This window comes from Leifsonia sp. GW821-FHT13C09 (assembly GCF_058806435.1).
The window spans coordinates 446,720-501,344 of record NZ_JBXAPS010000002.1; the positions used below are offsets into that span (position 1 = coordinate 446,720).

The 54,625-nt window shown below is 69.8% G+C and carries 56 protein-coding genes and 1 tRNA gene (2 of these 57 cut by a window edge); 19 read left to right on the forward strand and 38 right to left on the reverse strand.

Features of this window, described 5'->3' with window-relative positions; all coding sequences use genetic code 11:
- The 3 genes in view from AC1ROW_RS10285 to AC1ROW_RS10295 are tightly spaced (each overlapping or abutting the next) and all read right to left on the reverse strand, a layout consistent with a single transcriptional unit that may run on beyond the window.
- Positions 1-246, reverse strand: partial view of an amino acid ABC transporter ATP-binding protein gene (locus tag AC1ROW_RS10285; RefSeq protein ID WP_493018790.1) — the 5' portion only. The gene continues 513 nt to the left of window position 1, outside the view; only the first 246 of its 759 coding nucleotides appear in the window; it begins with the start codon at positions 244-246; the stop codon falls past the left edge of the window.
- On the reverse strand, positions 243-1,226 hold the full coding sequence (locus tag AC1ROW_RS10290; RefSeq protein ID WP_493018791.1) for an amino acid ABC transporter permease: 984 nt from the start codon (positions 1,224-1,226) through the stop codon (positions 243-245). The genes AC1ROW_RS10285 and AC1ROW_RS10290 overlap by 4 nt, the downstream gene beginning before the upstream one ends.
- On the reverse strand, positions 1,223-1,735 hold the full coding sequence (locus AC1ROW_RS10295; protein WP_493018792.1) for a GNAT family N-acetyltransferase: 513 nt from the start codon (positions 1,733-1,735) through the stop codon (positions 1,223-1,225). Before AC1ROW_RS10295 ends, AC1ROW_RS10290 begins: the two co-directional genes overlap by 4 nt.
- Positions 1,736-1,888: 153 nt before the next feature.
- On the opposite strand from AC1ROW_RS10295, the gene AC1ROW_RS10300 reads away from it, so the two are divergent.
- Both AC1ROW_RS10300 and AC1ROW_RS10305 read left to right on the forward strand, forming a co-directional pair.
- Entirely contained in the window at positions 1,889-3,814 is a 1,926-nt protein-coding gene (locus AC1ROW_RS10300) for an FAD/NAD(P)-binding protein (RefSeq protein WP_493018793.1), read from the forward strand.
- Positions 3,811-4,245: an SRPBCC domain-containing protein gene (locus tag AC1ROW_RS10305; RefSeq protein WP_493018794.1), complete on the forward strand. Its 435-nt coding sequence runs from the start codon at positions 3,811-3,813 to the stop codon at positions 4,243-4,245. Before AC1ROW_RS10300 ends, AC1ROW_RS10305 begins: the two co-directional genes overlap by 4 nt.
- Before the next feature lie 57 nt (positions 4,246-4,302).
- Here AC1ROW_RS10305 and AC1ROW_RS10310 read toward each other — a convergent pair whose 3' ends face one another.
- A complete protein-coding gene (locus AC1ROW_RS10310; protein WP_493018795.1) occupies positions 4,303-4,878 on the reverse strand; it encodes a TetR/AcrR family transcriptional regulator in 576 nt (191 codons plus the stop codon).
- Between the two features lie 96 nt (positions 4,879-4,974).
- Here AC1ROW_RS10310 and AC1ROW_RS10315 point away from each other — a divergent pair, with 96 nt between their 5' ends.
- On the forward strand, positions 4,975-5,934 hold the full coding sequence (locus AC1ROW_RS10315) for a zinc-binding dehydrogenase (RefSeq protein WP_493018796.1): 960 nt from the start codon (positions 4,975-4,977) through the stop codon (positions 5,932-5,934).
- A gap of 60 nt (positions 5,935-5,994) precedes the next feature.
- Here AC1ROW_RS10315 and AC1ROW_RS10320 read toward each other — a convergent pair whose 3' ends face one another.
- Complete coding sequence (locus AC1ROW_RS10320) at positions 5,995-6,573, reverse strand: TetR/AcrR family transcriptional regulator (protein WP_493018797.1); 579 nt, start codon at positions 6,571-6,573, stop codon at positions 5,995-5,997.
- A gap of 40 nt (positions 6,574-6,613) precedes the next feature.
- Complete coding sequence (locus tag AC1ROW_RS10325) at positions 6,614-7,351, reverse strand: SDR family NAD(P)-dependent oxidoreductase (RefSeq protein ID WP_493018798.1); 738 nt, start codon at positions 7,349-7,351, stop codon at positions 6,614-6,616.
- 92 nt (positions 7,352-7,443) lie between these two features.
- Here AC1ROW_RS10325 and AC1ROW_RS10330 point away from each other — a divergent pair, with 92 nt between their 5' ends.
- A complete protein-coding gene (locus tag AC1ROW_RS10330; protein WP_493018799.1) occupies positions 7,444-8,952 on the forward strand; it encodes a sensor histidine kinase in 1,509 nt (502 codons plus the stop codon).
- Positions 8,949-9,608, forward strand: a complete 660-nt coding sequence (locus AC1ROW_RS10335; protein ID WP_493018800.1) for a response regulator transcription factor — start codon at positions 8,949-8,951, stop codon at positions 9,606-9,608. The genes AC1ROW_RS10330 and AC1ROW_RS10335 overlap by 4 nt, the downstream gene beginning before the upstream one ends.
- Before the next feature lie 84 nt (positions 9,609-9,692).
- On the opposite strand, the gene AC1ROW_RS10340 is transcribed toward AC1ROW_RS10335, so the two are convergent.
- Together AC1ROW_RS10340 and AC1ROW_RS10345 are read right to left on the reverse strand one after the other, a co-directional pair.
- The gene (locus AC1ROW_RS10340) at positions 9,693-10,217 is read right to left on the reverse strand and encodes a hypothetical protein (protein ID WP_493018801.1); all 525 of its coding nucleotides are present in this window, start codon (positions 10,215-10,217) and stop codon (positions 9,693-9,695) included.
- A gap of 101 nt (positions 10,218-10,318) precedes the next feature.
- Entirely contained in the window at positions 10,319-10,897 is a 579-nt protein-coding gene (locus tag AC1ROW_RS10345; protein WP_493018802.1) for a TetR/AcrR family transcriptional regulator, read from the reverse strand.
- Positions 10,898-10,965: 68 nt separating this feature from the next.
- On the opposite strand from AC1ROW_RS10345, the gene AC1ROW_RS10350 reads away from it, so the two are divergent.
- Both AC1ROW_RS10350 and AC1ROW_RS10355 read left to right on the forward strand, forming a co-directional pair.
- Positions 10,966-11,439: a DUF1772 domain-containing protein gene (locus tag AC1ROW_RS10350; protein WP_493018803.1), complete on the forward strand. Its 474-nt coding sequence runs from the start codon at positions 10,966-10,968 to the stop codon at positions 11,437-11,439.
- A 123-nt stretch (positions 11,440-11,562) separates the two neighbouring features.
- Positions 11,563-11,636 (forward strand) — tRNA-Gly (locus tag AC1ROW_RS10355).
- Between the two features lie 96 nt (positions 11,637-11,732).
- Here AC1ROW_RS10355 and AC1ROW_RS10360 read toward each other — a convergent pair.
- The 3 genes from AC1ROW_RS10360 to AC1ROW_RS10370 all read right to left on the reverse strand — a co-directional run bounded on the left by AC1ROW_RS10360 (position 11,733) and on the right by AC1ROW_RS10370 (position 13,473).
- Positions 11,733-12,257, reverse strand: a complete 525-nt coding sequence (locus AC1ROW_RS10360; RefSeq protein WP_493018804.1) for a TetR/AcrR family transcriptional regulator — start codon at positions 12,255-12,257, stop codon at positions 11,733-11,735.
- 47 nt (positions 12,258-12,304) lie between these two features.
- Positions 12,305-12,928, reverse strand: a complete 624-nt coding sequence (locus AC1ROW_RS10365; protein WP_493018805.1) for a DUF305 domain-containing protein — start codon at positions 12,926-12,928, stop codon at positions 12,305-12,307.
- Positions 12,929-13,011: 83 nt separating this feature from the next.
- The gene (locus AC1ROW_RS10370) at positions 13,012-13,473 is read right to left on the reverse strand and encodes a DUF6153 family protein (RefSeq protein WP_493018806.1); all 462 of its coding nucleotides are present in this window, start codon (positions 13,471-13,473) and stop codon (positions 13,012-13,014) included.
- A 147-nt stretch (positions 13,474-13,620) separates the two neighbouring features.
- Here AC1ROW_RS10370 and AC1ROW_RS10375 point away from each other — a divergent pair, with 147 nt between their 5' ends.
- Positions 13,621-13,857 carry an SHOCT domain-containing protein gene (locus AC1ROW_RS10375; RefSeq protein WP_493019014.1) on the forward strand — a complete coding sequence of 79 codons (237 nt, stop codon included), beginning with the start codon at positions 13,621-13,623 and terminating at the stop codon, positions 13,855-13,857.
- A gap of 16 nt (positions 13,858-13,873) precedes the next feature.
- Here AC1ROW_RS10375 and AC1ROW_RS10380 read toward each other — a convergent pair whose 3' ends face one another.
- The 5 genes from AC1ROW_RS10380 to AC1ROW_RS10400 all read right to left on the reverse strand — a co-directional run bounded on the left by AC1ROW_RS10380 (position 13,874) and on the right by AC1ROW_RS10400 (position 19,335).
- Positions 13,874-14,191 carry a metal-sensitive transcriptional regulator gene (locus AC1ROW_RS10380; RefSeq protein ID WP_493018807.1) on the reverse strand — a complete coding sequence of 106 codons (318 nt, stop codon included), beginning with the start codon at positions 14,189-14,191 and terminating at the stop codon, positions 13,874-13,876.
- Positions 14,192-14,207: 16 nt separating this feature from the next.
- On the reverse strand, positions 14,208-16,415 hold the full coding sequence (locus AC1ROW_RS10385) for a heavy metal translocating P-type ATPase (protein ID WP_493018808.1): 2,208 nt from the start codon (positions 16,413-16,415) through the stop codon (positions 14,208-14,210).
- Between the two features lie 12 nt (positions 16,416-16,427).
- Positions 16,428-16,883 carry a heavy-metal-associated domain-containing protein gene (locus AC1ROW_RS10390; protein WP_493018809.1) on the reverse strand — a complete coding sequence of 152 codons (456 nt, stop codon included), beginning with the start codon at positions 16,881-16,883 and terminating at the stop codon, positions 16,428-16,430.
- A gap of 192 nt (positions 16,884-17,075) precedes the next feature.
- A complete protein-coding gene (locus tag AC1ROW_RS10395; protein WP_493018810.1) occupies positions 17,076-17,594 on the reverse strand; it encodes a DUF2127 domain-containing protein in 519 nt (172 codons plus the stop codon).
- 277 nt (positions 17,595-17,871) lie between these two features.
- Entirely contained in the window at positions 17,872-19,335 is a 1,464-nt protein-coding gene (locus AC1ROW_RS10400) for a purine-cytosine permease family protein (RefSeq protein ID WP_493018811.1), read from the reverse strand.
- Between the two features lie 166 nt (positions 19,336-19,501).
- On the opposite strand from AC1ROW_RS10400, the gene AC1ROW_RS10405 reads away from it, so the two are divergent.
- From AC1ROW_RS10405 to AC1ROW_RS10415, 3 genes are all read left to right on the forward strand, one after another.
- Positions 19,502-21,367 (forward strand): DUF2207 domain-containing protein, encoded by a 1,866-nt coding sequence (locus AC1ROW_RS10405; protein WP_493019015.1) that lies wholly within the window; start codon positions 19,502-19,504, stop codon positions 21,365-21,367.
- A 212-nt stretch (positions 21,368-21,579) separates the two neighbouring features.
- On the forward strand, positions 21,580-23,019 hold the full coding sequence (locus tag AC1ROW_RS10410) for a glyceraldehyde-3-phosphate dehydrogenase (RefSeq protein ID WP_493019016.1): 1,440 nt from the start codon (positions 21,580-21,582) through the stop codon (positions 23,017-23,019).
- A gap of 107 nt (positions 23,020-23,126) precedes the next feature.
- Positions 23,127-24,962, forward strand: a complete 1,836-nt coding sequence (locus tag AC1ROW_RS10415) for a DEAD/DEAH box helicase (protein WP_493019017.1) — start codon at positions 23,127-23,129, stop codon at positions 24,960-24,962.
- Between the two features lie 37 nt (positions 24,963-24,999).
- Here the strand turns inward: AC1ROW_RS10415 and AC1ROW_RS10420 are convergent, their stop codons facing one another.
- Complete coding sequence (locus AC1ROW_RS10420) at positions 25,000-25,263, reverse strand: hypothetical protein (RefSeq protein ID WP_493018812.1); 264 nt, start codon at positions 25,261-25,263, stop codon at positions 25,000-25,002.
- An 82-nt stretch (positions 25,264-25,345) separates the two neighbouring features.
- Here AC1ROW_RS10420 and AC1ROW_RS10425 point away from each other — a divergent pair, with 82 nt between their 5' ends.
- Positions 25,346-26,167, forward strand: a complete 822-nt coding sequence (locus AC1ROW_RS10425; protein ID WP_493018813.1) for an aldo/keto reductase — start codon at positions 25,346-25,348, stop codon at positions 26,165-26,167.
- 58 nt (positions 26,168-26,225) lie between these two features.
- On the opposite strand, the gene AC1ROW_RS10430 is transcribed toward AC1ROW_RS10425, so the two are convergent.
- The 7 genes from AC1ROW_RS10430 to AC1ROW_RS10460 form a co-directional block, all read right to left on the reverse strand.
- Positions 26,226-28,574 carry a 3-keto-alpha-glucoside-1,2-lyase-like domain-containing protein gene (locus tag AC1ROW_RS10430; protein WP_493018814.1) on the reverse strand — a complete coding sequence of 783 codons (2,349 nt, stop codon included), beginning with the start codon at positions 28,572-28,574 and terminating at the stop codon, positions 26,226-26,228.
- 63 nt (positions 28,575-28,637) lie between these two features.
- Entirely contained in the window at positions 28,638-29,558 is a 921-nt protein-coding gene (locus tag AC1ROW_RS10435; protein WP_493018815.1) for a carbohydrate ABC transporter permease, read from the reverse strand.
- Complete coding sequence (locus AC1ROW_RS10440; protein ID WP_493018816.1) at positions 29,555-30,430, reverse strand: carbohydrate ABC transporter permease; 876 nt, start codon at positions 30,428-30,430, stop codon at positions 29,555-29,557. The genes AC1ROW_RS10435 and AC1ROW_RS10440 overlap by 4 nt, the downstream gene beginning before the upstream one ends.
- A 109-nt stretch (positions 30,431-30,539) precedes the next feature.
- Positions 30,540-31,793: an ABC transporter substrate-binding protein gene (locus AC1ROW_RS10445; RefSeq protein ID WP_493018817.1), complete on the reverse strand. Its 1,254-nt coding sequence runs from the start codon at positions 31,791-31,793 to the stop codon at positions 30,540-30,542.
- A gap of 108 nt (positions 31,794-31,901) precedes the next feature.
- Positions 31,902-33,758 carry a glycoside hydrolase family 2 protein gene (locus AC1ROW_RS10450; RefSeq protein WP_493018818.1) on the reverse strand — a complete coding sequence of 619 codons (1,857 nt, stop codon included), beginning with the start codon at positions 33,756-33,758 and terminating at the stop codon, positions 31,902-31,904.
- 77 nt (positions 33,759-33,835) lie between these two features.
- Positions 33,836-34,837, reverse strand: a complete 1,002-nt coding sequence (locus AC1ROW_RS10455; protein ID WP_493018819.1) for a LacI family DNA-binding transcriptional regulator — start codon at positions 34,835-34,837, stop codon at positions 33,836-33,838.
- Between the two features lie 114 nt (positions 34,838-34,951).
- Positions 34,952-35,971: an EamA family transporter gene (locus tag AC1ROW_RS10460; RefSeq protein WP_493018820.1), complete on the reverse strand. Its 1,020-nt coding sequence runs from the start codon at positions 35,969-35,971 to the stop codon at positions 34,952-34,954.
- 118 nt (positions 35,972-36,089) lie between these two features.
- Here AC1ROW_RS10460 and AC1ROW_RS10465 point away from each other — a divergent pair, with 118 nt between their 5' ends.
- Positions 36,090-36,641: a CGNR zinc finger domain-containing protein gene (locus AC1ROW_RS10465; RefSeq protein WP_493018821.1), complete on the forward strand. Its 552-nt coding sequence runs from the start codon at positions 36,090-36,092 to the stop codon at positions 36,639-36,641.
- Between the two features lie 8 nt (positions 36,642-36,649).
- Here the strand turns inward: AC1ROW_RS10465 and AC1ROW_RS10470 are convergent, their stop codons facing one another.
- The gene (locus tag AC1ROW_RS10470; RefSeq protein ID WP_493018822.1) at positions 36,650-38,899 is read right to left on the reverse strand and encodes a S1 family peptidase; all 2,250 of its coding nucleotides are present in this window, start codon (positions 38,897-38,899) and stop codon (positions 36,650-36,652) included.
- Between the two features lie 86 nt (positions 38,900-38,985).
- A complete protein-coding gene (locus tag AC1ROW_RS10475; RefSeq protein WP_493018823.1) occupies positions 38,986-39,555 on the reverse strand; it encodes an isochorismatase family protein in 570 nt (189 codons plus the stop codon).
- Positions 39,556-39,634: 79 nt separating this feature from the next.
- Between AC1ROW_RS10475 and AC1ROW_RS10480 the strand changes: the two genes are divergently transcribed.
- Positions 39,635-40,039 (forward strand): MarR family winged helix-turn-helix transcriptional regulator, encoded by a 405-nt coding sequence (locus tag AC1ROW_RS10480; protein WP_493018824.1) that lies wholly within the window; start codon positions 39,635-39,637, stop codon positions 40,037-40,039.
- Here AC1ROW_RS10480 and AC1ROW_RS10485 read toward each other — a convergent pair.
- On the reverse strand, positions 40,005-40,466 hold the full coding sequence (locus AC1ROW_RS10485) for a D-arabinono-1,4-lactone oxidase (RefSeq protein ID WP_493018825.1): 462 nt from the start codon (positions 40,464-40,466) through the stop codon (positions 40,005-40,007). The two genes, AC1ROW_RS10480 and AC1ROW_RS10485, sit on opposite strands and share 35 nt — an antisense overlap.
- A 29-nt stretch (positions 40,467-40,495) precedes the next feature.
- Here AC1ROW_RS10485 and AC1ROW_RS10490 point away from each other — a divergent pair, with 29 nt between their 5' ends.
- Positions 40,496-40,669 (forward strand): hypothetical protein, encoded by a 174-nt coding sequence (locus tag AC1ROW_RS10490; protein WP_493018826.1) that lies wholly within the window; start codon positions 40,496-40,498, stop codon positions 40,667-40,669.
- Positions 40,670-40,859: 190 nt separating this feature from the next.
- On the opposite strand, the gene AC1ROW_RS10495 is transcribed toward AC1ROW_RS10490, so the two are convergent.
- Together AC1ROW_RS10495 and AC1ROW_RS10500 are read right to left on the reverse strand one after the other, a co-directional pair.
- Positions 40,860-41,258, reverse strand: a complete 399-nt coding sequence (locus AC1ROW_RS10495; protein ID WP_493018827.1) for a hypothetical protein — start codon at positions 41,256-41,258, stop codon at positions 40,860-40,862.
- Positions 41,259-41,388: 130 nt separating this feature from the next.
- Positions 41,389-42,018, reverse strand: coding sequence for a hypothetical protein (locus tag AC1ROW_RS10500; protein WP_493018828.1), 630 nt, complete (start codon positions 42,016-42,018; stop codon positions 41,389-41,391).
- A 149-nt stretch (positions 42,019-42,167) separates the two neighbouring features.
- On the opposite strand from AC1ROW_RS10500, the gene AC1ROW_RS10505 reads away from it, so the two are divergent.
- Positions 42,168-43,088: a helix-turn-helix transcriptional regulator gene (locus AC1ROW_RS10505; protein WP_493018829.1), complete on the forward strand. Its 921-nt coding sequence runs from the start codon at positions 42,168-42,170 to the stop codon at positions 43,086-43,088.
- A 60-nt stretch (positions 43,089-43,148) separates the two neighbouring features.
- Here the strand turns inward: AC1ROW_RS10505 and AC1ROW_RS10510 are convergent, their stop codons facing one another.
- The gene (locus AC1ROW_RS10510; protein WP_493018830.1) at positions 43,149-43,805 is read right to left on the reverse strand and encodes a fasciclin domain-containing protein; all 657 of its coding nucleotides are present in this window, start codon (positions 43,803-43,805) and stop codon (positions 43,149-43,151) included.
- Between the two features lie 239 nt (positions 43,806-44,044).
- Here AC1ROW_RS10510 and AC1ROW_RS10515 point away from each other — a divergent pair, with 239 nt between their 5' ends.
- A complete protein-coding gene (locus tag AC1ROW_RS10515) occupies positions 44,045-45,598 on the forward strand; it encodes a molybdopterin-dependent oxidoreductase (protein WP_493018831.1) in 1,554 nt (517 codons plus the stop codon).
- A gap of 5 nt (positions 45,599-45,603) precedes the next feature.
- On the opposite strand, the gene AC1ROW_RS10520 is transcribed toward AC1ROW_RS10515, so the two are convergent.
- The 5 genes from AC1ROW_RS10520 to AC1ROW_RS10540 all read right to left on the reverse strand — a co-directional run bounded on the left by AC1ROW_RS10520 (position 45,604) and on the right by AC1ROW_RS10540 (position 49,224).
- Entirely contained in the window at positions 45,604-46,200 is a 597-nt protein-coding gene (locus AC1ROW_RS10520) for a hypothetical protein (RefSeq protein WP_493018832.1), read from the reverse strand.
- 464 nt (positions 46,201-46,664) lie between these two features.
- On the reverse strand, positions 46,665-47,288 hold the full coding sequence (locus AC1ROW_RS10525; RefSeq protein WP_493018833.1) for an ABC transporter ATP-binding protein: 624 nt from the start codon (positions 47,286-47,288) through the stop codon (positions 46,665-46,667).
- Entirely contained in the window at positions 47,279-48,334 is a 1,056-nt protein-coding gene (locus tag AC1ROW_RS10530; RefSeq protein WP_493018834.1) for a peptidoglycan-binding domain-containing protein, read from the reverse strand. Before AC1ROW_RS10530 ends, AC1ROW_RS10525 begins: the two co-directional genes overlap by 10 nt.
- Positions 48,331-48,936, reverse strand: a complete 606-nt coding sequence (locus AC1ROW_RS10535; RefSeq protein WP_493018835.1) for a hypothetical protein — start codon at positions 48,934-48,936, stop codon at positions 48,331-48,333. The genes AC1ROW_RS10530 and AC1ROW_RS10535 overlap by 4 nt, the downstream gene beginning before the upstream one ends.
- A gap of 3 nt (positions 48,937-48,939) precedes the next feature.
- Positions 48,940-49,224 carry a hypothetical protein gene (locus AC1ROW_RS10540; protein WP_493018836.1) on the reverse strand — a complete coding sequence of 95 codons (285 nt, stop codon included), beginning with the start codon at positions 49,222-49,224 and terminating at the stop codon, positions 48,940-48,942.
- Positions 49,225-49,328: 104 nt separating this feature from the next.
- On the opposite strand from AC1ROW_RS10540, the gene AC1ROW_RS10545 reads away from it, so the two are divergent.
- Complete coding sequence (locus tag AC1ROW_RS10545) at positions 49,329-49,961, forward strand: class I SAM-dependent methyltransferase (RefSeq protein WP_493018837.1); 633 nt, start codon at positions 49,329-49,331, stop codon at positions 49,959-49,961.
- A gap of 148 nt (positions 49,962-50,109) precedes the next feature.
- Here the strand turns inward: AC1ROW_RS10545 and AC1ROW_RS10550 are convergent, their stop codons facing one another.
- The 3 genes from AC1ROW_RS10550 to AC1ROW_RS10560 all read right to left on the reverse strand — a co-directional run bounded on the left by AC1ROW_RS10550 (position 50,110) and on the right by AC1ROW_RS10560 (position 53,038).
- A complete protein-coding gene (locus tag AC1ROW_RS10550) occupies positions 50,110-51,207 on the reverse strand; it encodes an ABC transporter substrate-binding protein (protein WP_493018838.1) in 1,098 nt (365 codons plus the stop codon).
- A 74-nt stretch (positions 51,208-51,281) separates the two neighbouring features.
- On the reverse strand, positions 51,282-52,178 hold the full coding sequence (locus AC1ROW_RS10555) for an ABC transporter permease (protein WP_493019018.1): 897 nt from the start codon (positions 52,176-52,178) through the stop codon (positions 51,282-51,284).
- Between the two features lie 5 nt (positions 52,179-52,183).
- The gene (locus AC1ROW_RS10560) at positions 52,184-53,038 is read right to left on the reverse strand and encodes an ABC transporter ATP-binding protein (RefSeq protein ID WP_493018839.1); all 855 of its coding nucleotides are present in this window, start codon (positions 53,036-53,038) and stop codon (positions 52,184-52,186) included.
- 256 nt (positions 53,039-53,294) lie between these two features.
- Between AC1ROW_RS10560 and AC1ROW_RS10565 the strand changes: the two genes are divergently transcribed.
- On the forward strand, positions 53,295-54,625 hold the 5' portion of the coding sequence (locus AC1ROW_RS10565) for a sensor histidine kinase (RefSeq protein WP_493018840.1). Its footprint extends 256 nt past the window's final position; 1,331 of the gene's 1,587 nt are visible here — the first part of the coding sequence; the start codon lies at positions 53,295-53,297; its stop codon lies off the right edge, out of view.

The following is a 54,625-nucleotide window of genomic DNA, read 5'->3' on the forward strand; positions in this document are numbered from 1 at the left end:
CTCGCTGAGCTCCTTCAGCCGGCCGTGCTGCACGCGGACGCCGATCAGCTCGTCACCGACGACGACGTAGCCCTCGTCGAGCGGTTCGAGGTGGTTGATGGCACGCAGCAGGGTGGACTTCCCCGAACCGGACGGGCCGAGGATGACGGTGACCGTCCCGGCCTCGATCGTCAGGTCGACCCCGCGGAGCACCGGCCGGTCGCCGAACGACTTGGTCGCGTTCGCGATCTCGATCCCGGCGCTCATGCCGCACCGTCCAGACGGTTGTTCGCCCAGCCGCGCAGCCGCTGGAACGGAGTGGGCGGCAGCGTCCGCACCGCGCCGCGCGCGTAGAAGCGCTCGACGTAGTACTGGATCACCGAGACGACGCTGGTGAGCACCAGGTACCAGATGGTGGCTACGACCAGCAGCGGGATGATGTCGGTCGGGTAGGTGCTGCTGAGGTTCTGGACGACGCCGAACAGGTCGAGCAGCGACACGTAGAACAGCAGCGAGCTCGCCTTCAACAGGCCGATGATCTGGTTCACGTACGCCGGGACGATCGACCGGAGCGCCTGAGGGAGCACGATCCGGCGGAACTGCCGCCCGCGCGGCAGCCCGAGCGATTTCGCGGCCTCGTGTTGGCCCTGGTCGACCGAGAGGATGCCGGCCCGCACGATCTCGGAGCTGTACGCGATCTCGCTCAGACTCAGTCCGATGACGCCGAGCGTGAGGTCGGACAGCACCGACACCGTCTTCACCTCGACCTGCGGCCCGAAGGGGATGCCGACCCCGATCGTCGGGTACAGGTTGCCGAGGTTGTAGAGGAAGATCAGCACGAGGATCAGCGGCACGGACCGGAACAGCCAGACGTACAGCCAGCTCACCGAGCTGAGCACCGGGTTCGCCGACAGCCGCCCGAGCGCCACGACGATCCCGCCCGCGAACGAGACCACCGCGGAGATGGCCGTCGCCGCCAGAGTCAGCTGGAGTCCGGTGAGGATGGCCGGGCTGAACAGCCACTTGCCCACCTTCGCCCACTCCCACGACGGGTTCGTGAACAGCGTCTGCCCGAAGTTGAGCAGCAGCACGAGGACCAGGGCCGCCGCGATCCACCGGCCAGGGTGACGCAGCGGGAGGACCGGGCGCTCGGCGAGGCGCCGCAGATCGATGCCGTCCGGCAGCGGGCTCGTGGCCGCCGGGGTCGCGACGGCGGCCGACTCGACGGTGGGGCTGACCGCGCTCATCGCTCGGCCCCCACAGACTTCTCGAAGGGGTGGATTCCCACCTCTTCGGCGGGGAGTGCGGTGTCGAAGAGCGGGCTGTAACCGGCGGCGAGGTACAGCGCCTTCGCCTCCGGCTGTCGCGGACCGGTCGTCAGGTAGATCCGCGTGTACCCCTGCCGCACGGCCTCGGCTTCGAGCTCGTCGACGACCCGGCGGGCCAGGCCCTGGCGGCGGTGGGCGGAGCTCGTCCAGATGCGCTTGAGCTCCGCGGTCTCCGGGTCGAGGCGCTTGAACGCTCCTCCGGCGATGGGCACGCCTTCGCGCAGCAGCAGGACGAATGCGCCTCCGTGGGAGGCGGAGAAGAGCTCGGCAGGGTACCGGTTCAGCTCGGTGGAGGCGCGCTCCCCGAAGAAGTCGCCGTACCTGGTGTCGTACTCGAGCTCCAGCTCGGCCAGGAGAGGACGGGCCAACTCGTCTGTCGCCTGGACATAGCGGAACTCATCGACGTCGACGTTCGTGACAGTCACCATGCCTCCTTTTCGCAGGGTGTGGGCGGATGTTGCGGACGACCGTACGGCGCATTCCGCGACGACCGGCAACCCCGGTTACGGATTGCGTCGGGCGCCGAAACAGTCCGTCACGGTCGTTTGCGGCCGGGATGCCGGTGGGGGCAGGGTGACCCGATGCTTCCCCGATCCGAAGGCTCAACACACGCCACCGTCGTCGTCGTCGGCGCCGGCCCGCGTGCCATCGGCTGGCTGGAGCGGTTCGCAGCGGCACGCTCCGTCGCGGCCGAGCGACCGCGCGTCGTGGTGCAGTTGATCGATCCGTTCCCGGCCGGGCCTGGCCGGATCTGGCGCCGCGAGCAGTCCCCCCTGCTCAAGCTGAACTCGATGGTCGAGGACGTCACCATGTTCACCGACGACTCGTGTTCGGTCGAGGGACCCGTCCGCCCGGGACCGTCGCTGCTGGAGTGGGTGGAGGCCGTACGCGACGGCCGGATCGACGACGTGGACGTGGACCAGCACGTCGCCGACGAACTCGCCCGGCTGCGTCGCGGCGACTTCCCGACCCGTCGCCTCCACGCCCACTACCTGGACTGGTTCCTCCGCCGTGCGATCGCAGACCTGGACGACCTCGCCGTCGTGGTCCGTCGCACGGACACCGTCGTCGCTGTCGAGTCGGCCGACGACCACGAGCTCGTCCGTCTCGCCGGCGGCCACGAACTCACCGCCGATGCCGTCGTCTACGCCATCGGCCACACCGGAAGCCGGCCCGCCGGCGAGACCGCAGAACTCACCCGCTTCGCGCACCGTCACGGCCTGCGCTACCAGCCGCCCGCGTTCACCGCGGACGCCGACCTGACCGCGTTCGGGCCGGGGGATGTCGTCGCCGTCCGTGGGATGGGGCTTGCCGCCATCGACCTGATCGTGCTGCTCACCGAGGGTCGGGGAGGGCGCTTCCTGCGCACGGGCGATTCGCTGGAGTACCTTCCGAGCGGGCGCGAGCCGAAGCTTCTCCTCGGGTCGCGGCGCGGCATCCCATACCGCTCGAAGATCTCCTCGACCCTCGCCGGGGAGCCGCCGTCGCTGCGCTACCTGACCCCCGACGTTCTCGCGCAACTCACGAGCCGCCCGGGTTCGCTCGACTTCCGCCGGGACGTCTGGCCGCTGGTCGAGCGCGAGATGCTGCACGGGTACTACCGCGAGCTCTTCACCGGTCACCCGGAGCGCGCGTCCCGGGCCTGGCCCGACTTCCGGGACGCCCTCGACGTCATCGACCCGCACTCGGACGCGTTCCGGTCGCTGCTGGAGGGCTCGATTCCGGATGCGGCCGACCATCTGCTGCTCGGCCTCTTCGACCGTCCACTGACCGGCGCACGCTTCCACGATCGCGACGAGCTGCAACGGTGGGTCCGCGCTCACCTCGCCGACGACCTCCACCGACGCACCGCTCCCGAGCACAGCGCCACCCTCGGCCTCTTCACCGCCCTGCTGCTGGCGATGTTCGCGCTCGCTCCCGTCAGCGCCTCCCCCGCCTGGACAGAGGAGTCGAGGGTCCGCGACCTCCACGGCTGGTGGCCGGCCTACTTCAGCTATGTGGCCTCCGGACCGCCCGGACACCGCATCGCCGAGCTCATCGCGCTCTCCGAGGCCGGCGTCATCGAATTCGCCGGTGCGGACATCGGCGTCGAGGCGGACGAGCGCCAGGGTCGCTTCCTCGTGTCCAGCACATCGATCGACGGCAGCGTCGCCGTGGACGCTCTCATCGACGCGTGGCTCCCGCCGGCGCAGGCGGATCGCACCGACAACAGCGCACTGCGCGACCTGGCCGTCTCGGGCGCCGGCTCGTTCCGTCAGGGGATGCTGCGCGTCGATCCGACGGACTCACGGGTCGTGGACCCGGTCGGGCGGCCGCACCCGCGGCGGTGGGCGATCGGCCCCTTCACGGACGCGCCGTTCGCCGGCGCGTTCTCCCGCCCGAACACGAATGCGCTCTCGTTCCGCGAGAACGACCGGACGGCGCACGCCGTCCTGCAGCGGATCGAGCACGCTGCGGACCGTGCAGGGGAGCTGCGAACGCTCGCACTCGAGGGGGAACCGTTATGACGTACAACGAGTATCTGCTCGAAGTCAGGGCCGGCATCGACCTCGATCGGCCGCCCCGAATCGCCTTCGACTCGGTGGTCGCGCCGTACCTGCTCTCCCAATGGTTCGCCGACCGTGCGAGAGTCGCGGCGCGCCGCGGCGGCGCCTACGAGATCACCCGTCGAGACGAGACGGCGTCCGGTCGCATCCTCGACCTCGTCCCGAACCGCCGCGTGCTGATCTCCTGGGACCCCGTTCAGGCGTCGCACATCGTCGTCCCCGGCTCGGAGCTGGAGTTCTTCGTCGAGCCGACACCGACCGGATCCCGGATCCAAGCGGTCTGGTGGAAGATCCCGACCGCGCAGACGGAGTCGTTGACCGTGGACCTGACGCAACGGCTCGAACGGCTGCGCGAAGCGGTACACCGGTTGCCGTTGCTGCCCGGCGACTGAGCAGCTCGTTCTGCGCGTGGTCGGCTGTGAACCCGGCATTGGCCATGGTCGCGGGCTTCAGCGCCCGACGGCAGCGGCGAGGCCGTCGATCGCCAGCGACGCGAAGCGGTGGGCCGCCGCCGGCAGAAGGTCAGGCCGTCCGGCGTGGAGTCCGCGGCCGGCGGAGAGGATCAGCAGGAGGTCCGAGAGGACAAAGTCTCGCCGCAGCGCTCCGGCTTCCTGAGCCCGGCGCGCCACACCCCGGAGCATGCCCAGCAACTCCTGGCGGTGCCGAACGACAGCCGACGAGGGTTCGCCGGTGATGAGGGCGTCGACGAACCCTCGGTTCCGCGCGTTCAGGTCGATCAGGCGATGGACTGCTGAACCGAAGCCGCGCCAGGGGTCTGTGTCGGCGGCCGCTTCCTCGACGATCCGCCGACAGGCCGTCAACTCGGCGGAGAACGCCGTGTCGATCAGAGCCTGCCGCGTGGGGAATCGGCGGTAAAGGGTCGCCGGGCCGACGCCCGCCCGTCGGGCGACCTCGCGCATCCCCACGGCGAGGCCCCGCTGAGCGAACAGTTCGCGTGCGGCTTCGACGATGCGGTCCCGGTTTTCTTCGGCGTCGGCGCGCAGCCGAGTCATCTCCGCGGGCATCTGTCTCACTTTCCTGAACCGGACGGGTGCGTCCGGTACCGTGCGGGAGCGTAGCAGCTTGCCACGAAGGCACGGCGAAGAAGACACGGAGGATCAGTGAAGGCAGTAGTCATCGACCGATACGGCGATCCGGCCGGGATGACCGTCGTCGAGCGAGAAGAACCCGCCCTCGGGGCCGCGCAGGTGCTGGTGCGCACGGAGGCCATCGGTGTGGGCGGCGTCGACGCGGTCATCCGCCGCGGCACCGTCGGTCTCGGCTTCCCCCCGGGGATGGTTCCCGGGAGCGAGGTGGCCGGGACGGTCGTCGCCGTGGGCGCCGAGGCGGATCCTGCCCTCGTCGGCCGGCGCGTCTGGGCGTTCACCGGCACGTCGGGCGGGTACGCCGAGTATGCGGCAGCGTATGAGGAGGACGTCTCACCGCTTCCCGACGGTCTCGCGGCCGTGGACGCCGTGACGGTCGGCAGCGCCGCCACTGTCGCCTACTTCGCGCTCGCGCGCGCGCACCTCTCGGCCGGCGAGTCGCTGCTCGTCCGGGGTGGCGCGGGCAGTATTGGGATCGCCGCAATCGAGCTCGCCGCCCGCGCAGGTGCGACCATCATCGCCGCCACCGCGTCGAGCGCAGAACGGGCGCACCGCCTTCGCGAACTCGGCGCTACCCACACCCTGGACCGCTCCGGCCGAGGCGACGGCGCAGCGGCGGGATTCGACGTGATCATCGATATCGTCGGCGGCCCCGACCTGCCGTCCTTCGTCGAACTGCTCCGACCGAACGGACGCTACATCATCGTCGGTGCGGTCGCCGGGTACCCGCCGCCCGACTTCGGCCTGGTCCTGCTGCGGTCTTTCCAGCAGTCCCGCTCCGTCGCGACCTTCAGCCTGGACAGCATCCCGAAGCCCGAGCGGAACCGGATTCGCGAAGAGCTCTTCGGCAGGGCCGCGCGCGGCGAGATCAGCGCGGTCGTCTACGACGTACTGCCGCTCAGTGAAGCTGCCGAAGCGCACCGCTCGATGGATGCGGGCAGCGTCTTCGGGCGTTACGCCCTCGTGCCCGACTGAGGAGCAGCACTTCGACGGCAGGAGCTACCTGTCGAGGCTGGACCGTCGGTCCCGGGTGGTTCACACCGAGGAGTCGATGATCAGTTCCGCCATGCGCCGTGCGGCCTGGGCTGCCGAGACCTGCTTGTCCATCTGCGCGGTCGTCGTGGCGCCGTCGTAGAGGATCACCAACTGCTGGGTCGTCCAGTCCGGATCGCTGACGCCGATCTCGGCGACGAGCCCGCCGATGAGTCCGTGGAGCCAGTCGCGGAACTTCTCGCTCGCCGCCTCTTCCACGCCACCCGGCTCGGCTTCTGCGACCGCGTTCACGAATGCGCAGCCGCGATAATCGGGCTTCGCGAATAGGATCCCGAGGGAGTCGAAGACCGAGAGAAGGCGGTCTTCGGGGTCCGGCCCGGCGGCCACGATCCCGTCGTCGATGGTCTTCTCCCAGGCGGCGTGACGACCGGCCAGATATGCGGAGACGAGTTCGTCCTTCCCGCCTTCGAAGTTGTAGTAGAGCGATCCCTTGGCGACCTGGGCCTTCTCGAGCACTCGATCGATGCCCACCGTGTGGATGCCCTCGTTGTAGAACAGCTCGTCGCTCGCGCGCAGCAGTCGTTCACGCGCAGACTGCTTCTTGGACGGAGTCTCGGTCATCCGGATCACTGCACCTTTTCGACGCCGGCACGCTTGTGCGTCAGATCGCCGCCCGGCCCCCGTCGACGGCCAGCGTGACGCCGGTGATGTAACTCGCCGCCGGCGAGGCGAGGAACCCGATGGCGTCGGCGATCTCCTGGTCGGTTCCGGGGCGCCCCATGATGGTCGTCTCGCCGAGTGCCGCGGTGTCCCCCTTCGCGCCCGGGGTCGCGACAGGGCCGGGCGCGACCGCGTTGACGCGGACGCCGCGCGGGCTGAACTCGGCGGCCCACGCGCGTGTGAGCGCGGACAGCGCAGCCTTGGTCGCGCTGTAGGCCGCGCCCCCGGCGAGGCCCACGTTGGCGGCCATGCTGGAGACGCTCACGACCGCCCCGTCGCCTCGTTCGGCCATGGCAGCGGCCAACCGGGAGGTCAGAAGGTAGGCCGACTCCACATTCCCGGTGAACAGGTCGCCGAGCGTCTCCGCGGAAAGCTGGTCGCTCGGCCCGAACCACGCGAGCCCGGCGTTGTTGATGAGGATGTCGACCTCACCCGCGTCCTCTGCCAACCGCACAGCCTGGTCGGTGTCGGAGAGGTCGGCCGCCACGAATCGCGCTCGGCCACCGGCCAGCTCGATCTCTTCCACGACCTGCACACCGCGGCCGACGTTGCGGCCATGTACGACGACGTTCGCACCCTGAGCGGCGAGCTGGAAGGCGGCAGCCCGCCCGAGTCCGGAGGTCGCGCCCGTGACGAGGGCCGTCTTTCCTGCGAGCGACCATGAGTTCTGGAGTTCCATGCGATCGATCCTTTGTTTGTACCGGTCTGTCTAAACGTACTTTAGACCGCTCTGTCTAATAGCGCAACAGTACGCCGCGGGATAATAGGCGCATGCCCCGACGAAGACCCCGCCGTGCGTCGGGCCATTCGTCGAGGCGGCCCGTCTTCTCGGTGCGGGCGCGGATCGTGGTGGCGATCGTCCTTGCCGCAGGGATCGGCTTGGCGGTGGCGGGGGTGGCCACCTACTTCGTCCAGCGTCAGCAGGCGCTGGCGCAGGTGGACAGCGACCTGGTCCGCAACCTCGATCAGGTGAAGGCGGTCGCCGCCCAGACACCGCCGACAGGGCAACAGAGCGCGGATGCGCTGCTGCGGTCGCTCATCCAGCAGGTCGTTCCCGCTCCTTCCGAGAGTGCGCTCGGAATCGTCGCCGGTCAGGCCGCGTACATTCCGGGCGGCGAACTGCCGTTCAGGCTCGACCGCGACCCCGGCCTGGTCGAACGGTTCACGCGCGAGGCCGACCCGAGCCACGTGGTGATGGGCACCGCCATCGCGCATCAGGGTACGCTGCGCTACGCGATCATCCCGGTGACGGTGAAGGGCGATCCCACGCAGGGCCTGTATGTCGCCGCCTATGACCTCGACACCGTTCTCACCGCGGTTGCGAGCCCGTTCCGGACCTACGCGATCGTCGCAGCGTGCGCGCTCGCCCTCATCGGTCTCGTCGCCTGGTTCGTCGCCGGACGCCTGCTGCGCCCGGTCCGGCACCTCCGCGAGGCGGCGGACAGGCTGTCGGCGACCGAGCTGGGCCAGCACATCCCCGTCCGCGGCAGTGACGACCTCTCCCTCCTCGCCGCGGGCTTCAACCGGATGTCCGACCGGCTGGAGGCGTCCTTCACCTCGCAACGTCAGCTCCTGGACGACGTGGGCCACGAACTGAAGACACCCCTCACGATCGTCCGCGGCCATCTCGAACTGCTCGATCCGACAGACCCGGCGGAGGTGCGCGTCGTGCAGGAGCTCGCCGTCGACGAGCTCGATCGGATGGGTGAGCTCGTCGCCGAGATCGCGCTCCTCGCCGAGTCCCGCGGCCCCGGCTTCGTCGACCCCGCCCGGGCGGACCTCGCCGACCTGACCCGGTCGGTCGCTGCCAAGGCCGCCGCCCTGGCCCCTGACCGTCCGTGGATCACCGAACACGTGGCCGAGGGCGACGGGACGCTCGACGTGCGGCGCATCACCCAGGCCTGGCTCCAGCTCGCCGAGAATGCGGTCAAGTACTCCACGCCTGGCGGGGTCATCCGGGTGGGCAGTGAGCGGATCCCCGGACGCACCGGGAGCCTTTTCCGCGCCTGGGTGCGCGATGAGGGGCCCGGCATCGCCGAGGCCGATCAGGCCCGCATCTTCGAGCGGTTCCAGCGTGGGGGCGGCACACGAGGAGCGTCCGGGTCCGGTCTCGGCCTCGCAATCGTCACGGCGATCGCGCACGCGCACGGCGGCGCCGTCGACGTGACGAGTTCCCCCGACGGCTCGACCTTCACTCTGACCGTTCCCTGCGGACGCGCCGAGGACGACCCGGCGCCCGCACCCCACCGAAACGTAACCCCAGCGGAGGAGACGATATGAGCCGCGTGCTGGTCGCCGAGGACGAGCCCCGGATCGCATCCTTCGTGGAGAAGGGGCTGCGCTCGGCCGGCTTCACCGTGACGACCGTCACCGATGGCCTCTCGGCTCTCGACGAGGTGCGGACGGGGGCGCACGATCTGCTGGTCCTCGACATCGGGCTTCCCGGGCTGGACGGCTTCGGCGTTCTGGAGGCCGTCAGAGGCGAGGGACACCCCGTGGTCGTCATCGTCCTGACCGCCCGCACGAACGGCCGCGACGTGGTGAACATCCTGGATGGCGGCGCCGATGATTATGTGGCCAAACCGTTCCGGTTCGACGAGCTGCTGGCACGCATCCGGCTGCGCTTGAAGACCCCGCGCCCGGAGGCGCCCGACGTGCTGCGGGCCGGCGATCTCGAACTCGACCTGCGCACCCGCCGCATCACGGTCGCCGGAACCGCTCAGGACCTGTCGGCGCGGGAATTCGCCCTCGCGGAGGAGCTGCTCTCCCATGCCGGCCAGGTCCTGAGCCGCGAACAGTTGCTCAGCCGGGTGTGGGGACTCGACTTCGATCCCGGATCGAATGTGGTCGACGTCTATGTGCGGTACCTCCGCGGCAAGATCGGCGCCGAACGCATCGAGACCGTCCGTGGGATGGGCTACCGCCTGACGCCCTGAGCGCTCGCGCACAAAAGCGTTCGCGCACACAAAAGGGGCGAGAAGGCACCCGAAACCTTCTCGCCCCGCACCCGCGAACGGGTGTCAGTGGCCGGCGCTCACCGAGGCGCTGCCGCGCACGTCGACGGCCGCCGGCGGGGTGACCACTGCGGCGCCGCTCGTGCCGGTGGCGCCCAGCCCCGACGTACCCGCTGCGCCGGCCGCCGCCCCCGAACCGGTCACCGAGCCGGACGTGCCCGACACGGTGCCCGACGCGGAGCCGCCGGTGCTGGCCGAGCCGTTCGCGGTTCCGGGGAGGGAGGGGATGCCGGACGGGAGCGTCGTCGGAGCCGCCGGGACGGCGGAACGCGCCTGGGCGACGGCCTTCGAGGCCTCGCCGCGAAGGGAGTTCGCCTTCTGCTCGGCCGCGGTCTTCGCCTGCTCAGCCGCGGTCTTCGCCGCGTTCGCAGCGTTCGAGGCGGTGCCCGTGACTCCGTGGGCGGCGATCGCGGCGCCCGCCTGGTCCTGGACGGAGAAGGCTCCCGTCGCGGCGAACGCACCTGCGGTCGCGAGGCCGGCACTGAGAACGCCAGCGGTGCTGGCGACGATGATCTTCGTGAGGGTCTTCATTTCGGTGGAGATTGCCTTTCCTTGTCCTCGGGCCGCTACGACCCAAGGAACAACCTGCCGGTCGCCGATGAGACCCGAAGGAGATCGAGATGAGAACAGTCTCATCCCATGTGCCGATCGGGTCGGGCGAACAGCGCCGCCACGGTGGATTCCCGCGCATCGTCGAGGTCGGCGTCCAACCGGCCGTGCATCGCGAGTTGGCTGATGCCGTGAAGCATGCTCCACAGCAGCTCCGCCCGGACCGCGCGGTCACGGGCGTCGACCCCGCCGACGACGCTCTCCAGCAGCTCGAAACCGCGGCGGAGCACCGCCGGAGTGTCCTCAGAAGCGAATGCGATGTTGCCGCGGGCCGACGCCATCGCCTCGTACACCGCCGGATGGTCGCGAGCGAAGCGCAGGTAGGCCGCCACCAGCTGCCGCAGCGCCCCGGGCCCGGCTGCCCCGACGTCCATCGCCGTCGCGAGCTCGGCGTAGCCGTCGAGGACCACCCGGCCGACGATATCGTCTCGGCCCCCCGGAAAGTGCCGGTACAGGATCGGCTGGCTCACGCCGATCTCCTCGGCCAGGCGGCGGACGGTCACGGCCGCCCAGCCTTCGTTCTCCGCGATTTCGCGAGTGGTGCGGACGATACGCGACTCGCGCTCGCGAAATCGTTCGAGGTCTTGCGCTGAGCGAGGCATACCGCTACATTAGCAGCGCTAACAGTTAGCAACGCTAACACCCAGAATTTCGACGAAACGGAGAAGCAATGCCCATCGCCATCGGCCTGACAGCGACCCTCGCCATCCTCGGCCTCGCCATCATCTTCGGCACCGACATGAGCGTCGCTGTCGTGCAACGCGCGGTCTATCGTGAGCTCGACGACCGGACGATGGTCCGAATCGTCGGCCGCGGCCACTACTACGGCGACCGACGGTTCCCCGTGATCGGCATCGGCGGCACGATCTTCACCGCGGTCACCGTCGTGCTCGCCTTGGTCGGGGCCTCAGCGCTGGCGGGGGTGCTCGCCGTAGTGGGCTTCGTGCTCGTGCTCACCTGGCTGATGCTCTTCGCCCGGATCGCCAAGCCCATCAACTCTGCGCTGACAGCGGCGGCCAACACGGGCACCGTGCCCGCCGACGCCCGCGCCCTGCAGGACCGCTGGGAGTCCATCATCGTGCTGCGGGCCACCCTGCTCGGCCTCGCGATCGCCCTGATGTGCGCGACGCTCGCACTGGTCTGAAAGGCTCGAGGCGCCTGGGCGGCGGGCGCACATCCCGAGCGGTGAGTTTGGCCAAAAACCGTTGACCAGGTAGTCTGGGCGGCAGCCTCACATCCCAGATATCTACTGGGATTCCGGGGCCGCGCGAGTGTAGTTCAATGGTAGAACCTCAGCTTCCCAAGCTGATAGCGCGGGTTCGATTCCCGTCACTCGCTCCACGTTGTCGCTTCGTGAGCTGTGTCGTTTCTCACGCAACTTGAGACTTTTCTCTCCGACCTCAGACCGGCGCAGCCCGGCTCGCGGGATCGCGTGAGTCAGTGATTCCATTGATGGTCGCCGACCGGTCCTAGGTTGATGCCGGAGGAATCCTCCACGTGCGGGTGGCCACCACCACGGATGCTCTCGAGCACGAGCGCGGCCAGTCGGGTCGCGGCCGAGGGTTCGGGGAGCATCGCCGCCGCACCGAGAGCTCCGGTTGCGTATGCGGCAAGCATGCGGGGTTGGAGGTCGATGCGGGCGAGGCCGTCGTTGGCGGCGTCTTCGATAATGCCGGCGAGCAGTTCGCGGACCTCCCCCTCAGCAGGAGCCAGGCGTGCCGTGTCGTGGAGGGATCCGTCATCCGCGTGGCGATGGCTGCGCAAGCGCGCGTACCCCATCAGCACGTTCTCGAGACGGTCCGCTGGTGCGCTTTCGGCGGCGATCGTCCGCAACCGCCGAAGGTGGTTCGCCACTTCGCGCTGCTGCCAAGCCTCCAGGGCCGACCCGACGTCAGGAACGTACCGATACAAGGTCGCCCGCCCCACCCCGCTCTCCTCCGCCAGCGCCGTCATCGCCGCCACGAATGGGAGGGGTCGACGGCGCCCGCGTCCAAAAGGACCTGAAAGAGTTACAGGCTGGCCAGGAGCTGCTTCATGGTGGCGATCTCCGCGGTCTGCGCTGCGGCGATCTTCTTCGCCAGCGCGACGGCGTCGGCTGCCTTCCCCTTGGCGGCCTCGGTGGTGGCCATGATGATGGCGCCCTCGTGGTGCTGGATCATCTGGGTGAGGAACAGTTTCGAAGCGTCAGCGCTGGACGCATTCTTGAGCGCGTCCATGTCCTGCTGCGACATCATCCCGTCACCGCCCATGTCCATCCCGCCCATATCCATCCCGCCCATGTTGGTCTTCTGCCCCCAGGTGCTGAGCCACCCCTTCAGGGTGTCGATCTCCGGCTGCTGAGCGGCCTTGATCTTCCGGGCCAGGTCGGCGACCCGCGGATCCACGCCCTGTTTGGCCAGCAGCGTGTCGGACATCTCGATGGCCTGCTGGTGGTGGGGGACCATGGCCGAGGCGAAGGTGATGTCGGCTTGGTTGTGGTCGGAGGCGGCCGTGTCGGTGCTGGAGTTGTCGTGGTCCATTCCGGGCATGTTGCCCATGCCGGAGTCGTTGCCCGAGGTGCCGGCGGTGCAACCGGCCAGCGCGGCCGCGGTCAGGAGCGCGCCGGAGGCGATCGCGATCAGTCTGGTGTTCATTGTGTGGTCTCTTTCGTCGTGTGAATCTGCGATGGTGGGCAGGCTGACACACCTCCGCGCGGTGCGCGGGGGTGCAGCGTGCGTCATCTGCGATCGACGGAGAGAGCCAGAAGAGACGGTGGCGGTGGCACGACCGCGCGAGCCACCATCCGGACAAGATTTGTGGGTGCGGCGCGGGAGCCGAGACCGAGCAGCGCCCGGCCGAGTGCGGGAGCGACCAGGAGGATGGTCGCGGCGAGGAGCGCGAGGGTGCAGACCATGGCGGTCATATCGTGCATCGGGTCGCAACCGCCGGCTGCGCATCCACTGCTCATCACACTGTCTGGCATCGACGACCCGACCGCTACCGTGTGCGAGTGGTCGGCGTGTGATCCCGCCGAGTGGGGTGACGTCACCTCACTCGCGGTGTACTCATGCGGTTGGCTCATGGGCGAGCTGACAACGTGCATGGCGAGGATCCCGGTCACGATGCCCGCGACGGCGAAGAGAAGGACGAGCACGCAGCGCCAGGTGCGGGTGCGCATCGAGATGCAGTCGGCCAGCATTTCTCCTCCTTCCGAGAGACAAAGTAGCGTCGCTGTCTGGATACCCGCCGGGGGTTTGACGCTGGCAGGACTTAATGCCCGATCCCTTCCGGTATCCATAAGCAATGCTGAGCGGAGGAGACAGAAGAGGAGGCGGCCGTGTACGGGATGATGGGCGGCTTCGGCGCGTGGTGGATCGTCTGGCTGCTGGTGCCGTTGCTGATCGTCGCGGTCGTTCTTGTTCTGGTCTTCACTCTGAGCCGACGGGGTCCGTCAAGCGGAGTGAACCCGGACCCGCCGCGTTCCTCGGCCCGGGCGATTCTCGACGAGCGCTACGCCCGGGGTGAGATCGATCACGAGGACTACGTCAGGCGGCGCGACGAGCTGGAGCGTTCAGGCGGCTGAAGGGCGGCTCGTCCTCCTATGAGCGCACGAGCCGGGCGATGGCGTCGCTGGCTTCCTGGAGTTTGGCCTGTCCTTCCTCCCCGCCGAGCAGCACGGCGTCGGCGACGCAGTGCTTGAGGTGGTCATCGACCAGGCCGAGGGCGACGCTCTTGAGCGCGGAGGTGAGCGCCGAGATCTGGGTGAGGATGTCGATGCAGTACTGCTCCTCGTCGACCATGCGGGCGATCCCACGGGCTTGTCCCTCGATGCGGCTCATGCGCCGCATGTAGCCGGCTTTGTCGGTGATGTAACCGTGCTCGTGTTCGTGGGCGGTGGCGGGTGCGCTGTCGTTCATAAGGGCTCCAAAGTAGTCAGACGCGGGATGCGGGTTGCGAGGCGTGCGGCGCCGTGTGCGATCGGTCGAGGGCGGCTCGGGCGCTGGTCTCCGGGCGCAGGTCGAGTCGGCGTAGCAGCTGGGCATTCAAGGCGACGACGATGGTGGACAGCGACATCAGGATGGCGCCGACGGACATCGGCAGTACGAAGCCGATGGGGGCCAGGACCCCGGCGGCGAGCGGGACGGAGATCATGTTGTATCCGGCTGCCCACCACAGGTTCTGCTTCATCTTGCGGTAGCTGGCCCGGGAGAGCTCGATCACCGAGAGCACGGATCGGGGGTCGTCGCTGGCCAGGATGACCCCGGCAGAGGCGATCGCGACATCCGTGCCGGCGCCGATGGCGATACCGACGTCGGCCTGCGCGAGAGCGGGAGCATCGTTCACCCCGTCGCCGACCATCGCCACCTTGCGGCCCTCGGTCTGCAGTTCTTTGACCTTGGCGGACTTGTCCGCGGGGTGGACTCCGGCGAAGTAGCGGTCGACTCCGAGTTCTGCGGCGACCGATCGGGCGACAGCGTCGGCATCGCCGGTGATCATCACGACCTGCACGTTCAGGGCGTGCAAGGCGTCCACAGCCTCCCGGGACTCTTCGCGGACCTCGTCGGCGAGCTTGAGGGCACCGGCCACCTGCCCGTCGACGAGGACATGCAGGATGATGGCCCCGTCCTCACGCCACGCGTCGGCGACCCGCAGCTCGCCGACACCGGCATCGTGAAGAAGGTTGGGGCCGCCGACCTGGACGCGATGCGCATCGACCGTGGCCGACACCCCGACCGCCGGCGAGGACTCGAACCCGGTCGCCGGGGAGACCTCCAGGTTGCGGGCGGCCGCCGCGTTCACGATCGCGCGGGCCAGCGGGTGCTCGGAGTCGGCTTCGGCCGCCGCCGCAAGGGCCAGCAGCTGATCCGAGGTGGTGTCGGCGGTCGTCTCGACAGCGGTCACGATGGGCTCGCCCTTGGTCAGGGTGCCGGTCTTGTCGAACAGCACCGTGTCGACGGTGCGCATGCTCTCCAACGCCAGACGGTCCTTCACCAGCACGCCACCGCGAGCGGCGCGCTCGGTGGCGATGGAGACGACCAAGGGGATGGCCAGGCCGAGCGCGTGCGGGCAGGCGATCACCAGAACGGTGATCGTTCGCACGACGGCCTCGTCTGGCAGGCCGATCAGGGTCCAGACCGCGGCGGTGATGATGGCGGCACCGAGAGCGAACCAGAACAACCAGCCGGCCGCGGTGTCGGCGATCCGCTGGGCGCGGGAGGTTGAGTTCTGGGCGTCGCTGACCAGGCGCTGGATTCCGGCGAGGGCGGTGTCGTCGCCGACGGCGGTGATCTGGACGCGCAGGCCGGAGTCGGTGGCGACGGTGCCCGCGACGACGGCATCCCCGATGTCGCGTCGGACCGTCCGGGATTCGCCGGTGATCATCGACTCGTCCATGCTGGCCGAGCCGGACACGACGCGCCCGTCCGCCGGGATGCGCCCACCCGGGCGCACGACCACGATATCGCCAACCCGCAGATCGGCCGGCGCCACCTGCACGGTGCTGTCGCCCTGCACCCGCTCCGCCTCATCCGGCAGCAGCGCGGCGAGCGAGTCGAGCGCGGAGGTGGTCTGCGCCAGCGATCGCATCTCGATCCAGTGCCCCAGCAGCATGATCACGATCAGCAGCGCGAGCTCCCACCAGAAGGTGAGCTGGTGATCCAGGACGCCCAGGCTGGCGCCCCAGGACGCCACGAAGGCGACCGTGATCGCCAGCGCGATCAGCAGCATCATCCCGGGTTTGAGGGCTCGCAGTTCGCTGACGGCGCCGGTGAGGAAGGGCCGGCCTCCCCACACGTACATGACCGTTCCGAGGATCGGCGAGACCCACGCCACCCAGGCCGCGTCCGGCAGCGGGTAGCCCAGGATCATCGCGAATGTCGACGAGAACCCGACCACGGGAACGGCGATGATCAGCATGATCCAGAACAGGCGACGGAACTGACCGACGTGATCGCCGTGGCCGGCGTGACCAGCCATCCCGCCATGTCCGGCGTGCCCGGCCATGGCGTGTCCGGCCATCTCGTGCCCGGTGTGCCCGGCCCTGGCGTGTCCGGCGTGCTCGCTCGCATCATGGTCGCCGTGGTGGCCAGGCACAGTCTGGGTTGGGGTCGGGTGGTGCTTGTGCTCGTTGTGGTCGGTCATTGTGTTAGCCCTTCACCTGGGTGATGTGCTCACGTCCGCCTCGATCGGGCGGTGGCTGGCCTCCGCCTTCGCTTTGCTGACCGTGGCGCCCTTCGTCACGATGCACTCGGCGAGGTCATCTGCGCCAGCACCGCCGAGGAGGTTCCTGCTCCCAGCAGGCATGGTGGCGGCGTCGCGGCGGGCGGAATCGGTGCTGCAGCAGCTGTCGCCCAGTGAGGGACCGTCCCCTGAGGGGGTGTCGACAGCAGAGCGCTCGCCGTACACGCGCGCCGCGGCGTAACCGGCTTCGTCGACTGCGGAGAGGATGGCGGCGTCGTCGACCCCGCTGCCGGTGGTGACGTGCAGGACGCCATCGGTGGCGGACACCTCCACGCGGTCAACTCCGGCGACCTGCGCCACTTCGCCGGACACGGCTCGTTCGCAGTGCGCGCAGGTCATGCCGGTCACTTGGTAGTCGATCGTTTCCATCAGTTCTCCACTGTCGGCGAATACCCTCGGAGGGTATATCGGTCGAACAACATGATACCCCCGGACCGTATTTCGGGGTCAAGCGTTTTCGGATGGCCGGGTGGAGGCGGAGCGAGCAGGTCTCGGATGGTCACGGGGGTGCCTCGGTCGGGCTCCACCGTGACGCTCGATGCGACAACGGAGCGGAGTCGCCTACCCGGTGACAGGACGGCGGAAGATCCAGTCGACGGTCCCACGCCAGGTGTTGCGGAGCTCGCGGTTGCGCCGCCACTCCCGCCAGGTCAGCCAGATGATCACAGCGTCGAAGACGGTGAGGATGGCCACGCCGATCGAGGGCTTCGTGACCAGTTCGTAGATCTGGAAGATCAGGAAAGCGCCGAGCGCGACCATCGCCCACGGGTACACCCTCCGCGAGCCGACCAGCAGCGCCACGACGATCGCGAGCTTGACGACGCCGTGAAGCAGAAGATATGCGGCGACGAACCAGACGCCGCCCGCGTGAATATGAGCGATGCCGTGGACGATGAGGTTGGCGATCAGGTCGTGGGGGTCCTCGGACAACTCTTCGGCGGTGATGGCGTTGGCGGCGCCGACGAGTTGGGCGGGCGTGGTGAACAGCAGCCAGATGCCACCGATCACTTCGACCAGCCCGTCGATGCCCTTGAAGAGAACGCCGACGAGGAAGACCAGATCGAGCACGCGCTCCTTCATGCTTCCTCCTATAAGGCCCTCAGCCGCATGATGCTGCCGCCGAACTGGGTTGGCAACATCACGCGAGACCTACGTCCGCTACCTCCGTCGAAAGACCGACCGAGGTCTCATCACGACTGTGCTTCTCGAGGCGGGGATGCACTCAATCAGAGGACGCGTCGCGCGTCTCGTTTTCGGAGTGGGACACGCATCGGCAACCAGGTGTCGCGGTCGTACCGATGCTCGACTCGCCTAACTGCGCCCAATACTCAGCGCTAGCCGGCATCACCACCCATCCTCACGGCAACTCGTGCGCCGCCGCCGCCTCTTCGATCTCGCGCGCCTGCTGGCGGGCCAGCTCCTGCTCGGCGGCGACGTCGATGTGCCGGGTCATCAGCCAGTAGGCGACCGCGGCCACCGGCAGACCGATGAACAGGGAGATGTCGACACCGCCGAGGGCCTTCGAGACCGGGCCCTCGTAGAAGCCGGCGACGTCGAAGAACGGGATCATCACGACGAACCCGAGGACGTACGCCGTGATCCCCGGCCATCCCCAGCGCTTGTAGATGCCCCTCGGGTCGAAGATCTCCGCGATCGCGTAGTGGCCCTTGCGGACGATGAAGAAGTCGGTCAGGTTCACCGCGGTCCACGGGATGAACAAGTACAGGATCAGCAGCAGGAAGGCGTTGAAGTCCCCGAGGAAGTTCGCGGTCGCGAACAGGGCGAACAGGAGCGAGATCGCAGCGGTCACCACGAGCGTGATGATCCGGATGGCGAGCGTCGGCCGCACCTTCACGAAACTGTCGATCGACGAGATCAGGGTGAGCGACCCGCCGTACATGTTCAGGGCGGTGACGGACACCAGCCCCAGTGCGGCGACGATCAGCGCGATGATGCCGAACCCGGGGAACAGCAGGTCGGCCACATGCTTGAGGTCCTCGACCGTGTTCGTGCCGATGTCTTTGGCGGAGACCGCGACCCACGAGCCGAGGAACATGACCCAGATGCCGCCGAGGGCGCTGCCCCAGAAGGTCCACTGGAACGTGCTGTTCGTGGAGGTCGTCGGCGGCAGGTACCGGGAGTAGTCCGACACGTAGATCGCCCAGGAGATCTGGTAGCCGGCGGCCACACCGAGCTGGCCGAAGAAGGCCACCGCGTTGAAGTGGGACAGGTCGAACTGCGAGGCCGGGATGTGGATGTTCACCACCGCCGAGATCGTGAGCAGGATCAGCATGGCGACCGTGACGTACATGAGGTAGCGCTCGAAGGTGTGGATGAGGTCGTAGCCGACGAGGGCGATGACGACGGCGACGATGGTGACCACCCAGATCCAGAGCGGGTTGCTGGACTGCTCTTTGCTGATCGCGCCGCCGACGGCCTCCCCCGCGAGCACCGAGTTGAAGATGTTGAACCCGGCGTACTGGATGTAGGCGAACAGCCACACGAGCAGCGCGCCCACGTACCCGAACTGCGGCCGCGACTGGATCATCTGCGGGAGGCCCAGCTGCGGGCCCTGCGAGGAGTGCGCGGCCATGAAGAACGTGCCGATGAGGATGCCCAGCACGATCGCGATGAAGGACCAGATCAGGTTGCCGCCGCTCGTGATGCTGATGAGGCCGGTGGCGAGGGTCGCGATCTGCGCGTTGCTCATGAACCAGAGCGGCCCGATGTGCGAGACCTTGCCGTGGCGCTCGCTCAGCGGGACATAGTCGATCGAGCGGACCTCCAGCCCGCGGGAGGTGGTGGCGGCCGGGGTGCTCATCGGTACTCCTTCGCTCGGACAGCGGCGCGGCGGCCATCGCCGCGGACATCGCGATCGTAGACCCAGGGCGCGCGCAGCGGACCCACCACGGGATGGTGAGTCCCGACAAGCGGGAGACGCGACACGTGTGTTGGACTCTCCGACGTGACACGCTGGGTGCGTGTCGATGACAGTAGGCGGTTCGCGAAGGATCCTCGCGGCGCTGGCGGCGCTCGCCGTGACCGCGATCGTCGGGGTCGCAGGTGCGAGCGCACCCGCAAGCGCCGCACCCGCCCTCGCCCGACCCGCTGACGCGCCCGCAGCCGCCGCCCCCGCGAGCGTCGACGACTTCACCTTCGCGAGCTTCGACGGGGACTACCGGCTCGGCCGCGACGCGGCGGGCCATTCCACGCTCACCACCGTGGAGACCCTGGTCGCGCACTTCCCCCCGACCGACCAGAACCACGGCATCCGGCGGGAGCTGGTCGAGGACTACGACGGGCACCCGACCGACCTCCAGGTCCTGTCGGTGACCGACCAGCACGGCGCTCCGCGGGCTTACACCAGCGAGTCCCGCAGCGGCGTACGGACCCTCACCATCGCGGCCGACCATTTCGTCCACGGGGACCAGACCTACGTCATCACCTACCGGCAGACGAACGTCACCCGGTACTTCCCGGACACCGGGAACGACGAGTTCTACTGGGACACCAACGGCACCGCCTGGGCGCAGCCGTTCGACCGCGTCACCGCGACCGTGCACCTCGGCCCCGGGCTGGCCGGCGCCCTGCAGGGGGAGGCCTCCGCCTACCGCGGCGCGCAGGGTTCCACCGAGAAGGCCACCGTCGAGCGGACCGGGGACGGGTTCCGGTTCTCGGCCGACCGGCTCGGGCCGCGGGAGAACCTCACGTTCGCGATCGGGTTCGCTCCGCGGACCTTCACGTCACGCGCCGACGGATTGTTCGACACCGGCTGGGGGTACGCGGCGGTCGGCGGCCTCCTGCTCGCCTTCCTGGCGCTCGTGGCCGCGATCGTCGTGCGCATCCGCCTGCTGCGCGACGCCCCGGGACGCGGGACCATCGTCCCTGAGTACGTGCCGCCGAAAGAGGGGCTGCTGCTCACGGCCGACGTCACCCGCCACAGCAAGAAGGCCGTCGCCGCGCAGACGCTCGACCTCGCCGTCGCCGGCCGGGTCCGCGTTCTGGAGTCGGCCGGGTTCCTCGGCCGCCCGCGGTACACGCTCGAGTTCGTCTCCACGGAGGCGACCGGGCGGCAGGCGCTGCGCGACCCGCACCCCTCGCCCAACGAGTTGCGCTTCCTCCAGGCGCTGTTCGGCGAGCCGCTCGTGCCGGGTGCGACGCTGGAGCTCGGCTCGACCAACACGAGGGTGGCGCGCGCCATCCAATCGCAGCTGAAGCGGGTGCACAGGGAGGCCACGTCCTCGGGCTACCGCGCGGCCGGCCCCCGCGGCCCGGTCGGAGCAGTGTTCGCGACCGCGCTGGCCGGGGCGGTGCTCGCCGGCCTCGGGTCGGTTTTCTGCATCGCGGGGGTCTACGGCGGCGCGGTCCCTGTCGCGATCCTGATCGCCTCCGCACTCCTCTTCATCGTCTCGGCCCTCCTCGTCTCCCGCTCGCCCCTCACCGCCAGCGGGACCGCGCTCCGCGAGTACGTGGACGGCCTGCGGATGTACGTGCACCTCGCCGAGGCCGACCGCATCCGCTACCTGCAATCGCCGCAGGGTGCGGAGCGCGTGCCCGTCGCGCTGGACGATCCGCGCGAGATGCTGCGGCTGAACGAGCGGCTCCTCCCCTGGGCCGTGCTGTTCGGCGACGAGAAGAAGTGGCTGGCCGAGCTCGGGAGGCTCTACGAGCAGACCGGGGAGACGCCGACATGGTATGCGGGGCAGACCGCGTTCAACGCGGCGGTGCTCTCGCAGCTGGTCGGCGGGATCGCCTCCAGCACGACGATGACGAGCAGCTCGTCGTCGGGCGGCACCGGCGGAGGCGGCTTCTCAGGCGGTGGAGGAGGCGGAGGCGGCGGGGGCGGCGTCTAGCCCCACGAATTGCCGGAAGCGAAAGATCACGGGATCTTTCGGCGCTCATCGGCGCCAAGAACCGGCATTCGCCCGCTACGGTCGCAGTGCGGGCGACCTCCGCAGCCGAAGAACAGACGCGTCCACCCGACGCGGAAAGGCCCTGAGTACCGAGCGTGACCACCTTCAACACCGACCACCCGCACGCCTTCGAGTCCCACCGCGCGGCATGGGTGGCGCGGGAGGAGCAGGCCGAACAGCTCATCCCGCTCATCGGGCGCCTCTACCGCGACCACGGCGTCGTCACCTCCATCCACGGCCACCGGCTCATCAACCTGTCCGCCACCGGGGTCATCTCGGTGCACGACCGCGCGCGCGAGCTCGGGCACGAAGAGCTGACGCTGGCCGAGACCGCGACGGTGCTCACCGCGCTGCTCGCCATCGCCCCGGCCCCGGCCTCCATCGACGTCGCGCGGCTCGCGATGTCGGTGCGCGGACGGGACGACGCCGACGTGGAGGACCGGGTGCGGGCGGAGATCGACGCCGCGCACTCCACTTTCGCGGCGGGCCCGACCGACGTGGTGCTCTACGGCTTCGGCCGCATCGGGCGGCTGCTCGCCCGTATCCTGATCAACCACGCCGGCAACGGCAACGGGCTGCGCTTGCGCGCGATCGTCGTGCGCCGCGGAGCGGACAACGACCTCGACAAACGCGCCAGCCTCCTCGCCCGCGACTCGGTGCACGGACCGTTCCCCGGCTCCGTCACCGTCGACGCCGAGCACGACGTGCTGGTCGCCAACGGGACGCGCATCCAGGTCATCTACTCGGACGACCCGGCGAACGTGGACTACACCGCGTACGGCATCCGCGACGCGATCGTCGTCGACAACACCGGCCGCTGGCGGGATGAGGCCGGCCTCGCGCAGCACCTGGCCAGCCCCGGGGTCGCGCGGGTCCTGCTGACGGCGCCGGGCAAGTCGCCGCTGAAGAACATCGTGCACGGCATCAACGACGACACGATCACCGACGAGGACCGGATCGTGTCGGCGGCCTCCTGCACCACCAACGCGATCACCCCGGTGCTCAAGGCGCTGGAGGACGCCTACGGCATCGTCCGCGGGCACGTGGAGACGGTCCACTCGTTCACCAACGACCAGAACCTCACCGACAACTTCCACAAGGGCGACCGGCGCGGGCGCTCGGCGGTGCTCAACATGGTCATCACCGAGACCGGCGCGGCGAAGGCCGTCGCCAAGGCGCTGCCGTCGCTCGCCGGCAAGCTCACCGGCTCCAGCATCCGCGTCCCCACCCCGGACGTGTCGCTCGCGATCCTCAACCTGACGCTGGAGCGGCCGGCCACGAAGGAGCAGGTCAACGACTACCTGCGCCGGGTGTCGCTGCACTCCAAGCTGCGCCAGCAGATCGACTACGTGGAGTCCCCGGAGGTCGTCTCCAGCGACTTCGTCGGCTCGCACCGCGCCGGCATCGTGGATGGCCTCGCGACGATCGCGGACGGGACCAACCTCGTGCTGTACGTCTGGTACGACAACGAATACGGCTACTCGTGCCAAGTCGTCCGGGTGCTGGAGCGGATGGCGGGGACGCACCCCGCGGTCGTCCCGCCGCGCGCGGAGGTGCGGTTGCTGGAGGGGGCGACTACCGTTCAAGGGTGAGCACGCCCCAGAACGACCCCGACGAGACGACCGCATCCCCCGACACCGACGCGGCTGCCGGCACCGCCGCCGCCAGCACCGACGCCCCCGCCGAGGCGGAGGCCACCCTGAGCTTCGCCGACCTGGGCCTCGACCCCCACGTCCTGAAGGCGCTGAAGGACGTCGGCTACGAGACCCCGTCGGCGATCCAGGCGGCGACCATCCCGCTGCTGCTGGAGGGGCGCGACGTCGTCGGGCTCGCCCAGACCGGCACCGGCAAGACGGCCGCGTTCGCGCTGCCGATCCTGTCCCGGCTGGACCTGTCGCAGAAGACCCCGCAGGCGCTCGTCCTTGCGCCGACCCGCGAGCTCGCCCTCCAGGTCGCGGAGGCGTTCGAGAGCTACGCCACGCACCTGCGCGGCGTGCACCTGCTGCCGGTGTACGGCGGGCAGGGCTACGGCGTGCAGCTCTCCGCGCTGCGGCGCGGCGTCCACATCGTCGTCGGCACGCCGGGCCGGATCATGGACCACCTCGAGAAGGGGACGCTCGACCTCTCCGAGCTCCGCTACCTCGTGCTCGACGAGGCCGACGAGATGCTGAAGATGGGCTTCGCGGAGGACGTGGAGACCATCCTCGCCGACACCCCGGACGACAAGCAGGTGGCCCTCTTCTCGGCGACGATGCCCGCGCAGATCCGCCGCATCTCCAAGAAGTACCTGCACGATCCCGAAGAGGTCACGGTCAAGACGAAGACCACGACCTCCCCCAACATCACCCAGCGCTACCTCGTCGTGTCGTACCCGCAGAAGGTGGACGCGCTCACCCGCATCCTCGAGGTCGAGAACTTCGAGGGGATGATCGTCTTCGTCCGCACCAAGAACGAGACCGAGACGCTGGCCGAGCGGCTGCGCGCCCGCGGCTACTCGGCGGCGGCGATCAACGGCGACGTCGCCCAGGCGCAGCGCGAGCGGACGGTCGACCAGCTCAAGTCGGGGAAGCTCGACATCCTGGTGGCCACGGATGTGGCCGCCCGCGGCCTCGACGTCGAGCGGATCAGCCACGTCGTCAACTTCGACATCCCGGTCGACACCGAGTCGTACGTCCACCGCATCGGCCGCACGGGCCGCGCGGGACGCAGCGGCGCGGCGATCAGCTTCGTGACCCCGCGCGAGCGGCGCCTGCTGACGGCGATCGAGAAGGCGACGCGCCAGCCGCTCACCCAGATGCAGCTGCCGAGCGTGGACGACATCAACGTCACCCGCCTGGCCCGGTTCGACGACGCGATCACCTCCGCGCTGGCGCAGGTCGAGCGGGTCACCCGGTTCCGCGACATCATCGGGCACTACGTGGAGCACCACGATGTGCCGGAGGCGGACGTCGCTGCTGCGCTCGCGGTCGTGGCGCAGGGCGACGAGCCGCTGCTGCTGGACGCGGACGACGCGCTGGCGCGGAGCGTGGAGCGAGACGGGCGGGACACCCGGGCCGACCGGTCCGCGGGACGCGACGACCGCGGCAGCCGCGGTGAGCGCGGCGAGCGCGGCGCGCGGCGCGAGCGCAGCGACAAGCCGATGGCGGCGTATCGGATCGAGGTCGGCAAGCGACAGAAGGTGGAGCCGCGGCAGATCGTCGGCGCCCTCGCCAACGAGGGCGGCCTCAGCCGGGAGGACTTCGGCCACATCCGGATCATGCCGGACTTCTCGCTGGTGGAACTGCCGGCGGACCTCCCCGCGGACACGCTGTCGCGGCTGGAGGACACCCGGATCAGCGGGAAACTGATCGAAATCCGGCCGGACCGCGGGGCCGGCGCCCGGCGCGAGCGCGGGCAGTGGGAGGAGCGGCGGCCGCGGGAGCAGCGGCGAGGTCGGGAGGACCGGCCGGCGCGCTACGATCGCGAAGACCGGCCGAGCCGCGACGACCGGCCCGCACGCGAAGAGCGGCCGCCCCGCAAGCCGCGGCACCGTTAGCCGCGGCCTGGCGCCGAACCCGCAGCGTCCAGCCCGGTCATCCGCGCGCGTTGTCCTCGACGATGTGGCGGATCGCACCCACCGCGAGGTGCAGCATCCCGCCGAGGACCCCGAGCACCCCGAGCCGGTTGCCCCAGGCGAACACTGCGGCGGCTCCGGCGGCGTCGGTCCCGCGGATGGCGAAGCCGACGAAGTAGAGGACGACCGCGCTGATCAAGGCGACGACGTAGATGGTCACGAGGACCGTGATGGCCAGGTTCGGAGTCCGGTGGATCTTCGGTCTGCGCGCGTCGGAGGACATGGCTCGGATGCTACCGACGGGGTGGAGCGGGTGGCAATGACGGCTACCATGACCGGCATCCGCCCCCGAAAGGAGCCCACCCATGCCCGTCCTCACCGACACCTTCGCCCTGTCCAACGGCGTCGAGATCCCGAAGGTCGGGTTCGGCACGTGGCAGATCCCGAACGGCCCACTCACGTACGACTCGGTGCGCACCGCGCTCGACGTCGGATACCGGCACATCGACACGGCGCGCGCCTACGGCAACGAGGCGAGCGTCGGACGGGCGGTGCGCGACAGCCGCCTGGCGCGCGAGGACGTCTTCATCACGACCAAGTGCCCGGCCGAGGTGAAGGACGCCGCGGGTGCGCGCCACGCGTTCGAGCGATCGTCGGAGCTCCTGGACCTCGGGCCGATCGACCTCTACCTCATCCACGCGCCCTGGCCGTGGAGTCACCAGGGCAGCGACCACCGCGCCGGCAACATCGAGGTCTGGAAGGTGTTCGAGGAGCTGTACGACGCCGGCCGGACGCGCTCCATCGGGGTGAGCAACTTCGTCGTGGCCGACCTGGAGTCGCTCATCGCCGGGACCAGCGTCGTGCCGCACGTCGACCAGATCCGCTGGTTCGTCGGGCACACGCAGCCCGAGACGACGGCGTACTGCCAGGACCGCGGCATCCTCGTCGAGGGCTACTCGCCGCTCGCCACCGGCCGGCTGATCGGGGACGAGGACATCGAGCTGATCGCGGAGAAGTACGGAAAGACCGTCGCGCAGGTGAGCCTGCGCTACCTCCTGCAGAAGAACGTCCTCCCGCTGCCGAAGTCCACGACGCCGCGCCGGATCCAGGAGAACGCCGAACTGGACTTCGAGCTGAGCGACGAGGACATGGCGGCCCTCGACGCCCTGGACGGTCGAGGCCGCTGAGCCTCCCCGCCTCCTCGGCCGCCATCGCCGACGGCGGCCGAGGAGGCGAGAACGGGAGTCAGCGCGGAGTGACCGCCACGTCCTTCCAGGTCGCTCCCGCGTTGTAGGTCCGCACCCCGATGGCCCCACTGGTCAGCGAGCATCCCGTGTCCGTGGCGCTGGCCGAAACGATCGAGCCGCCATCCGCCGGCTGCCCGGTCACCGTGATCGTGCAACCGACGGCCTCCACCGTCAGGTGGTACCAGACGCCGGTCGGCAGCGACACCGGCAGGGCGGCCGAGGCGAGTTGCGTCCAGTTGTTCATCTCGCGGCCCAGCACCAGGCCGGTCGGGGTGACACCTGCGTAGTAGCCGTCGAGTGCGTCGGCCCCGACCGCGGGATTCGTGACTCGTACGATGAAGCCCGCGTTCGCGTTGCCGCCGAGGCTGTCCAGCCTCACGTCTCCGGTGAGCGAGTAGTTGCCCCAGGAGGTCGCCCCGGCGACGCTCTTGTCGCCCGAGCCGCCCGCCGAGTCGGCGTAGGTTTCGGTCGACGCGGTGGTCGCCCAGGTGCCGCCGTAGGTCGTCCAGCCGGACACCGAGCCGCTCGCGAACGACGCAGCGTAGGGAGCGACCGCGGTGGAGGCCGTGGCCCCGGCGGTGACGGTGATGTTGCGGAAGGACGCGGTGCTGCCCTGGTCGCGCACTCCGATGGCGCCGGAGGTCAGCGCGCAGCCGGTGTCCGTATAGGTGAACGCGGTCGGCGCGGCCGCGCTGCCGGCAGGCACGGCGCTGACGGTGAACGTGCAGCCCGACGCCTGCGCGACCAGGTGGTACCAGGTCCCCGTCGTCACACCGCCGGGGAGGCTCGCGCTCGAGAGCGACGTCCATCCGGAGTTCTCGCGACCGAGCACGAGTCCGGTGGTGGTGATGCCGAGGTAGTAGCCCTTGAGGGCGTCGGTGCCCGCGGACGGGTTGGTCACGCGCAGCAGGAGGCCGGCCTGGGTTCCGGAGTCGATCCGCGCGTCGCCCTGGACGGTGTAGTCGGTCCACGCGGTGGAACCCGCGACGGCCTTCGGCCCGGCGGTGCCGCCGCACGTCTCGGCGTAAACGTCGCCGGAGGTGGACCAGCAGCCGTTGTAGTCCACCCAGCCGGAGTCGCCGCCGCTGAAGGTCGAGCGGAACGGGAGGACGCCCGCGTTCGTCTCGCCGGTGACCTCCTCGCAGCCGTTCGGCCCGATCGCGGAAGGAGCGGTGTAGCGGACGGTCTGACCCGAGGCCGAGACCAGCAGATCGGGACTGTAGTCCACGCTGCAGTTGGAGGACGAGCCGGTCGTCGCGACCGGCGCCGGGATCCACGACCACGAGCCGGTCGCGTTCGAGGACGAGTTGACGAAGACCACCTGTCCGCCCTCCGAGCCTCCCGACTCGGTCTGACCGGCGAGCAGGAACTCACCGCCGCCGGCCGGACTCCACGCGAGGTACGGCGAGTGGAAGAGCTGCCGCCCGTCGGTGGTCGTCGCGGTGGCGCCGAGATCGGCCGGGCCCGAACCCCAGGTGTCGCCGTTGGTCGAGGATTTCACGCGAGCCACGCAGTTGAAGGCCGGCCCGCAGACCTCGTACGCCATGACGTACGTGCCGGAGGCGCTGACCGCGACGGTCGCCATCCCCGGCCGATCGGATTGAGTCGTGCTGGCCACGTCGTTCACCTCGCCGGGCGAGACGCGCGTCGAGCCGTCGGGGTTCGCGCTCCACGTGACGCCACCGTCGGTCGAGACGATGTGGGCGAGCTTCTGGCTGTAGGTGCCGCTCTGGCGCTCGTCGGAGAAGTAGCAGTTCAGCTTGCCGGACGAGTCGAGCGCGAGGAAGGGCTCCCAGATCCCGGTGCCCTCGCCTCCGCCGGCCTGGAACGCCGAGACGTACGTCCAGGTCGCGCCGTCGTCGGTGCTGCGCCACTCCACGAAGGTGGTGCTCGTGTTCGCGGTCGGCGCGACGTTTCCGACGAGGAGCAGGGTACCGGCCGGGTACGCGCCCAGCGCCTGCGGGAACTCGTAGAGGAACGGCTGCCAGAGCTGCGACGACGGATGCCCAGCGCCGGTCAGCGGGTCGCTCAGGCTCGACTTCGTGGACCAGGTCGCGCCGTCGTCCGTGCTCTGCCGGATGGCGAACGAGGTGGCGGCGCCGCTCTTGTCCGCGTGCTCGAACGTCCCCAGCAGGGTGCCGTTCGCCGATCCGCTGTGCGCCAGCCGGATCACTCTGCTATACGCCAGGAAGTCGTTGGACGACGTGGACGTGTACATGCTCGTTCCCGGGCTGTTGGCGTGAGCCGGCGCGGCGACGCCCGCGACGAACGCGACGGCGATCGCGAGGACCGCCGCGGCGAGCGCCGCGACCCTCAGTACGAGCGGACGGTGTGCGAGTGACAGCATTGTCGACCTCCTGTTTCCGTGGGGTGGAACATGTGGAGCGGGTGGAGCGGGATCGGAGCGGGCCTACTTCCCCGCACCCACCGCGATCCCCGCCACGACATACCGCTGGAGCGCGAGGAACACGATGAACAGCGGCAGCACGCCGAGCACGAGCGTCGGCAGCAGCTGCTCCGGGCTCATCGTGTGCGTGCCGATGGTCGCGTAGACGGCGAGTGTGACGGTCTGCTTGTCGTCCGACGACAACAGCACCAGCGGCAGGATGAGGTCGTTCCAGACCTGCAGGATCACGAAGATCGCCAGCGTCGCGGTCGCCGGGCGCAGCAGCGGGAAGACGATCTTCCAGTACGTGCGGATCAGCCCCGCGCCGTCGACCGCCGCGGCCTCCTCCAGCTCCGGCGGAACCGTACGCAGGAAGCCGGCGAAGAAGAAGACGGCGAACGGCATGATCGTCGCCGTGTACGCGAGCACGATGCCGACGTAGCTGTCCAGCAGGTGGAGCTTCTGCATCACCTCGTACAGCGGCGTGAGGACGACGAAGATCGGGATGGTCAGTCCGGAGACGAAGATCTGGTACAGCGTGCGCGTCCAGCGCCGGGTGTGCCGCACGATCGCCCACGCCGCCAGGGAGGCCGCGAACACCGTGATGACCGCGGTCGCCAGGGTGATGATGAGCGTGTTGCCGACGCTGCGCAGGTAGTGCATGTTCTGGAATGCGGTGACGTAGTTCTGGAAGTCGATCGGCGCCGGCAGCGCGAACGGGTTCGACGGCGACGTGTTCCCGTGGTGCAGCGACACCATGACGAGCACCCAGATCGGCGTGAGGACCACGGCCGTGAAGGCGAGCAGGACGACGGAGGCGATGACCTTCGACGCGCGGGTGCGGAAGCGACGGGACCGGAACCGTGGGGCGCGCGGTGCGGGGCCGGCGGGGGTGACGCGGCCGTCGTGGGCGGCCTCGGTCTCCTGGCTGATGAGTGCGGTCATGCGAGGTCGGCCTCCCGTCGGCGCAGCAGCGTCGCCTGCGTGACACCCACGACGATCGTGAGGATCAGCAGTAGGACGGCGAGCGTCGTGCCGTAGGCGAACTGGTAGTTCGCGAAGCTGTTGTTGTAGATGACGAGGCTCAGCGTCTGCGTCGCGTCCTCGGGGGCGCCCTGCGTCATGATGAACGGCAGGTCGAACACGCGCAGCGAACCGATGACGCTGAGCGTGATGTTGATCGTGAACGACGGGGCGAGCAGCCGCCAGTCGATGTTCCAGAACCGGCGCCAGCCGGCGGCGCCGTCCAGGTTCGCGGCCTCGATGAGGGCCGGGTCGATCGCCATGTAGTTGGCCAGGTAGATCGTGGCGGTGTAGCCGAGGAACATCCAGATGTAGATGGCCGCGATCGACATCAGCGCCGTGTGCGGGTCGCCCAGCCAGATCGGCTCGAGCGCGTGGAGACCGAGGGCGTTCATGACGTCGTCGATCGGTCCGCCGAGCGGTGAGTACATGTACGACCACAGGTAGCCGACGGCGACGAACGCCATCATCGCGGGCAGCAGCAAGCCGGCGCGGACGAAGTTGCGCACGCGCTCCAGCTTGAACAGCCAGAACGCGACGAGGAGGGCGAGCCCGTTCTGCACGATCACGACCACGATGGTGTAGACGATGGTGTTGCCGAGCGCGTGCAGGACGGTCGGGTCGGACAGCGCGTGCAGGTAGTTCTTTAGCCCGACGAAGTTGCCGCCGCTCGGCCCGATGGCGTCGGTGAAGCTCAGCTGCACGCCGCGGATCAGCGGGTAGATCACGAACACGGCGAAGATCAGGGCTGCCGGCGCGATCAGCACCATCGCGGAACGGCCACGGATTTGCATGGGATCGCCTTTCAGGGGCTGGGTGGTGCGGGAGCGGTGGTGCGGGTGCGATGGTGCATGGCTGCCCGGCCGGGGAGGCGTGTGCACTCCCCGGCCGGGACGCGGGTGACTACTTCGTCTTCGGGATCGTCTGGTCGAGCTGCTTCAGGAGCGTGGTCGTCGACTGGGACGGGTCGTTGAAGAGCGAGGTGCCGACCTTCCAGAACTCCTGCTCGTAGGTCGGGAAGTGCAGGTACTCGATCGGCGAGACCTGCGAGTGGCCGGCGTTGAAGGCGTCCACGTAGGCGGTCGCCTTCTCCATTGTCGGGCTCGGCACGTTCTTCAGCGTGGTGAAGGAGTTCTCGGCGGCCAGGTAGCGGCTGTCGTTGGCCGGGTCGGCCATGAACGCGACGTACTTCTTCGCCGCGTCGGTGTGCTGGCTGGCGGCGTTGACGCCCCAGCCGGAGCCGACGAAGGTCACGCCGTAGGGGCTGCTGCCCGCGTCGCCGCCGGGGAACGGGTTGAGCGAGAAGTCGAACTTCGCGTTCTGCTGGAAGTTCTGCAGCTCCCACGCGCCCATGATGGTGAAGGCCCACTTGCCGGCGGCGAAGTCCGCGTTGCCGGTGTTGAAAGGCTCGATGCCGTTCATGAGCTTGCCGTCGACGTCACCCGAGGTCAGCAGCTGCTTGATGTGGTCGAAGACCGGGGCGAACGACGGGTTCCAGTTGGTCTTGCCCTCGTCGTAGCCCTGGCCCCACTTGTCGTCGACCAGGTTCGCCGCGAGCGCCAGCGAGAGCTGCTCGCTGGTCCAGCCGCCCTGGTCGGCGAGCAGGAGGCCCGGCTGGCCGGTGGCCTTCAGCTTCTGCAGCGCGTCCAGGAAGTCCGGCCAGGTCTGCGGCACCTGGCTGATGCCGGCCTTCTTCAGGATGTCCAGGTTCGCGTACAGACCGATGGGGATGTTCTGCTGCGTGAACGCGTAGGTCTTGCCGTTGATCGCGCCGAACGGGGCGACGTTCGGGAGGAGCTGCTTCACCCAGGACTGGTCGCTGAGGTCGGCCAGGTAGCCCTGCTTCTGCCACTGCTGCACGCGGGTCGCGTTCGTCATGAGGACGTCGGCGGCGGTGCCTGCGGCGAGGCGGGTGTTGTTGTACTGGTCGTACTCGCCGTTGGCGACGTACTTGTAGTCGACCGTGATGTTCGGGTACTTCTTGTGGAAGTCGGCGTTGATCTGGGGGATGTCGGCGAGCTCGGTGCCGCCGCCCTCGAAGCCGACGACGGTCAGCGTGGTCTTGCCGTTGCTGGAGCCGTCTCCCGACGAGCAGCCGGCGAGCGCCAGCGCGACCGCCGAGACGGCCGCTGCGGCGAGGATCAGTTTCTTGCGCATGGGGTGTCCACTCCTTTGTGAGGTGCCTTGTGTTGTCAGGTGGTGCATTGCGTGGTGGTGGTGCAGGGGTTGGTGGTGCAGGTTGTGGAGCTGGGCCCGCGCCCCGGATCAGGGATCGAGGGGCGGGACGTCGTCGAGCTCGTAGGCCGCGGGCCGCGACTGGATGTCGCGCAGGAGACGCAGGTCGAACTTCGGCACCCGGCGGAAGTCGAGCACGCCGTTCTTCTCCTGGAAGACGTCCGTGAGCTGGGTGAAGCAGTAGCCGAACATGCCGGCGTCGTCGAGCAGCGTGTCCACGAGCCGGCGGAACCGGTCGATCCACTCCTCGCGGGTGCGCGGCGCCTCGCCGTACCCCCAGGAGTCGTCCCCGGCGTGGTCGCTGTCCGACCACCAGATGCCGCCGAACTCGCTGCAGAAGTAGGGCTGCCCGGCGTACGGGACGGACCACTCGGTGCCGTCGAGCGCGGTGTTGACGTACGGGCGGCCGTCGGCGAGGCCGCCCATCCGCTGCGCGAAGACGTCCGGGTCCTGCTCGTACAGGTGCGAGTCGTAGATGTCGGCGCCGGGCACGCGGTGCGAGTAGCCGGAGGCGTCGATCACCGGCCGGGTGGGGTCGATCGACTTGGTCACCGCGTAGAGCGCCTTGGTGGCGTCGTCGAGGACGGTCAGCCGGTCGCTCAGCGGCTGGAAGGTCTCGTTGAGCGGGCACCAGCCGACGATCGACGGGTGCGACAGGTCGCGGGTGAGCGCCTCCACCCACTCGGCGACGAAGGAGATCGTCGGCTCCTGCGGTCCACCCGGGCCCACCTTGGCGCCCCAGTCGGCGAACTCGCCCCAGACCAGGTAGCCCAGCCGGTCGGCGTGGAAGAGGTAGCGCTCCTCGAACACCTTCTGGTGGAGGCGGGCGCCGTTGAAGCCGGCGGCCATCCCGAGCTCGATGTCGGCCACGAGGGCGTCGTCGCTCGGCGCGGTCATCAGGGTGTCGGGCCAGTAGCCCTGGTCGAGGACGAGCCGCTGGAAGACCGGGCGGCCGTTGAGGAGGACGCGGCGGCCGTCGATCGCGATGGACCGCATCCCGGCGTAGCTGTCGACGACGTCGACCACGGTCCCGCCGCGCAGCAGGGTGAAGCGGACGGAGTAGAGGTGCGGGTCCTCGGGGGACCAGGTGCGGAGGCGGTCGGCGGGGATCGGGAGCGCGACCACGGGCTTCACCTGCGACGTCACCTCCACTTCGCGGGTGACCACGAGCCCCTCGGCGTCGCTGATGTCGACCCGGGCGGTGAGCCCGGCGGCCGGCGAGACGACGTCGAGCTCGACCGCGAACGACGACGACGGGAGGTCGGGGCGGATGACCGGGCGGCCGAAGTGCGCCGGGGCGACAGGCTCCAGCCAGACCGTCTGCCAGATGCCGGTGGTGCGCGTGTAGAAGGCCTCGTAGTTCTCGGGGCGGCGGGACTGCTTGCCGCGCGCCTGGATGGTGAGGTGGTCGTCTTCGGCGAGGACGGAGAGGGTGAAGGCGGTGCCGGCGCTGGTCGCGACCGCGTCCGTGATGTCGATCGTGAACGGGGTGAAGCCGCCGCGGTGGCGGCCCACCTCGATGTCGTCCACCCAGACCGTGGTATCGAAGTCGACCGCGCCGAAGTGCAGGAGGAGGCGGTCGCCGGCCCAGCCGGCGGGGATCTCGACGGTGCGCTGGTAGCGGACCGCCGGGTGGAACGTCGTGCTGCCGATGCCGGAGCGCTCCGACTCGGGAGCGAACGGGACGAGGATGTCGTGGTCGAGGGTCCAGGCGGTCGGGGCGGCGGTCGTCGCGGCCTCCGGCGCGCCGAAGCCGAAGCTCCACACGCCGTTGAGGTTGAGCCAGCGGTCGCGGACGAACTGCGGGCGCGGGTACTCCGGGCGCGGCACGGCCTGCGCTTCGGGAGCGTCGCCGCTCTGTTCGATTTCCCTCGATGCAAATGTCACGATGTGGATGCTAGCGCGCAGTTTGCCTCGATGCAAATGGATTTTGGAAAATGTGTGGAATCACTGGACGCTGCGAATCACAGGAGCGGCGCACTCTCCCGCACCACGAGCCGGTGCGGGCCGACGAGCACCGCGGGCTCCAGCTTCTCGCCCGCGAGCCGACGCACGATGCGGTCGAGCGCGGTCTCGGCCAGCCAGCGCTTGTCCGGGCTCACCGTCGTCAGCGACGGGATGGAGAAGCGGCCGTCCTCGATGTCGTCCCAGCCGACCACCGCCACCTGGTCGGGCACGGACACCCCCGCTTCGTGCAGCGTCCGCAGCGCGCCGAGAGCCAGGGCGTCCGAGAAGCAGAAGATCGCGTCGAACCGTTCGCCGCCGTCGAGCAGGCGGCGCATCGCGGCGGCGCCCTCCGGACGCCGGAAGCCTTCGACGTACTCGACGATCTCGGGGAGGCCGAGGTCGGCGTGCGCGCGGATCGCCGCGCGGTAGCCTTCGAGTCGCTGCGAGCTGGCGGCACGGTGGCTGCGTTCGGCGCCGATCGCGGCGATGCGGCGGCGGCCCTGGGCGAGCAGATGCTCCACCGCCTCCCGAGCCGCCTGGAAGTTGTCGATCATCACCTTGTCGTAACCCGGGAACTCATCCTCGCCCAGGAACACCAGCGGACCGGCGGCGAGCGCCTCCAGGTCCTCGGCGCGCAAAGCGAGCGGGCTCAGCGCGAGCGCATCGAAGAGCGAACCCCCGGCGGTGCGGCGGAGCAGGGCGAGCTCGCGCTCGCGGTCGCCGTCGGTCTGGTCGACGACGACGGTCAGACCGCGCTCGGCGCCGCCCTCGACGAAGGCCCGGGTGAGCTCGGCGAAGTAGGCGGTGTCCAGCTCCGGCAGCATCAGCCCGATCAGTCCGGACCGCCCCACCTTCAGGCTGCGCGCGAGTTCGCTCGGCTGGTACTCGAGCTCGTGGATGACGCGGAGGACCCGCTCCCGGGTGGCGGGCGCGACATGATCGAAACCATTGACGACGTTGGAGACCGTCCGAACCGAGACGCCCGCGGCCTCCGCCACCTCACGACGTGTCGCCGCCATGCTCCCCCGCTCCGTCGTCCGGTGTGAATCGTGTGTTTGCCTCGTGGCAACGGGGCGCGATCAGCTTAGCGGGGAACATGCTCGCGGGGAGTGCGGTGATGGGCGGGAGTGGCGTCAGCCCAAAGGGACATCGGGGGCGGTCGCCGCGCCGGACGCGGCAAGCGGGGTGGCGTGCTGCTCGGCCGGAGCATCGACGACCGAGTCCTCCACCACCTCCACGACCCCGTCCCCCGACCCGTCCACCCGCACCAGCGCGATACCGCCGAGGATCAGCACACCGCCGGCCAGCTGCAGCGCGTTCAGCGACTCCCCCAGCAGCAGCCAGGCGTAGAACGTGGCCGCCACGACCTCCAGCAGCCCGGCGAACGAGCCCAGCCGCGAGCCGAGCATGTTCGCCGCGGTGATCCCCGACGCGTACGCCAGCGCCGTCGCGAGCACGCCGACCACGGCCAGCGGCACCCACCAGGGCGCGAGGCCGCCGAAGAGGTGCACGTCGCGGGTGCTCACGACGAACGGGAGGAGGCCGGTCGCGCTGACCACCGCCAGCGCCACGCCGCCCGCGAGCAGTCCGCCCGCGGCGAGGGCGACCGGCGGGAGGCCGTCGGACGGGCGCGCGGCGATGATGTAATAGCCGGCGCAGCCGAGCATCGCGGTCACCGCGAGGGCGAGGCCGATGAGGTCGAGCGGCTTCCCGCCACCGGGCGACACGACCAGGAACAGCCCGGCGATCGCGACGGCAGAGCCGGCGAGGACCACGGCCTTCGGGGCGCGCCTGCTGCGCGCCCAGACGAACAGCACCAGCACCACCGGAGCCAGGTACTCGATCAGGATGGCCGTGCCGACCGGGATGCGCTCGATCGCCGCGAAGTACACCACCTGCGTCCCCGCCGCTCCGACCAGCGCCATCCCGAGCAGGCGCCAGCGCCCCCGCCAGAGCGCGGCCCAGCGGCCGCGGAGGGCGAGGATCGCGAACGGCGCGAGCACCACGCCGCCGATCAGCACGCGCGCGGTGACCGCGGCGGCCGGCGACCAGCCGCTCTCCAGCAGCGGCTTGATGAACGCGCCGGAGAGGCCGAACGAGGCGGCGGCGACCACCGCGACGACGAGACCCTTGGTGGTCTGGTTCGATGCCATCGGAGGCCTCCTGCCTGCGTGCGCGCGACGGGGTCCAGGGGCGCGGAAGAACAGCCTCGTCAGGACCGTAACTGGGTTATGATCCTGACACTAGTACTCGGTATCGTAAGGAGTCAACTTGCATTTTGCCCCTGACGCGGAGGACGCACTGCAGTTCGCCGTGGTCCTGTGCAACACGGTCCCGACAGCCTCTCGCAGCGGGGAGGACGAACTCGCCACCCCGGCGCAGCTCGTCGCCCTGCTGCACGAGAACCAGTACTCGGGGCGCATCGACGGCGACGAGGCCGAGCTCCAGCAGGTGCACGAGACGCGGGACCGCCTCCGCCGGGCCTGGACGATGGAGCGCGACGACGCGGTCGCGGAGGTGAACGCCATGCTCGCCGACGCCCACGCCTCCCCCTACCTGATGCGACACGACGGCTTCGACTGGCACCTGCACGCGACCTCGCTGGACGCGCCGCTCGCCGAGCGCATCCGCGTCGAGATCGCGCTCGCGCTGGTGGATGTCATCCGCTCCGACGAGAACGAGCGGCTGCGCACCTGCGCCGCCTACGACTGCGACGGCCTCGTCCTCGACCTGTCCCGCAACGGGTCGAAGCGGTTCTGCAGCGTCCGGTGCGGCAACCGGATGAACATGGTCGCGTTCCGGGCGCGGCAGGAGGCCGAGTAGGACGACGACTAGGCCGGCGGACCGGTCGGGATGGTGGACGCGAGGCCAGCGGTGACGTTGACGTAGCCCACCGACCCGCCGAGCTGCGAGAAGCGCGTCATCGAGGCGACCGGTAGCTTCTTCCCCGAGGCGAGGAGGTAGATGGAGCCGTCCGGGGTCCGGATGAACTTGGTCGCCGGGGACCCGACCGAGAGCAGAGCGCAGGTGTAGGAGTCCAGCGGCGTGAACACCAGCGGGTAGAGCGGCTCCGTCGTGGCGTCCAGGGCGCGTAGCGCGCCCGCGGCGGCGACGTAGTAGGTCCCGCCGCAGGTGATGCCGTAGCCCATCGCCGCCGAAGCGGTCGGGTAGCCCGCAAGCACGGTGCTGTCGACCATCGAGAAGCCGCCGATGCCGATCGAGGCGGGCATGTCGAAGGTCGAGAACGGGATCTTGTTCGTCAGGCCGTTGACGAGGTACACCGTCGCGTCGGCGGGGCTGCGGACCAGAGTTCCGGAGGTGAGCGCTGTCGGTCCCTTCGGCAGGCCGGCGATGACTGAGGCCGCGACGACATGGATGACCGGGCTCGCCCCGCGAGGCGTGAGCGCGAGGAGGGCTCCCCACGAGGACACCGGCTTGATGTCGGTCGGCCCCACGATGTAGACGGTGCCACTGGTCGGTGACTTGATGAAGGACCCTGTGGGGTAGCCCGGGAGGAGCGGCGTAGGGGCCGTCGGCGTCGGAGAGGCTGTCGGCGTGCCGGTCGGCGTCGGCGTGCCCGCCGGAGTCGGAGTCGGCGTCGGCGTCCCCGCCACCGTGTACGTGCCGGTGGTGGCCGTCGACCGGCTGTGGGCGCCCCATCCCGCGATGACGCGGTACGTGTGCGCGCCGGCCGTCTGGCCGGGCAGCGACACGCTCCACCCGCCCGATGAGGCGTCGACCGCGGCGGACCCTGCCGCCGTGCTGGAGCCGTCCACGTAGACGGACACCGAGTCGCCCGCCGCGGCACTCGGCAGCGTCCCGGTGAGCACGGTCGTCGTCCCGGGCGTCGTCCCGGTGACCGTCGGCGGGTCGACCGTCACCATCGGCTCCCAGCCGGTCTGCTGGTTCACAATGCTGTCTGCGGCGCCCTGCACCGGGTAGATGGCGGAGTAGCCGCCGCTGTCGGTGCACGCGGTGCTCGACCAGGTTCCGCTGGAGTTGACCCCGACGGCGTAGAAGCCGATCATCGCCGCGCCGCCCGAGTCGCCGTGGTACATGCACATGCTCGTCTGGACGGAGTTGACCGCCTGCCCGCTGCTGATGCCCTGCGAGTAGTTCACGCGCTGGACCGTGCCGCACGTCCAGCCGGTCGTGCGGCCGGACTTGCAGATGTACGCACCGACGGTCGCTGTGATCGTGCCGCGCACGGCGAGGGTGTTGCCGTCCCAGGTCGTCACCTGCGGCTTCGGGGCGAGGGCCGCGTTGCTGACGTCGATGAGCCCGGAGTCGTAGCCGCCGCCGAACGCGAACGAGTTGTACTCGAGGTTCCCGATGGTCGAGCCGGAGTTGCCGAGTTGATTCGGCTGGGTCTGCACGTACCGGGTCGCCGTCACCGGCGCCGGAGGGACCGGGGAGTTGCCGAGCAGGCAGTGGCCCGCGGTCGCGACGGTCGCGGCGCCGGAGGCGTTCCAGCCGTTGAAGCCGGTGGAGCAGAGCGCGATCGAGGAGCCGCCGGCCGGCAGGTACCAGCCCGTGCCGTTGACGAGGTCTTCGTAGGGGGACGCCGCCGTCACGGCGGGGGCGGCCGGGGGCGTGGAGGCCGTGGGCTCCGCGCCCAGCGTGCGGGCGACCTCCTGCTGGTGGGCGTCAGTGGTGTGGACCTTCAGGGTGCTGCCGTCCAGCCACGCCTGAGCCGGGGCGATTCCCGCCTCCGTGAGCGCGGCGATGGTGGCGGGGGCCGCGGCCGCCGCCTGCGCGCCGGCGAGATACTGCTGGGGCGTGATGTGGAGGTCGCGGGAGATCGCCGCCTTGAGCCCCTCGGGGAGCGTGGAGGGGTCCGGCAACGCCGCGCTCGGAGCGGACGTGCCCGGCGCGGACGTGCCCGGCGCGGGCGCGCTCGGAGCCGCGGCGCCGGGCGACGCGGGCCCGGCGGTGGAACCGCCCTGCGCGCTCGCGTGCGGCGACGTCGGCCCGCCGGGGCGGGGACCGCCGGACGGCGCGGTGCACGCCGCGAGGACGGTGGCGAGGGCGGCCACCGAGGCGACGACCGTCGCCGTCGTCACGAGCCTCTTCGAACGCATCAGGCGTCTCCTACGTTGATGGACCCGACGATCATACGAGTCAGTCCACCCTTTACTCCCTCGCCGCACTCAGTTCAAGTCATCGTTCACGCGCGCGCCGCCAGCAGTTCGAGCACCTCCGCCGTCGTGCCGAGCTCGCCGAGCTTCGGGAACTGGTGGGCGATCGAGGCCTCGTGCGCCTCCAGCACGTCGCTCATCGCGTCGGTGACGAACGCCACGTGGTAGCCGAGCTCGTACGCGGTGCGGGCAGTCGACTCGACGCCGGAGGTCGTGGAGACGCCGGTCAGGACGATCTGAGTCGCTCCAACCTCCTTCAGCCGCGCGTCGAGGTCTGTCGAGAGGAACGCGCCCAGCGTGCGCTTGCTGATGGTGATGTCGCCCGGCTGCTGGTCGAGCTCGGGGAGCAGCTGGGTGGCCTGCGCGGGGATCGTCTGCGATCCCACCCGCCCGTTCGCCTTGCCGCGCTCGGTCCGGCCGGGCGCAGTGCCCACCACGTTCACCAGCACGACCGGGAGGCCGTTGGCGCGGAACTCCGCGGCGAGCCGCGCCGAGTTCGCGATGACCTGCTCGATCGGGGCCGCCGTGGGCTGGCCCAGGATGCCGGTCTGGAGGTCGATGACGACGAGGGCGGGGGTCTGTTCGAGCTCGATGCTCATGGCGGGTCTCCTCATAACGTTCGCTGACGTAATAATTTGTGTCGCTGATGATCAGCCTAAGCACGCGCAGCGACGGCTGATGTCGCTCGCCGACGCCGCACTCGAACCGCACGGGCTGGAGCGCAAGGAGTTCGGCGTCCTCCGGGTGCTCGCCGCTCGCGAACCGCTGTCGCAGCAGGCCCTCGCCGGCCTCCTCGGCGTCGACCCGACCACGATGGTCGCCGTGCTCGACGCGCTCGAGGACAAGGGGATCGTGACCCGCCGGCCCGACCCGGCGGACCGTCGGCGTAACCAGATCGCGCTGACCGAGCGCGGGCAGGCGACCAACGCCGCGGCGGAGGCGGCCTATGCGGTGGCGGAGGCGGAATTCCTGGCGCCGATCGGGCAGGCGGACGCCGTCGAACTGCGGCGACTGCTGCGCGCGCTGGGCGTCGTCGAGGGCGCAGGGCTCACCGCATCCCGAGCCGGCGCAGGTGCGCGTTGACGAACGCGCCCCGCGGGCCGAGCCGGTCGAACACCTCACGCGCCCGCCGACCGCGGGGCCAGACCTCCGCGATCCGCAGCGCGTCGAAAGTGTGCGCCTTGCTCCAGTGCGGCCGGGCGCCGAAAGGCCGTAGCGCGGCCTCCAGGTCGGGCAGCAGCGCGTAGACCTCGTCGGGGCGGCGGAGGAAGGTGAACGCGATCGCGACGGTGTCGCGCTCGGAGGAGCCGCTCAGCCAGAGGTCGTCGGCCGACATCGTGCGCAGTTCCGTCATCCCCAGCACCGGGTCGACACGGTCGGCGAACTCCCGGACGGCGCTGAGGGCGGGCACCGCGGACCCGCGCGGGACGAAGTACTCGGCCTGCAACTCCTCGCGGATGCTGGGCGTCGCGTCCAGGCGGAAGTGGGGCAGCCGAAGGCTCCACAACATAGGTGAGTTCGACGTCGAGGGTAACAGTGGTGACGACGCCGAAGGCCCCGATGCCGACGACCAGTGCAGCGAAGTCGGGGTCGCCGCGCCGGATCCGCTCGACCGAGCCGTCGCTCGTGACGAACTCCAGCCCGGCGACGGCGCCGCTGAGGGTGCCGAGCTGGTGGCCGGAGCCGTGCGTGCCGGTCGGTCGGTCTGGATGAGTGTGCCGTCCGTGTCCGGGAGGTCGGTGAACGAATGCCGGGTGCCGAGCGCGTGCACGTGCTGGCTCTCACGGACGAGCCGGGCGACGTCCTCGACGGTCCCCGACGGTCCCGGGATGCTCGATCCGCTGCGCGGTGAAGGTGTACGTGCCGGCCCAGTTGTCGCGATCGAGGTCGCCGCGCTCCGCCGTCACAGGAGCGGGCTGTCGTCGTCGGCGTCGTCCTGCCAGACGCTGCTGCCGGCGGCGTAGCCGTAGGGGAACAGCGCGATCGCGAGGGGCGAGGCTGTCACGAAGGCGGCGATGGGAGGTAGCAGCGGGCCGAGGACGCGTTCGAGACTCCCGGGCCGCGTGACCTCCAGGTCGGTGGCGACGCGGGCGAGCGACTCGGGCCGGTCGTCCACCGGACGATCCGCCTCGTCGACGTTCTCTGCGAGCCGGGTGCGCAGGTCGGTGCGCTGCTCGTCGGTCAGGGCCGCGAACGCCTCCGTGTGGACCTGGAGGAGCTGATCCTGCTGACCCGTCGCGAGCAGGAACTCATAGCGCTCGACGGCCTCCCGGTCCGGGGAGGAGCGGTGCTTCCTGAACACGAGACCCGAGTGTAGACCGGGGGCCGGTGGGCGTCGAGGGCTCGTTGCGGACAGGAAGACACGGCAGGATCTCCTTCTGAACGGCGTTCGGAAGGAGACCCTTCGGGTGTCGCCGACTTTCTCCTGCGGGTCAGGGGCGCCGGTGGTTGCGGGGAGGGAGCGGTTCGTTGGCCGGAGGTTGGGCGCGAAGCGCGAAACCGAAGGCGATCGCGCTGGCGGAGGCCAGGATCCACGCGGCCACGCCGAGTCCGAAGGCGGCCGCCAGCGGGTGGACCACAAGCCCGATGATCCCCACGACCGCGGCGATGATCTTCAGCCGGATCCACCCGCGCGGCGAGAGCGCCGACCGCACCCGCGCGACCGCCGTTCCTGGATCGGCGGCCAGGCGGTACGCGGCGGTGGCGAAGAGCCACGCGCTCGGCATTCCGTACAGGTAGGGGGCCGTGAAGATCGCGAACGCCGCGCTGCCCGCCGTCTCGGACCGCCGGAGCCATCGCACGTCGACGTCGTCCCAGCGCATGAACGCGCGGAAGCCGAACACCCACTGCGCCAGCGCGATGACGACCACGATCGAGCCCGTCGCGATGGCGTACGGCTTGAGCGACTGGACGAGGGGAACCCAGACGAGCGCGACGGCCGGGACGACGACGAACAGCGGAGGCAGCAGCCAGTCCCAGACCCGCAGCGGCACCCCCGGCGGCACGACGAGGGGCGCGTCGTCGTGCGGGGCATCCGCCGCCGCCGCGTCGTCTTGGGTCACGCGGCGAGCCTAGCGCCGCGCCCCTCACGCCTCCGGGACTACCATCGCGAACCGCTCCGGCCGCGCACCACTCGGCGCCGGCCGCGACCACCCCGGGAGATCTTGGCAGTGCCTCCCTCCCCGCCCCCGCGACGGCGTAGCCTCGGGGTATGACCAACAGCGACGACGTGCGGGACTTCCTCACCTCCCGCCGCGCCCGGATCACGCCGGAGCAGGCCGGCCTGTCCGCGTACGGCGGCAACCGCAGGGTCGCGGGGCTCCGCCGCGAGGAGGTCGCGATGCTTGCCGGGGTGAGCGTCGACTATTACACCCGCCTGGAGCGCGGGAACCTGTCCGGCGCCTCCGACAGCGTCCTGGAGGCGCTCGCGCGGGCGCTGCGCCTCGACGAGGCGGAGACCGCGCACCTCTACGATCTGGCCCGCGCGGCGGACGTCGCCCCACGGGTCCGGCGCCGGCGCAGCCCGCAGACCGTGCGGCCCAGCCTGCAGCGCGTCATCGACGCGATCACGGGCGCCCCGGCCTGGGTGCGCAACGACCGCGGCGACGTCCTCGCCGCCAACGAGCTCGGCCGCGCGCTCTACCTCGACCTGATGGCCGAGGTCGTGCAGCCGCCGAACGCGTCGCGCTTCACCTTCCTCAACCCGGCGTCGCGCCGGTTCTACGCGAACTGGGAGCAGGCCGCCGACGACATGGTCGCCATCCTCCGCTCCGCCGCGGGCCGCAACCCCTACGACAAGGACCTCACCGATCTCGTCGGGGAGCTCTCCACCCGCAGCGAGGAGTTCCGCGTCCGCTGGGCGCGGCACGACGTCAAATACCACCGCACCGGCCGCAAGCGCGTCCACCACCCGATCGTCGGGGAGTTGGACCTCGCGTTCGAGGCGTTCGAGCTGCCGGGGGAGCCGGGGCTCCGCGTCAACGTGTACACGGCCGACCCGGGCACACCGTCGGAGGACGGGCTGAAGCTGCTGGCGAGCTGGGCGGCGACCCAGCGCGAAGCGGAGGCCGGCCCTCGCGAGGGCGCCCGTCCGGACCTCACGAGCCACGACGAGCAGACCTCACGGAACTGACCGAGGTCCGCCCCGGCGTGCCGGAGCGGACCTCGGTCCTCGTCTCAGAGCGTCTGCTTCTTACTTGGCCGGGGGCATCAGGACCGAGTCGATGAGGTAGACGGTGGCGTTGGCCGTGTGCACGCCGCCGCAGATGACGTTGGCGTCGTTCACCTTGAGGTTGTCGCCGGATCCGGTGACCGTCACGGTCCCGCCCTGGACGGTCTTGTGCGTGCCGACGATGTCCTTCGGAGCGAGCTGGCCGGGGATGACGTGGTACGTCAGGATGCTGGTCAGCGTCGGCGCGCCGGCGTCGGTCTTGAGCGTGTCGATCGTCGCAGGGTCGATCTTCTTGAACGCGTCGTCGACCGGGGCGAACACGGTGAACTGGCCGCTGTTCAGCGTGTCGACCAGGTTCACCTTCGGGTTGAGCTTGCCGGACACGGCGGCGACGAGCGTCGTCAGGAGCGGGTTGTTGCTCGCGGCCGTCGCGACCGGGTCCTGCGCCATCCCCTGGACCGAGCCGGCGCCGGAAGGCACCTGCTTGGCGTAGGCGGCGCAGCCCGGGCCGACGAGGTCGGCGGCGGGGTCCATCGTCGCGGACGCGGACGGCGAAGACGAGCTCATGGGCGAGCTGCTTCCGGTGGAGGCGGAGCCGGCTCCGGACGAGCAGGCGGTGAGCGCGAGAGCGGCGGCGGCGAGGATGCCGGCTGCGGCGAGGCGGGTGGTGGTGCGCATCGTGATCTCCTTCGAGGTGGTGCTGCTGAGTGGTGCTGCTGAGTGGTGCTGCAGAGACGTGCAGCGAGTGGTGCGGGTGGTGCGGATCGGGACGCCGCGACGGCGGCCGACATCAGGGGTTCGGCCCCGCGGCCCGATCGGATTGGAACTCGTCGTCTGCGTGTCTTCGCCACTCCGGGACGGGGGGCCAATCCCGGACGGGGCCAATCCGTAACCGGGCTCCGCCCCGAACAGCACGCATGAGCATCCGCAGAGGACACCTCGCCGCGTGGGGATGGGCCGCGCTCGCCGGCGCAGTGAGCGGCGGCCTTTTCGTCGCCATCGCCGAGGTCGTCGCCCTCCTCGTCGCACGGGAGGCCGACCCGCTCATCGCCGTCGGATCGTTCGTGATCGACATCGTGCCGCGCTGGGCGAAGGAGCTCGCCATCGAGCTGTTCGGGTCGAACGACAAGCTGTTCCTGCTGTCCTCGCTCGGGGTCGCGGTGTTCGCGGCGGCGGCCGTCGCCGGGGTGCTTGAGTTCTGGCGCCGGTGGGTCGGTGTCGCCCTGTTCGTCGTGGCCGGCGCGCTGGCCGTCGCGGCCACGGTGACCCGCGCGGACGCGAGCGGCCTCGCGTTCCTGCCGCCCGCGATCGGCGCGCTCGCGGGCGCGACCGCGCTCCGGTTCCTCGTCGGGGCGCTGCGGCGCTGGCGGAACGCGGTCGACGAGCGTCCGACCACCGCCGCTGTCGACCGGCGCCGCTTCCTGCTGCTGACCGGTGGAGGCGCCGCACTCGCCGTGCTGGCCGGCGTCGGCTCCCGCCTCGGATCCGCTGCCACCTCCTCGATCGCGGCCGTCCGCTCCGCGCTGCGGCTGCCGGCCCCGGCCTCCCGGGTCGTGGTCCCCACCGGCGCGGAACTGCACCTCGCGGACCTGTCGCCGCTGTTCACCCCCAACGCCGACTTCTACCGGGTGGACACCGCACTGACCGTCCCGTCGATCGACCCGGCCGGGTGGTCGCTCAACGTCGACGGGATGGTGGAGAGCCGCGTCGAGCTGACCTTCCGCGACCTGCTCGCGATGGGCCTCCGCGAGTACGCGATCACGCTGACCTGCGTCTCCAACCAGGTGGGCGGGAACCTGGTCGGCAACGCCCGCTGGCTGGGTGTCCCGGTGCGCGAGGTGCTCGCCCGCGCCCGCCCCCGGCACGGCGCGGACATGGTGCTGTCGCGCAGCGTCGACGGCTTCACCGCGAGCACGCCCTTGACCGCCCTCACCGACTCGGGCCGCGACGCCATCCTCGCGGTCGGGATGAACGGCGAGCCGCTGCCCCTGGAGCACGGCTTCCCGGTGCGGATGGTCGTCCCCGGCCTGTACGGCTATGTCTCGGCGACCAAGTGGCTCACCGAGCTGAAGGTCACGACGTTCGCCGCCGACCAGGCCTACTGGACGCCCCGCGGCTACAGCGAGAAGGCGCCGATCAAGCTCTCCAGCCGGATCGACACGCCCCGCATCGACCGTCCGCTCTCGGCCGGACCGACGAAGATCGCGGGCGTCGCCTGGGCCCAGACGGTCGGCATCGGCAAGGTGGAGGTCCAGATCGACGGCGGCCCGTGGCAGGAGGCGACCCTCGCCGCCGCGGTCAACACCGACACGTGGGTGCAGTGGTCCCTCGACTGGGACGCGACGGCCGGCTCGCACACCCTCGCGGTCCGGGCCACCGACCGAGCCGGGAGGCTGCAGGAGGAGCGGCGCACGCCGATCGCGCCGAACGGGTCGACGGGGTGGCAGTCGACGCTGGTGCGGGTGGGGTGAGGAGGTCAGCGGTGCTTGAAGTAGCGGAAAAGCGCCGACTCTCGCACCAGGCACACGGCGACAGCGCTCCCCACGACAGCCGCTCCTCCGCCCGCGACCACGAGGGCCGCACTCTGCTGGAAGATCGGAAGCCGGTCTTCGTCCGCCAATCGCACCGCGATGATCACTGCCGAAATCGCCGCCACAGAGCCGAGCGCCGTCCAGAGGAGAACCTGGGAGGACTGCGACAGAACCTGCGCGGATCGACTCACGCCGACGTGACGATCGGAGGCGAGCGCCAGGCGGCGCCGGAGGACGAACAGGACTCCGAGAAGCCCACCCGCTGCGACCGCCAGCACCTCCATGGTGGAACGGTCGACCAGAGCGGATGGGACGAAACGGGCGCCCAGAGTCTGGTTCAACTGCATGAGCACCGGCCGGTCGGCTGCCTCTCCCGACCCGGGCAGCACCGTGCGTCCGAGCGAGGCGACCGCGTTCTCGTCGTGGGGCCAGATCATCGCCCAGCACTGGTCGAATTCAGTCGCGCCGCTGACCGACTCGGTCGCTGCGAAAGCGAGGAGGGGGTCGCGCCCATCGTCGGGATACTCGAAGACGGAGGCCACCCGAGTGGCCCCTCGGGTCGTTTCGACAGCCTCTCCCGGCTCGACGCCGAGCGTTGTCGCCGCCTCCCTTGAGAGACTCAACCCGCCGCTGTTCGCATCACCGCTGGCCGGGAGCAGAGCCGGGAATCCAGGGGACACCGTGAAGAGCGAGAGCGGTGTCCTCGGCAGTCGCGCAGACGAGATGCTCTCTTCTCGCTCCCGGAGGGCGCCGGAGGCAGTCACGTTCGCCTGTGAGCTCACAGCGTCACACGCCGGACCGTCGATCCGCCCGGCAGCTTTCATCATGTAGACGGCGGCGCCGGAGGCGACGAAGTCGCGTGCGTCGCGCACCGCGGCGGCCGAAGAGAGCCCCGAGGCGAGAACCAAACCTCCCACCAGCACCGCGAAGAGCACAGCAAAGCTCACCACTCGGCCTGCCCCTGACACGACGTCGCGCCAGGCCTCGCGCAGTGCCTCTCCCGGCCTCAATCCGCCCGCTCCCGTCCGGACGATCCGAGGCTCTCCAGTTCGATGACCTGGTCGCATGCTCTGCGGGTATCGGCGTCGTGAGTGGCGATGACCACTGCAGTACCGGAGCGCGCCAACCGCGCGATCACCGCGTTCACGTGGCCTGCCATTGGGCGGTCGAGTTGGGCGGTCGGTTCGTCCACGAGAAGGAGCTGAGGCCGCGCTGCAACCGCCCGGGCCAGCATCAGTCGTTGCGCCTCGCCACCGGAGAGCGCAGAGAACGGGACCGCTGCGCGGTCGGCGAGGCCGAAGTCCGTCAGCAGCCGCTGCGCCTCTCGGTCCGCTTCGCGTCGCGTGCGCCCGTCCACCAGTAGGGGAAGGCTCACATGGTCTCGCGCCGAGCGCTGCGCCACGCCGTGCGGATTCTGGAACACCCAGACGCTGCGCCCTTCTGCTCGCATGACGCTCCCCGCAGTCGGGCGGATCATTCCGGCCGCGATCGCGAGCAAGGTGGATTTGCCGCAGCCACTCGGGCCCACGACACCCGTGATGGTCCCGACCTCGAAAGTATGGCTGATCGGCCGGAACAGCGGGGGCCCCGGAGCGAACGAGTGAGTGACGCCGGAGAATATCACCGGCACGAGCGACGCTTCTGCGGCGAGGTGAGCACGACCGTCACCGTCTTCCCGTCCGTAGGCCGGACGAACGATTGGCCGAGTTCGGATCCGAGGACCTCGACCTCGAGAGGGATGGCGGACTTCTCCGCGGGCATCACGCACGCCGATCCATCTCTGACATCCCACAGTGCAGAGGGTGGGAGCACGAAGACGGTGACGGGCTTTTCGAGTGACCACTGCACGGGTATCACGGTGTCGTCGCTGGCGCCCGCGCCCGCAGACAGGAACTCGGGCGACACCCCAATGCTGGCGAGTCCTTGAGCATGCGTCACGGCGCCCTCGGAATCCACCGACACCTCAAGGGAGCCGACGCGGACCACGCGGGCTCCGGGAGCGGCCGACGAGGGAATCGTCGTCAGCCGAGCGGACATGACGGCGACAGGCAGCCCGACAAGAATGTCGCCCTCGGCAACGGGCGCTCCGACGATTCCAAGGCATTCGCCCACTGCCACCTCGGATTCCGGAATCCAAGCGAAGTGGGCCGGATCGACTGCCTCCGCGGCCTCCGCGCTCGTCGGATCGATTCCGCGTATCGCCGCCGTGGCGCGGATCGTTTCGCGGCCAACGACGCCGTCGGCTCGGACCGCCTGACCGAGTCGCGCGAGTTCCTCCTGCAGGGCGCGCACGTCCTCCCCGCGGTCGCCAGATCGGAGCTCGCGCCAGAGCGGTACCGCCGTCGCCAACGCAACGATCCGGTTTCCGTCGATGCTCGCGAAGGCGCTGCCGGACCCGAGCCGAGTTCCGCTGCGGCAGGTGAGAGCGGTGAGCCGGCCTTGGCGTGGCGAAACGACCGCTCGGACAGGACCTGTACTCACTTGGAGCTGACCCTGTCGTTCGTCTGCGAACGCGCGCTCGCTCACTGGAACGGTCGCCTGCGGCTGGGGTGTCGAGAGCGCACTCGGCTGCGGGAGTGGGACCCAGACGGCCACGAGCCCACCGGCGACGCTGGCGGCCAGAATCGCTGCGACGCCGAGTATCGACCAGCTCTTGTGCGTGCGAAGCTTACTCATCCGGAGTACCAGAGGCCGAGGGGGTCGAGCTCGCACCGCATCGCTTCGGCTCCACGACGGTCGAAGGGCAGCGAATCGTTCTCGTTGTCGCGTCGCCACTGCGCCTTCGTATAGGTCCCGTCGATCACTCCTGCGTCCTTGAGACACGCGATCTGGAGCGTCGCCTCGTCCTTCTTCTGCGGATTGCGTCGGATCTGCTCATAGAGGATGGGGATCCATCCCGCCCACCGCGACTCGCACTTCTGGAGGATCGGGTCCGCCCGCTCGATGAAATCGTCCGGGTATTTGCCGTTTTGCGAGCCGAGTTCGAAGCCGCCACGCTCGTCCCAGGTGATGGTCAGGCCGGAATCAGCCAGACAGGAGCGAACGTGGTTCCTCGACTCCTCGTATTCCGCTGCGGTCACCTCACCGTCGACCAGAACCCCGCGCTCGTAGTCGCTCTTCGCACTTGCGTACGCGGTCTGGAAATCCGAAGCCCACGGGCCGCTGATCGGGAGTGGACTCGCCGGCGACCTAGGAGGGTCGGCGGCCGAGCAGCCGGCGCTGAGAACCGCCGCGGCAATCAGAACGCCGGCGGTCGCGCCGACTGCTCGTGCACGCACTTCTCAGGCCTTCAGGGAGTAGCCGTACGAGACCACGTTGGGCCAGCACGCCGCCTGGACAGACCAGTTTCCGGCTGTGGCCCAGTTTCCGTACTTGGCAGACGAGTTCTTGATGGCATCCCAGTGGCGCGCTGGGACCCCCGCGCACTTGTTGTACGCCTGCCAGATGCTGACGTTCTGCACGCACTCGACGGCGGAGGCCTCCGGCGCCTGTGCAGTGTCCACAACAGCGCCCGTCGCCAGCACTGCGGCGACTGCGCTCCCTGCGAGGAACTTTCGAATGGACATATGACTCTCCTTTTGCGGCCTCGTCACCGCAAATAGAAACCTAGCATCTTCCATTTTGCTTGTATTTCAATGCCAAGACGCTCGGCCTCCGCCAGAATGACCCCATGACCACCCCCGCCCCCTCCAAGGAGACCCGGCGCCAGCTCCGCTCTTGGCGCAAGCAGGCCGCGAAGTACGACCGCAAGGTCGGCAGGGCCGAGCAGACCATGCTCGCGGGCTCCCGGGAGTGGATCGGCGCCCGAGCCGAAGGGCGGGTGCTGGAGGTCGCGGTCGGGACCGGGCGCGACCTTCCGTACTATCCCGCGGGGATCGAGCTGACCGGCATCGACCTGAGCCCCGAGATGCTGGCGATCGCCCGCGCGCGGGCCGCCGAGCAGGGCATCCGCGCCGACCTGCGGGAGGGCGACGCCGAGGCGCTGCCCTTCGCCGACGCGTCCTTCGACACGGTGGTGTGCGCGCTCGCGCTCTGCTCCATCCCACGGCCCGGCGCCGCCATCGCCGAGATGGCGCGCGTGGTCGTGCCCGGCGGGTCGGTCGTGCTCGTCGACCACACGCGCAGTGATCGCGCGCTGGTCTACGCAGGACAGTGGGCGCTCGAGCGGTTCACCATCCCGCTGCAGGGCGAGCACCTGACCCGGCGGCACCGCGCCGAGGTGGAGGCCGCCGGCCTGGAGGTCGTGGAGCACGAGCGCCTCCGCTCCGGCTCCGTCGAGCGGATCCGAGCGACACGACCCTGAGACATTCGGCACGAATCGCGCGAATCCCGCGCCGATACCGCACTTTCGGCACGAATGGCGGCGACGCCTCAGGGGCGCGGAAAAGCCCGCCCGGTGCGCTGGATGGGTGGACGCACCGGGCGGGCTGAGGGGGTTTCCGCGGGGCTGATCAGCCGTCCGCGCCGGCCGGCTTCGTCGTAGGGGTGAAGCCTTCCAGCTTGTTCGCCGCGTCGGCGTACTTCTGGGTGAAGGTGTCGGAGATCTTCACCTTCGAGGTGTCGACGCCGATGGTCTTCTCCATGTCGAAGATGACCTTCGGGCCGCCGGCGGGCATGATGCCGTCCGGGAGGAACTGGCCCTTGTCGGTCGCCAGGCCGTCGATGTACTGCTGCTTGGAGATCGTGCTGTTCTGCACGAAGTCCTGCGGCATCTTGTTCGCGATGTCCGCGGCCGAGTGGGTCGAGATCCAGTGCATCGTCGCGACGAGCGCGTCGACCACCTTCTGCGCGGCGTCCTCGTGGCTCTTCACCCAGCTCGCGTTCGCCAGCAGACCGGCCGCCGGCCAGGCGCCGCCGAGCGCCTTGGTCGCGCCTGTCGTCGTCGCCATGTCGACCGCGGAGACCGCGAGCTTCTGCGAGGTGAGCGCGCCGACGGTCGGCTGCGTAGTCATCACGCAGTCGGCGGTGCCGCGCTGGATGGCCGCAATGGCCGTCGAGCCTGCGTGAACGGCGATCGTGTTGTAGTCCTTCTTCGTCACGCCCTGCTTCGCGGCCAGGAACTGGGTGAGCTCGTCCGTGCCCGACCCGAGGTCGGTGACGCCCATGTTCTTGCCCTTGAAGTCGGCGGCCGATTTCACGTTCGCCTTCGGGTTGCACATCACGCGCTCGCCGGGGGCGCCGGAGAGCTGGACGAGGTTGATGACGTCCTTGCCCTTGGACTGGAAGTCCACGGTGTGGATGTACCAGGCGCCGGCCATGTCCACCTGACCGGAGGCCATGGCGTCCTCGGCGCCGACGCCGCCGTTCTGCTCGGTCGAGAGCTCGACGTTGACGCCGTACTTCTTGTAGAAGCCGAGCTGCTGGGCGAGCTGGTAGGGGAGGTAGATCTGCTTGTCGATGCCGCCGACCATCATCTTGACGGTCGGGACCGGTCCGGAGCTGCTGCCGCCGGCCGCCGCGGTGCCGCCTCCACCGCCGGAGCAGGCGGCGAGGCTGAGTGCCACGACCACGCCCGCTGCCGCGATGGCACCGATGCTGCGCTTCTTCATGGGGGTTGTTCCTTTCATCGTGCCGGACGGGTCCGGCGTTCTGCTTCGTTGCAGGACAGTTGGGGTGGGCGCGCTCAGATCGCCTGAGCCTCGGACCGGCTCGGCGGACGCCACTTGAGGAGCGACTTCTCCAGGAGGGTGATCAAGTACTCGGCCACGAGGGTGACCACTGCGACGATGACCATGCAGGCGAAGACCGTGTTCGGGTCGAAGCTGCCCTGCGCCTGGCTGATGATGAGGCCGACGCCGTGCTGGGCGCCGAGAACCTCGGCCACCAGCGCGCCGATGATCGCGAAGCCGAACGCGGTGTGGAGGCTCGCGATGATCCAGGTCATGGCCGACGGGATCGTCACGTGCCGGGCGACCTGCACCGGCGAAGCGCCGAGCACCCGCACGTTCGCGATCAGGTTCTGGTCGACCTCCCGCACGCCCTGGAAGGCGTTGAAGAAGACGACGAAGAACACCAGCACCGCGGCCAGCAGCACCTTGGGGAAGACGCCGAGGCCGAAGGCCACGATGAAGATCGAGCCGAGCACGATACGGGGGATCGAGTTCACGACCTTGATGTACGGGCCGAAGACCGAGGCGAGGTACCGGTTGGAGCCGAGCAGGATGCCGAAGACCACGCCCAGCGCGGTGCCGAGCAGGAAGCCGAGGAAGGCCTCCTGGACGGTGATCCACAGGTTCTCCCAGATGGTCCCGAACGCCGTGCCCTGGGTGAACAAGTGCACGAGGCTGTCCCAGATGCCGGACGGCTGGCCGTAGAAGAACTTGTCGACCCAGCCCACCGAGGTGAACCACTGCCAGCCGCCGACCACGATGACGGCGACGGCGGCGCGACCGGCCCAGATCCAGGCGACCCGGCGACTGTGCGCCCGGCGTCCCGCGACGCGGAGCTCGGTCTCGCGCTCGGCGAGAGGAGTGGAAGTGTTCGTTTTCTTCTCTGCGTTGTTCTGTTCTGCGATCGTCATGGTGGTCACGCCGCCGCTCCTGCCGTCTGCTCGTAGGCCCGCGTGACCTCGTCACGGAGCGATTCCCAGATCCGGCCCTGGATGTCGAGGAACTTCTCCTCGTGCCGGATCTCCTGGACGTTGCCGCGCGGTCGCGGCAGGTCGATGTCGAAGACGTCCTTGACCGTCCCCGGGCTGCTGGTCATGATCACCACGCGGTCCGACAGCGCGACGGCCTCGTCGAGGTCGTGCGTGATGAACAGCACCGACGGCCGCAGCTCCTCCCACAGGGTGAGCAGCTCGGTCTGCATGATCGCCTTGGTCTGCACGTCGAGCGCGCCGAACGGCTCGTCCATGAGCAGGATGCGCGGGTTGTTGATCAGCGCCGCCGCCATCGCGACGCGCTTGCGCATGCCGCCGGAGAGCTGGTGCGGGTAGCGGTCCTCGAAGCCGGCCAGGCCGACGCGGCGCAGCCAGTCGAGCGCCAGCGCGGTGGCCTCCTTCTTGGGTGTGCCGAGGAGGATCGGGCCGATCATCACGTTGGCCAGCACGGTCTTCCACGGGAAGAGCGAGTCGGCCTGGAACATGTAGCTCACGCCGCTGGTGATGCCGTCGACGATGCGGCCGCCGACGCTGACCGAGCCGGCGCTCGGCTTCTCCAGGCCGGAGACCTGGGCGAGCGTGGTGGACTTGCCGCAGCCGGTCGGGCCGACGACGGCGCAGAACTGGCCGGGCTCGACCGTGAGGGTCACGTCGCGGATGGCGGTGAAGGTCTCACCCTTCGGCGTCAGGAAGCGCTTCGTCAGGCCGACGATGTCGATGCGCGCCGCCTCGTCGGCCGCCGGGGCGGCTGAGACGGTTCGGGGTCGGTGTTCGACCATGGTTCAAGACCTCTCTGTCTTCGGATGCACGAGTTTCGTGTGCCTCCGGTGGAGCGTTTCCCACCGGTCCGTGTGATCACCGATGCTCGCCCAGACGGGAGGCTGCTGTCTCGCTTGCGCCCGATTCACCGCGTTGTGCGCGTTGTCGCAGGTTTTGCGCATTCTGCGCGCACGCGGTCCCCAGGAGGAGATGAAACAATCTCGGGTGATGCGACGACGGATCAGACGACTCTCGAGCCAGATACTCCTGGCTCAATTGGCGATCCTGGCCGTCTCGATGCTGGTCGGCTTCCTCCTGCTGGCGCAGACCGCCCGGAGCAACCTCGACTCCGACTACCAGGCGCGCGCCGCCGCGATCGCGCAGACCTTCGCGGGGATGCCCGAGGTCCAGACCTGCATGGCGAACGGCGGAACGGCCTGCGGCTCGACCATCCAGAACCTGGCGTCGCAGACCGCGAACAGCACCGGCGCCGCGTATGTCGTCGTGATCGACCGGAACCGCGTGCGGCACTCGCACCCCGACGCGGCGCTGATCGGGCAGAAGGTGGAGGAGCCCTTCGTCGCAGCCGACGGCAAGGTGCACCTGCGCACCGACACCGGTGCGACCGGCGTCAACGCGAACGCACGCGTGCCGCTCTACGCGCCGGCCTCGAACACGATCGTCGGCGAGGTCTCCGTGGGCATCCGGGAGAGCTCGGTGGCGAGCGAGCTGGTGTCCGAGCTGCCCGCCTACGGATCGTGGTTCGTGCTGGCGCTGGCGATCGGCAGCCTGGCCTCGTTCGCGCTGGCCAGCCTGCTCAAGCGCCGCACCTTCGGGCTCGAGTTGGACGAGATCGCGCGGCTGCTGCAGGAGCGTGAGGCCACGCTGCACGGCATCCGGGAGGGCGTCATCGCCATCGACCCGGCCGGCCGGATCACCGTCGTCAACGACGAGGCCCAGCGGCTGCTGCGGCTGCCGGAGGGCGCCAGGGGCCGGTTGCTGGAGGACGTCCTCGTCGCCGGCCCGATCCGCGACACCCTCACCGGCACGTCCGAGGTCAAGGACGCCATCGCGATCACCGACGACCATGTGGTCGTCATCAACCGGATGCCGGTGAAGCTCGGCGGGCGTCCGCACGGCGCCGTGTTCACCCTCCAGGACCGCACCGAGCTGATCGGCCTCACCCGCGAGCTGGACGGCGAGCGCAGCTTCAGCGAGTCCATCCGGGCCCAGCAGCACGAGTTCTCCAACCGCATGCACGCGGTGTCCGGCCTCCTGGAGCTCGGCAGGACGAAGGAGGCGCTGGAGTACCTCAACGAGATCCGCGGCACGACCGCCGACCTCGACGCCACCCTGCGCTCGCACATCGGCTCGCCGATGATCGTCGGCCTCCTGCTCGGCAAGGCCGCGGAGGCGAACGAGCGCGGGATCGACCTCGTGATCGCGCCCGACACCGACCTGGGCGAGGCGCCGGAGCGGGTGCAGGCGCTCACGACGATCCTCGGCAACCTGATCGACAACGCGTTCGACGCGCTCTCCGGTGCGCCCGCGCCGCGCCGGGTCGTCGTGAGCGTGGTCGAGACGCCGGAGTCCGTCACCGTGCGCGT

Coding starts and splice junctions, on each gene's coding strand:
- AC1ROW_RS10380 (WP_493018807.1), bottom strand. CDS start 14,191: ATGAACGACAGCGCACCCGCCACCGCCCACGAACACGAGCACGGTTAC.
- AC1ROW_RS10325 (WP_493018798.1), bottom strand. CDS start 7,351: ATGGAACTCCAGAACTCATGGTCGCTCGCAGGAAAGACGGCCCTCGTC.
- AC1ROW_RS10365 (WP_493018805.1), bottom strand. CDS start 12,928: ATGAACACCAGACTGATCGCGATCGCCTCCGGCGCGCTCCTGACCGCG.
- AC1ROW_RS10295 (WP_493018792.1), bottom strand. CDS start 1,735: ATGGTGACTGTCACGAACGTCGACGTCGATGAGTTCCGCTATGTCCAG.
- AC1ROW_RS10440 (WP_493018816.1), bottom strand. CDS start 30,430: ATGCAAATCCGTGGCCGTTCCGCGATGGTGCTGATCGCGCCGGCAGCC.
- AC1ROW_RS10395 (WP_493018810.1), bottom strand. CDS start 17,594: ATGAAGGAGCGCGTGCTCGATCTGGTCTTCCTCGTCGGCGTTCTCTTC.
- AC1ROW_RS10560 (WP_493018839.1), bottom strand. CDS start 53,038: ATGGTCGAACACCGACCCCGAACCGTCTCAGCCGCCCCGGCGGCCGAC.
- AC1ROW_RS10305 (WP_493018794.1), top strand. CDS start 3,811: ATGACGTACAACGAGTATCTGCTCGAAGTCAGGGCCGGCATCGACCTC.
- AC1ROW_RS10370 (WP_493018806.1), bottom strand. CDS start 13,473: ATGCTGGCCGACTGCATCTCGATGCGCACCCGCACCTGGCGCTGCGTG.
- AC1ROW_RS10475 (WP_493018823.1), bottom strand. CDS start 39,555: ATGAGCATCGAGCTCGAACAGACCCCCGCCCTCGTCGTCATCGACCTC.
- AC1ROW_RS10515 (WP_493018831.1), top strand. CDS start 44,045: ATGAGCATCCGCAGAGGACACCTCGCCGCGTGGGGATGGGCCGCGCTC.
- AC1ROW_RS10540 (WP_493018836.1), bottom strand. CDS start 49,224: ATGTCCATTCGAAAGTTCCTCGCAGGGAGCGCAGTCGCCGCAGTGCTG.
- AC1ROW_RS10445 (WP_493018817.1), bottom strand. CDS start 31,793: ATGCGCAAGAAACTGATCCTCGCCGCAGCGGCCGTCTCGGCGGTCGCG.
- AC1ROW_RS10390 (WP_493018809.1), bottom strand. CDS start 16,883: ATGGAAACGATCGACTACCAAGTGACCGGCATGACCTGCGCGCACTGC.
- AC1ROW_RS10385 (WP_493018808.1), bottom strand. CDS start 16,415: ATGACCGACCACAACGAGCACAAGCACCACCCGACCCCAACCCAGACT.
- AC1ROW_RS10375 (WP_493019014.1), top strand. CDS start 13,621: ATGATGGGCGGCTTCGGCGCGTGGTGGATCGTCTGGCTGCTGGTGCCG.
- AC1ROW_RS10505 (WP_493018829.1), top strand. CDS start 42,168: ATGACCAACAGCGACGACGTGCGGGACTTCCTCACCTCCCGCCGCGCC.
- AC1ROW_RS10430 (WP_493018814.1), bottom strand. CDS start 28,574: ATGCTGTCACTCGCACACCGTCCGCTCGTACTGAGGGTCGCGGCGCTC.
- AC1ROW_RS10550 (WP_493018838.1), bottom strand. CDS start 51,207: ATGAAGAAGCGCAGCATCGGTGCCATCGCGGCAGCGGGCGTGGTCGTG.
- AC1ROW_RS10340 (WP_493018801.1), bottom strand. CDS start 10,217: ATGAAGACCCTCACGAAGATCATCGTCGCCAGCACCGCTGGCGTTCTC.
- AC1ROW_RS10345 (WP_493018802.1), bottom strand. CDS start 10,897: ATGCCTCGCTCAGCGCAAGACCTCGAACGATTTCGCGAGCGCGAGTCG.
- AC1ROW_RS10290 (WP_493018791.1), bottom strand. CDS start 1,226: ATGAGCGCGGTCAGCCCCACCGTCGAGTCGGCCGCCGTCGCGACCCCG.
- AC1ROW_RS10545 (WP_493018837.1), top strand. CDS start 49,329: ATGACCACCCCCGCCCCCTCCAAGGAGACCCGGCGCCAGCTCCGCTCT.
- AC1ROW_RS10310 (WP_493018795.1), bottom strand. CDS start 4,878: ATGCCCGCGGAGATGACTCGGCTGCGCGCCGACGCCGAAGAAAACCGG.
- AC1ROW_RS10470 (WP_493018822.1), bottom strand. CDS start 38,899: ATGCGTTCGAAGAGGCTCGTGACGACGGCGACGGTCGTCGCCTCGGTG.
- AC1ROW_RS10400 (WP_493018811.1), bottom strand. CDS start 19,335: ATGAGCACCCCGGCCGCCACCACCTCCCGCGGGCTGGAGGTCCGCTCG.
- AC1ROW_RS10480 (WP_493018824.1), top strand. CDS start 39,635: ATGTCGCTCGCCGACGCCGCACTCGAACCGCACGGGCTGGAGCGCAAG.
- AC1ROW_RS10330 (WP_493018799.1), top strand. CDS start 7,444: ATGCCCCGACGAAGACCCCGCCGTGCGTCGGGCCATTCGTCGAGGCGG.
- AC1ROW_RS10420 (WP_493018812.1), bottom strand. CDS start 25,263: ATGTCCTCCGACGCGCGCAGACCGAAGATCCACCGGACTCCGAACCTG.
- AC1ROW_RS10405 (WP_493019015.1), top strand. CDS start 19,502: ATGACAGTAGGCGGTTCGCGAAGGATCCTCGCGGCGCTGGCGGCGCTC.
- AC1ROW_RS10335 (WP_493018800.1), top strand. CDS start 8,949: ATGAGCCGCGTGCTGGTCGCCGAGGACGAGCCCCGGATCGCATCCTTC.
- AC1ROW_RS10455 (WP_493018819.1), bottom strand. CDS start 34,837: ATGGCGGCGACACGTCGTGAGGTGGCGGAGGCCGCGGGCGTCTCGGTT.
- AC1ROW_RS10530 (WP_493018834.1), bottom strand. CDS start 48,334: ATGAGTAAGCTTCGCACGCACAAGAGCTGGTCGATACTCGGCGTCGCA.
- AC1ROW_RS10510 (WP_493018830.1), bottom strand. CDS start 43,805: ATGCGCACCACCACCCGCCTCGCCGCAGCCGGCATCCTCGCCGCCGCC.
- AC1ROW_RS10435 (WP_493018815.1), bottom strand. CDS start 29,558: ATGACCGCACTCATCAGCCAGGAGACCGAGGCCGCCCACGACGGCCGC.
- AC1ROW_RS10300 (WP_493018793.1), top strand. CDS start 1,889: ATGCTTCCCCGATCCGAAGGCTCAACACACGCCACCGTCGTCGTCGTC.
- AC1ROW_RS10460 (WP_493018820.1), bottom strand. CDS start 35,971: ATGGCATCGAACCAGACCACCAAGGGTCTCGTCGTCGCGGTGGTCGCC.
- AC1ROW_RS10555 (WP_493019018.1), bottom strand. CDS start 52,178: ATGACGATCGCAGAACAGAACAACGCAGAGAAGAAAACGAACACTTCC.
- AC1ROW_RS10425 (WP_493018813.1), top strand. CDS start 25,346: ATGCCCGTCCTCACCGACACCTTCGCCCTGTCCAACGGCGTCGAGATC.
- AC1ROW_RS10350 (WP_493018803.1), top strand. CDS start 10,966: ATGCCCATCGCCATCGGCCTGACAGCGACCCTCGCCATCCTCGGCCTC.
- AC1ROW_RS10320 (WP_493018797.1), bottom strand. CDS start 6,573: ATGACCGAGACTCCGTCCAAGAAGCAGTCTGCGCGTGAACGACTGCTG.
- AC1ROW_RS10485 (WP_493018825.1), bottom strand. CDS start 40,466: ATGTTGTGGAGCCTTCGGCTGCCCCACTTCCGCCTGGACGCGACGCCC.